General features: G+C 60.7%; 55 protein-coding genes (1 of these 55 cut by a window edge). 28 read left to right on the forward strand and 27 right to left on the reverse strand.

What is annotated here, in order from left to right:
• Window positions 1-108 precede the first annotated feature (108 nt).
• A complete protein-coding gene (locus tag AC0IXA_RS20000) occupies window positions 109-588 on the reverse strand; it encodes an Lrp/AsnC family transcriptional regulator (RefSeq protein ID WP_007909658.1) in 480 nt (159 codons plus the stop codon).
• Between the two features lie 450 nt (window positions 589-1,038).
• Between AC0IXA_RS20000 and AC0IXA_RS20005 the strand changes: the two genes are divergently transcribed.
• Window positions 1,039-1,974: a DUF6515 family protein gene (locus tag AC0IXA_RS20005; protein ID WP_341639245.1), complete on the forward strand. Its 936-nt coding sequence runs from the start codon at window positions 1,039-1,041 to the stop codon at window positions 1,972-1,974.
• A 34-nt stretch (window positions 1,975-2,008) separates the two neighbouring features.
• Here AC0IXA_RS20005 and AC0IXA_RS20010 read toward each other — a convergent pair whose 3' ends face one another.
• Both AC0IXA_RS20010 and AC0IXA_RS20015 read right to left on the reverse strand, forming a co-directional pair.
• Entirely contained in the window at window positions 2,009-2,917 is a 909-nt protein-coding gene (locus AC0IXA_RS20010; protein WP_341639244.1) for a cation diffusion facilitator family transporter, read from the reverse strand.
• A 13-nt stretch (window positions 2,918-2,930) separates the two neighbouring features.
• Entirely contained in the window at window positions 2,931-3,350 is a 420-nt protein-coding gene (locus AC0IXA_RS20015) for a hypothetical protein (RefSeq protein ID WP_016773056.1), read from the reverse strand.
• Between the two features lie 110 nt (window positions 3,351-3,460).
• On the opposite strand from AC0IXA_RS20015, the gene hrpB reads away from it, so the two are divergent.
• The 3 genes from hrpB (at window position 3,461) to AC0IXA_RS20030 (ending at window position 7,122) form a co-directional block, all read left to right on the forward strand.
• A complete protein-coding gene (gene hrpB / locus AC0IXA_RS20020; RefSeq protein WP_471814375.1) occupies window positions 3,461-5,980 on the forward strand; it encodes an ATP-dependent helicase HrpB in 2,520 nt (839 codons plus the stop codon).
• Window positions 5,981-6,110: 130 nt separating this feature from the next.
• Window positions 6,111-6,683: a hypothetical protein gene (locus tag AC0IXA_RS20025; protein ID WP_471814376.1), complete on the forward strand. Its 573-nt coding sequence runs from the start codon at window positions 6,111-6,113 to the stop codon at window positions 6,681-6,683.
• A 13-nt stretch (window positions 6,684-6,696) separates the two neighbouring features.
• A complete protein-coding gene (locus AC0IXA_RS20030) occupies window positions 6,697-7,122 on the forward strand; it encodes a hypothetical protein (RefSeq protein ID WP_016773059.1) in 426 nt (141 codons plus the stop codon).
• An 11-nt stretch (window positions 7,123-7,133) separates the two neighbouring features.
• Here the strand turns inward: AC0IXA_RS20030 and AC0IXA_RS20035 are convergent, their stop codons facing one another.
• Window positions 7,134-8,213, reverse strand: coding sequence for an endonuclease/exonuclease/phosphatase family protein (locus tag AC0IXA_RS20035; RefSeq protein WP_122506646.1), 1,080 nt, complete (start codon window positions 8,211-8,213; stop codon window positions 7,134-7,136).
• A gap of 75 nt (window positions 8,214-8,288) precedes the next feature.
• Window positions 8,289-8,963 (reverse strand): YciC family protein, encoded by a 675-nt coding sequence (locus tag AC0IXA_RS20040; RefSeq protein ID WP_122603852.1) that lies wholly within the window; start codon window positions 8,961-8,963, stop codon window positions 8,289-8,291.
• Between the two features lie 177 nt (window positions 8,964-9,140).
• On the opposite strand from AC0IXA_RS20040, the gene AC0IXA_RS20045 reads away from it, so the two are divergent.
• The 5 genes from AC0IXA_RS20045 (at window position 9,141) to AC0IXA_RS20065 (ending at window position 13,959) form a co-directional block, all read left to right on the forward strand.
• On the forward strand, window positions 9,141-9,908 hold the full coding sequence (locus AC0IXA_RS20045) for a DUF2076 domain-containing protein (protein WP_471814377.1): 768 nt from the start codon (window positions 9,141-9,143) through the stop codon (window positions 9,906-9,908).
• A 291-nt stretch (window positions 9,909-10,199) separates the two neighbouring features.
• Complete coding sequence (locus AC0IXA_RS20050) at window positions 10,200-10,679, forward strand: LabA-like NYN domain-containing protein (RefSeq protein WP_056790604.1); 480 nt, start codon at window positions 10,200-10,202, stop codon at window positions 10,677-10,679.
• A 35-nt stretch (window positions 10,680-10,714) separates the two neighbouring features.
• A complete protein-coding gene (locus AC0IXA_RS20055; protein WP_095181881.1) occupies window positions 10,715-11,320 on the forward strand; it encodes a 3'-5' exonuclease in 606 nt (201 codons plus the stop codon).
• 310 nt (window positions 11,321-11,630) lie between these two features.
• A complete protein-coding gene (yedA, locus tag AC0IXA_RS20060; RefSeq protein WP_151550902.1) occupies window positions 11,631-12,566 on the forward strand; it encodes a drug/metabolite exporter YedA in 936 nt (311 codons plus the stop codon).
• A gap of 52 nt (window positions 12,567-12,618) precedes the next feature.
• On the forward strand, window positions 12,619-13,959 hold the full coding sequence (locus AC0IXA_RS20065; protein WP_039761769.1) for a DEAD/DEAH box helicase: 1,341 nt from the start codon (window positions 12,619-12,621) through the stop codon (window positions 13,957-13,959).
• 34 nt (window positions 13,960-13,993) lie between these two features.
• Here the strand turns inward: AC0IXA_RS20065 and AC0IXA_RS20070 are convergent, their stop codons facing one another.
• Together AC0IXA_RS20070 and AC0IXA_RS20075 are read right to left on the reverse strand one after the other, a co-directional pair.
• On the reverse strand, window positions 13,994-15,274 hold the full coding sequence (locus tag AC0IXA_RS20070) for a TIGR03862 family flavoprotein (RefSeq protein WP_471814378.1): 1,281 nt from the start codon (window positions 15,272-15,274) through the stop codon (window positions 13,994-13,996).
• A 289-nt stretch (window positions 15,275-15,563) separates the two neighbouring features.
• Window positions 15,564-16,484, reverse strand: a complete 921-nt coding sequence (locus AC0IXA_RS20075; RefSeq protein WP_122603856.1) for a histone deacetylase family protein — start codon at window positions 16,482-16,484, stop codon at window positions 15,564-15,566.
• Between the two features lie 83 nt (window positions 16,485-16,567).
• On the opposite strand from AC0IXA_RS20075, the gene AC0IXA_RS20080 reads away from it, so the two are divergent.
• From AC0IXA_RS20080 to AC0IXA_RS20090, 3 genes are all read left to right on the forward strand, one after another.
• Window positions 16,568-17,137, forward strand: coding sequence for a GNAT family N-acetyltransferase (locus AC0IXA_RS20080; protein ID WP_024014420.1), 570 nt, complete (start codon window positions 16,568-16,570; stop codon window positions 17,135-17,137).
• Between the two features lie 111 nt (window positions 17,138-17,248).
• Window positions 17,249-18,118: an acyl-CoA thioesterase II gene (tesB, locus tag AC0IXA_RS20085; RefSeq protein WP_016773073.1), complete on the forward strand. Its 870-nt coding sequence runs from the start codon at window positions 17,249-17,251 to the stop codon at window positions 18,116-18,118.
• A complete protein-coding gene (locus tag AC0IXA_RS20090; protein ID WP_150638437.1) occupies window positions 18,115-18,708 on the forward strand; it encodes an HAD family hydrolase in 594 nt (197 codons plus the stop codon). The genes tesB and AC0IXA_RS20090 overlap by 4 nt, the downstream gene beginning before the upstream one ends.
• 133 nt (window positions 18,709-18,841) lie before the next feature.
• Here AC0IXA_RS20090 and AC0IXA_RS20095 read toward each other — a convergent pair whose 3' ends face one another.
• Window positions 18,842-19,795: an alpha/beta fold hydrolase gene (locus AC0IXA_RS20095; RefSeq protein WP_471814379.1), complete on the reverse strand. Its 954-nt coding sequence runs from the start codon at window positions 19,793-19,795 to the stop codon at window positions 18,842-18,844.
• Window positions 19,796-20,680, reverse strand: coding sequence for a KPN_02809 family neutral zinc metallopeptidase (gene ypfJ, locus AC0IXA_RS20100; protein ID WP_252868324.1), 885 nt, complete (start codon window positions 20,678-20,680; stop codon window positions 19,796-19,798).
• Window positions 20,681-21,071: 391 nt separating this feature from the next.
• Between ypfJ and AC0IXA_RS20105 the strand changes: the two genes are divergently transcribed.
• Complete coding sequence (locus tag AC0IXA_RS20105) at window positions 21,072-21,950, forward strand: DMT family transporter (RefSeq protein ID WP_016773077.1); 879 nt, start codon at window positions 21,072-21,074, stop codon at window positions 21,948-21,950.
• A 131-nt stretch (window positions 21,951-22,081) separates the two neighbouring features.
• Here the strand turns inward: AC0IXA_RS20105 and AC0IXA_RS20110 are convergent, their stop codons facing one another.
• The gene (locus tag AC0IXA_RS20110; RefSeq protein WP_024014417.1) at window positions 22,082-23,419 is read right to left on the reverse strand and encodes an MFS transporter; all 1,338 of its coding nucleotides are present in this window, start codon (window positions 23,417-23,419) and stop codon (window positions 22,082-22,084) included.
• A gap of 361 nt (window positions 23,420-23,780) precedes the next feature.
• Here AC0IXA_RS20110 and quiC point away from each other — a divergent pair, with 361 nt between their 5' ends.
• Complete coding sequence (gene quiC / locus AC0IXA_RS20115; protein WP_024014416.1) at window positions 23,781-25,682, forward strand: 3-dehydroshikimate dehydratase QuiC; 1,902 nt, start codon at window positions 23,781-23,783, stop codon at window positions 25,680-25,682.
• A gap of 101 nt (window positions 25,683-25,783) precedes the next feature.
• Window positions 25,784-26,461, forward strand: coding sequence for a TetR/AcrR family transcriptional regulator (locus tag AC0IXA_RS20120; RefSeq protein WP_471814380.1), 678 nt, complete (start codon window positions 25,784-25,786; stop codon window positions 26,459-26,461).
• A gap of 116 nt (window positions 26,462-26,577) precedes the next feature.
• On the opposite strand, the gene AC0IXA_RS20125 is transcribed toward AC0IXA_RS20120, so the two are convergent.
• A complete protein-coding gene (locus tag AC0IXA_RS20125) occupies window positions 26,578-27,432 on the reverse strand; it encodes a shikimate dehydrogenase (protein WP_471814381.1) in 855 nt (284 codons plus the stop codon).
• Between the two features lie 5 nt (window positions 27,433-27,437).
• Window positions 27,438-27,878: a type II 3-dehydroquinate dehydratase gene (gene aroQ, locus AC0IXA_RS20130; RefSeq protein ID WP_016773081.1), complete on the reverse strand. Its 441-nt coding sequence runs from the start codon at window positions 27,876-27,878 to the stop codon at window positions 27,438-27,440.
• Window positions 27,879-28,171: 293 nt separating this feature from the next.
• On the opposite strand from aroQ, the gene AC0IXA_RS20135 reads away from it, so the two are divergent.
• Complete coding sequence (locus AC0IXA_RS20135) at window positions 28,172-28,618, forward strand: DUF2442 domain-containing protein (protein WP_471814382.1); 447 nt, start codon at window positions 28,172-28,174, stop codon at window positions 28,616-28,618.
• Between the two features lie 54 nt (window positions 28,619-28,672).
• On the opposite strand, the gene trmA is transcribed toward AC0IXA_RS20135, so the two are convergent.
• Entirely contained in the window at window positions 28,673-29,752 is a 1,080-nt protein-coding gene (trmA, locus tag AC0IXA_RS20140) for a tRNA (uridine(54)-C5)-methyltransferase TrmA (RefSeq protein ID WP_123443299.1), read from the reverse strand.
• Window positions 29,749-31,044, reverse strand: a complete 1,296-nt coding sequence (locus AC0IXA_RS20145; RefSeq protein WP_071173664.1) for an NCS2 family permease — start codon at window positions 31,042-31,044, stop codon at window positions 29,749-29,751. Before AC0IXA_RS20145 ends, trmA begins: the two co-directional genes overlap by 4 nt.
• A 220-nt stretch (window positions 31,045-31,264) precedes the next feature.
• On the opposite strand from AC0IXA_RS20145, the gene AC0IXA_RS20150 reads away from it, so the two are divergent.
• Both AC0IXA_RS20150 and AC0IXA_RS20155 read left to right on the forward strand, forming a co-directional pair.
• On the forward strand, window positions 31,265-31,711 hold the full coding sequence (locus tag AC0IXA_RS20150; RefSeq protein WP_341639295.1) for a DUF4879 domain-containing protein: 447 nt from the start codon (window positions 31,265-31,267) through the stop codon (window positions 31,709-31,711).
• A gap of 67 nt (window positions 31,712-31,778) precedes the next feature.
• A complete protein-coding gene (locus AC0IXA_RS20155; RefSeq protein WP_471814383.1) occupies window positions 31,779-32,330 on the forward strand; it encodes a DJ-1 family glyoxalase III in 552 nt (183 codons plus the stop codon).
• A gap of 4 nt (window positions 32,331-32,334) precedes the next feature.
• Here AC0IXA_RS20155 and AC0IXA_RS20160 read toward each other — a convergent pair whose 3' ends face one another.
• The 3 genes from AC0IXA_RS20160 to AC0IXA_RS20170 form a co-directional block, all read right to left on the reverse strand.
• A complete protein-coding gene (locus tag AC0IXA_RS20160; RefSeq protein WP_016773085.1) occupies window positions 32,335-32,622 on the reverse strand; it encodes a HigA family addiction module antitoxin in 288 nt (95 codons plus the stop codon).
• A gap of 14 nt (window positions 32,623-32,636) precedes the next feature.
• Entirely contained in the window at window positions 32,637-32,915 is a 279-nt protein-coding gene (locus AC0IXA_RS20165) for a type II toxin-antitoxin system RelE/ParE family toxin (RefSeq protein ID WP_038861219.1), read from the reverse strand.
• Window positions 32,916-33,015: 100 nt separating this feature from the next.
• Entirely contained in the window at window positions 33,016-34,251 is a 1,236-nt protein-coding gene (locus tag AC0IXA_RS20170; protein ID WP_471814384.1) for an MFS transporter, read from the reverse strand.
• Window positions 34,252-34,719: 468 nt separating this feature from the next.
• Between AC0IXA_RS20170 and AC0IXA_RS20175 the strand changes: the two genes are divergently transcribed.
• The 3 genes from AC0IXA_RS20175 to AC0IXA_RS20185 all read left to right on the forward strand — a co-directional run bounded on the left by AC0IXA_RS20175 (window position 34,720) and on the right by AC0IXA_RS20185 (window position 37,429).
• Window positions 34,720-36,165 (forward strand): cytochrome ubiquinol oxidase subunit I, encoded by a 1,446-nt coding sequence (locus AC0IXA_RS20175; protein ID WP_471814385.1) that lies wholly within the window; start codon window positions 34,720-34,722, stop codon window positions 36,163-36,165.
• Window positions 36,166-36,168: 3 nt separating this feature from the next.
• Window positions 36,169-37,176 (forward strand): cytochrome d ubiquinol oxidase subunit II, encoded by a 1,008-nt coding sequence (gene cydB / locus AC0IXA_RS20180; protein WP_016773089.1) that lies wholly within the window; start codon window positions 36,169-36,171, stop codon window positions 37,174-37,176.
• 85 nt (window positions 37,177-37,261) lie between these two features.
• Window positions 37,262-37,429, forward strand: coding sequence for a DUF2474 domain-containing protein (locus AC0IXA_RS20185; protein ID WP_471814386.1), 168 nt, complete (start codon window positions 37,262-37,264; stop codon window positions 37,427-37,429).
• A 71-nt stretch (window positions 37,430-37,500) separates the two neighbouring features.
• Here the strand turns inward: AC0IXA_RS20185 and AC0IXA_RS20190 are convergent, their stop codons facing one another.
• The gene (locus AC0IXA_RS20190; RefSeq protein ID WP_471814387.1) at window positions 37,501-38,625 is read right to left on the reverse strand and encodes a methyltransferase; all 1,125 of its coding nucleotides are present in this window, start codon (window positions 38,623-38,625) and stop codon (window positions 37,501-37,503) included.
• A gap of 174 nt (window positions 38,626-38,799) precedes the next feature.
• Complete coding sequence (locus AC0IXA_RS20195) at window positions 38,800-39,510, reverse strand: autoinducer binding domain-containing protein (RefSeq protein WP_471814388.1); 711 nt, start codon at window positions 39,508-39,510, stop codon at window positions 38,800-38,802.
• Between the two features lie 311 nt (window positions 39,511-39,821).
• Here AC0IXA_RS20195 and AC0IXA_RS20200 point away from each other — a divergent pair, with 311 nt between their 5' ends.
• On the forward strand, window positions 39,822-40,598 hold the full coding sequence (locus tag AC0IXA_RS20200) for a ferredoxin--NADP reductase (RefSeq protein ID WP_122603864.1): 777 nt from the start codon (window positions 39,822-39,824) through the stop codon (window positions 40,596-40,598).
• Window positions 40,599-40,643: 45 nt separating this feature from the next.
• On the opposite strand, the gene mscL is transcribed toward AC0IXA_RS20200, so the two are convergent.
• Window positions 40,644-41,057, reverse strand: coding sequence for a large-conductance mechanosensitive channel protein MscL (mscL, locus tag AC0IXA_RS20205; RefSeq protein ID WP_024014404.1), 414 nt, complete (start codon window positions 41,055-41,057; stop codon window positions 40,644-40,646).
• A 285-nt stretch (window positions 41,058-41,342) separates the two neighbouring features.
• Here mscL and katB point away from each other — a divergent pair, with 285 nt between their 5' ends.
• The 3 genes from katB to radA are packed head-to-tail and all read left to right on the forward strand — an operon-like array spanning window position 41,343 to window position 44,902.
• Window positions 41,343-42,884, forward strand: a complete 1,542-nt coding sequence (katB, locus tag AC0IXA_RS20210) for a catalase KatB (protein WP_471814389.1) — start codon at window positions 41,343-41,345, stop codon at window positions 42,882-42,884.
• 57 nt (window positions 42,885-42,941) lie between these two features.
• Window positions 42,942-43,487, forward strand: a complete 546-nt coding sequence (locus AC0IXA_RS20215) for an ankyrin repeat domain-containing protein (RefSeq protein WP_341639228.1) — start codon at window positions 42,942-42,944, stop codon at window positions 43,485-43,487.
• A gap of 47 nt (window positions 43,488-43,534) precedes the next feature.
• Entirely contained in the window at window positions 43,535-44,902 is a 1,368-nt protein-coding gene (gene radA / locus AC0IXA_RS20220) for a DNA repair protein RadA (protein WP_003228407.1), read from the forward strand.
• A gap of 169 nt (window positions 44,903-45,071) precedes the next feature.
• Here the strand turns inward: radA and AC0IXA_RS20225 are convergent, their stop codons facing one another.
• Complete coding sequence (locus AC0IXA_RS20225; protein ID WP_341639227.1) at window positions 45,072-45,440, reverse strand: PilZ domain-containing protein; 369 nt, start codon at window positions 45,438-45,440, stop codon at window positions 45,072-45,074.
• A 159-nt stretch (window positions 45,441-45,599) separates the two neighbouring features.
• Between AC0IXA_RS20225 and AC0IXA_RS20230 the strand changes: the two genes are divergently transcribed.
• The 3 genes from AC0IXA_RS20230 to yjiA all read left to right on the forward strand — a co-directional run bounded on the left by AC0IXA_RS20230 (window position 45,600) and on the right by yjiA (window position 49,009).
• On the forward strand, window positions 45,600-47,666 hold the full coding sequence (locus tag AC0IXA_RS20230; RefSeq protein WP_471814390.1) for a carbon starvation CstA family protein: 2,067 nt from the start codon (window positions 45,600-45,602) through the stop codon (window positions 47,664-47,666).
• Between the two features lie 15 nt (window positions 47,667-47,681).
• Window positions 47,682-47,879 (forward strand): YbdD/YjiX family protein, encoded by a 198-nt coding sequence (locus tag AC0IXA_RS20235; RefSeq protein WP_003228401.1) that lies wholly within the window; start codon window positions 47,682-47,684, stop codon window positions 47,877-47,879.
• 152 nt (window positions 47,880-48,031) lie between these two features.
• Window positions 48,032-49,009, forward strand: coding sequence for a GTPase (gene yjiA, locus AC0IXA_RS20240; RefSeq protein ID WP_471814391.1), 978 nt, complete (start codon window positions 48,032-48,034; stop codon window positions 49,007-49,009).
• Window positions 49,010-49,122: 113 nt separating this feature from the next.
• Here the strand turns inward: yjiA and AC0IXA_RS20245 are convergent, their stop codons facing one another.
• From AC0IXA_RS20245 to morA, 6 genes are all read right to left on the reverse strand, one after another.
• Entirely contained in the window at window positions 49,123-49,827 is a 705-nt protein-coding gene (locus AC0IXA_RS20245) for a GntR family transcriptional regulator (RefSeq protein WP_471814392.1), read from the reverse strand.
• 18 nt (window positions 49,828-49,845) lie between these two features.
• On the reverse strand, window positions 49,846-50,550 hold the full coding sequence (locus AC0IXA_RS20250) for a FadR/GntR family transcriptional regulator (RefSeq protein WP_016773102.1): 705 nt from the start codon (window positions 50,548-50,550) through the stop codon (window positions 49,846-49,848).
• Window positions 50,551-50,599: 49 nt separating this feature from the next.
• Window positions 50,600-51,913 carry a C4-dicarboxylate transporter DctA gene (locus tag AC0IXA_RS20255; protein WP_056790521.1) on the reverse strand — a complete coding sequence of 438 codons (1,314 nt, stop codon included), beginning with the start codon at window positions 51,911-51,913 and terminating at the stop codon, window positions 50,600-50,602.
• A gap of 239 nt (window positions 51,914-52,152) precedes the next feature.
• Entirely contained in the window at window positions 52,153-52,716 is a 564-nt protein-coding gene (locus AC0IXA_RS20260) for a hypothetical protein (protein WP_341639224.1), read from the reverse strand.
• A gap of 220 nt (window positions 52,717-52,936) precedes the next feature.
• Window positions 52,937-54,190: a serine hydroxymethyltransferase gene (gene glyA, locus AC0IXA_RS20265; protein ID WP_016773106.1), complete on the reverse strand. Its 1,254-nt coding sequence runs from the start codon at window positions 54,188-54,190 to the stop codon at window positions 52,937-52,939.
• A gap of 219 nt (window positions 54,191-54,409) precedes the next feature.
• Window positions 54,410-55,318, reverse strand: the end of a protein-coding gene (gene morA, locus AC0IXA_RS20270) for a cyclic di-GMP receptor MorA (protein WP_110603143.1). Its footprint extends 2,940 nt past the window's final position; 909 of the gene's 3,849 nt are visible here — the last part of the coding sequence; the start codon falls outside the window, past its right edge — the gene reads right to left on this strand; its stop codon occupies window positions 54,410-54,412.

Consider the following 55,318-nt stretch of genomic DNA (forward strand, 5'->3'; position numbering starts at 1 on the left):
TTTTAATGATACGGCGACCACCGAGATCTACACCATACACTGTTCGTCGGCAGCGTCAGATGTGTATAAGAGACAGCTGTGGGAGCGAGCCTGCTCGCGAAAGCGATTTCAGCTACGCAAATGAGTCAGCGGCAGTTCGGTGCTGTTGAGCACCTGATTCAGCACAAAACTCGACCGCACGCTGGTGACCCCTTCAATCCGGGTCAGGTGCCCCAGCAGTAATTTCTGGTAGTGATCCATATCCGGCACCACCACTTTCAACTGGTAGTCGGCATCCACTCCGGTCACCAGACTGCACTCCAGCACTTGCGGCAATGTGCGGATTGCCGCTTCGAAATTCTCGAAGCGTTCCGGCGTGTGCCGGTCCATGCCGATCAGCACATACGCGGTCAGGCTCAAGCCGAGCATCTTGCGATCGAGCAGCGCCACCTGGCGCGAGATATAGCCATCGTCTTCCAGCTGCTTGACCCGGCGCGAGCAAGGCGAGGGCGACAGACCGATGCGTTCGGCCAGTTCCTGGTTGGAGATACGGGCGTCGCGCTGCAATTCCGCCAAAATACTCAGGTCATACCGGTCGAGTTTGCTCATCAATCTGTCCTAGGTCGTAACTATTGCGGCGGATTATCTATCCAGGGTTAAAAATTGCGCAAGCGGTGTTTAATTGAGCAATTTTCGCAATCCTCTGTCGCGGCTTCAGGCCTATTCTTATCACCAGAATCACTGCTCGGTAACACAGTCCACGCGGCCCGCCCAATCAGGCCCGCCGCGGCCGCCACCCCCACCGGGGATATGCCGGCCCCCGAGCTGCACACTGTCCAGAAGACGGCGTGAGGTGAGCCGACGTCAAAAGCGTCGAGCCAGGACGAAGTTCTCCAGAAGGGAGGCCGACGGGTCTCCCTTTTTTCTTGCCTGCGATTTCATGTAGGCGCCTCAATAAATATGTCCCGCGACTGATAACCTGTTGCAGAACCCGGTGGGGCTGTTTCGAGTCTCAGCAACAAGCCCTGCCAACGACAGGCTCCCGCAGTGAGGAAAAGCATGAATTCGCGCATCTGGCGTCTGGCCGGTGTTGGTTTGCTGTGTGTGGGTGTCAGTGCGCAAGCGCTGGCCGATGAGCCGCAGAATCGTGGGCCTGGCAACGGGCCGCAGAACGACGGGATTATCCGTGGCGACAACAGCCGTCAGTTCGAGCACAACGGCCAGCCGCACAACAATGACGAACAATGGCAGAACCGCAACCGTGCCGATGAGCGTCCGCAACCGCCTCGCCAGCCCGGTAATAACCTGCCGATCCAGCCGCGTCCCGACGCCGTGCACCAGACTCAGGAGCCGCGTCAGGGTTACTACCGCGACGAGCGCCCGCAGAACGGTTATCACAATCAGCAATGGCAGACGCGGCCGCGTCCCGATGACAATCGCTGGCCGGGACGGCCGAACGGTCATGGCAATGGCTGGGGCCCCGGCCCGCAATATCGCCCGGGGCATGTGATCGACCGCTTCCCGGATCGTGATTACCGCGTGCCTTATCGCGGTCAGGATTACTTCTATTCCGGCGGCTATTGGTATCGACCGCAAGGCCCGCGCTACATCGTCGTGCAGCCACCGCGCGGGATCCGCATCCAGTATTTGCCGGATTACGCCCGTGAAGTGTGGGTCGGTGGTTCGCTGCTGTTCCTCGCCGCCGGCTCGTATTACGCCTATCAGGAGGCGACGCAGGATTACGTGGTGGTCGAGCCGCCGGTACAGCAACAGCCGCAACCGCAATCCCAAGGCTATGACGTCGAAGCCTACCCGGCCAACGGCCAGTCGCCGCAGCAAGTGCAGCAGGACGGTTACCAGTGCTCTCAGTACGCCGTGCAGCAAAGCGGTTTCGACCCGCGTACCGCGACTTATCAACCCGCGCCCGAGGTGGTTCAGGCTTATCGCCAGGCGCAGGGCAACTGCCTGAGCAGTCGCGGTTATCAGGTCAGATAGGGGCAGCTGCAAGCTGCAAGCTACAAGCTACAAGCTACAAGCTTGAAGCTAGAGGCTTTTCGCTTGTGGCTGCTTTTACAGGATCGGCGTGGACCAGTACCTCGGCTCTGGGATAAGCCTTGTGTATTGCCGCCGCCGCTTGATCGCTGATGCCATGGGCGACTGACAGGGTCAGTTCGCCCGGCAATTCCAGGTGCAATTGCACGAACCAGTGGTTGCCGGAGATCCGCGTGCGCAGGTCATGCGCGCCGAGCACCCCCGGCACGCTGCAGGCCAGTTCGAGCATGTGCTGGCTGACATCGGTCGGCAGTTCCTCGTCCATCAGCACCGAAAAACTTTCCCGGGCAATCTGGATTGCGCTCCAGAAGATGTACGCGGCGATCCCCAGGCCGAACCACGCATCCAGTTGCGCAAAACCCATTCCCGCCAATACCAGCGCGATGAGGATGCTGCCGTTGAGCAGCAGGTCCGAACGGTAATGCAGGGAGTCGGCACGCACGGCGTTGGAGCCGGTCTGCTTGATCACCCGGTGCTGCAACATCAGCAGCGCCGCCGTCAGCAGCAGGGAAAACACGATCACGCCAATGCTCAGCCACGGCGCGCCAAGTGGTTCCGGCGTCTGCAAGCGTTGGTAGGCCTGAAACGCGATCAACACCGCGCTGCCACCGATGAACAACGCCTGGGCCATGCCCGCCAACGATTCGGCTTTGCCGTGGCCATAACGGTGATCGTCATCCGCCGGGCGCAAGGCGTAATGCACCGCCAGCAGATTGAGCATCGAGGTGACGCCATCCAGCGCCGAGTCTGTAAGGCCGGCGAGCATGCTCACCGATCCGCTGAGCCACCAGGCAATCGCTTTGGCGATGATCAGCGTGCACGCGACCGCCACCGAGGCGCGGGTCGCCAGCCGCAGCAGGCGGGCGTGTTCGGGGCTGGAGGTCATTGAACGTCCTTATTCAAGCGGCCGGTTGCAGGCCGAACATCGCCAGTTGCTGAGTGCTGCCCTTGTGCTGGATCAGGCGCGGATCATCCAGAGGAAAATCTCGGCCCAGCTCGCTCTCAAGAATCGCCTGCAACTTGTGATTGTCGACCTGTCCATCCGGGCCGATGGCTTGCTTGAGCTTGGCCGGATCGATCTGCGCGGTGTGGCCTGGTTCGAAATAGATCGCCCCGGTGGCGAAGTCGACGGCAAACGCGATCAGCCCGGGAATGATGTAGAACAGCAGGCCGACGGCATCGAGCACGGCAATCGCCGGGTCGATCTTGCCGTCGATCTGGCCACGGCGGTCCGGGTAGAAAATCGAACCGCACGCCGACAGTTGCGTGAGCAGAGTGGCAACCAGAACACCGCCGATCAGGCGAGAGGGTAAGCGCATGGAAATGTCTCCTGAGTCATCAAATAACGAAGCTTCGTCTTGTGAAGTTAAGACCCTGACGAACGCCCGGCAGTTCGCCGTTATACTCGGCCCTCTGTTTTGGAGCCAGCATGATTTCTTTGCCGATCGACGATGTTTTACCCGCCGTGCGTGAAGCCCTCGCGTCACGCCACGAAGCCGTGCTCGAAGCACCGCCCGGCGCCGGTAAAACCACCCGCGTGCCTTTGGCCTTGCTCAACGAAGCCTGGCTGGCCGGGCAGACCATCGTCATGCTCGAACCTCGGCGTCTGGCTGCGCGGGCGGCGGCGGAGCGTTTGGCCAGCGAGCTCGGCGAGCAGGTCGGTGAAACCGTCGGCTATCGCATCCGCCTCGACAGCAAGGTCGGCCCGAAGACGCGTATCGAAGTGGTCACCGAAGGTATCCTCACCCGGCGCTTGCAGGACGACCCGGCGCTGGAAGGCGTGGGTCTGCTGATCTTCGACGAATTTCATGAACGCAGTCTCGACGCCGATCTGGCGCTGGCCCTCAGTCTGAACGGTCGCGAGCTGTTTCGCGCTGAACAGCCGCTGAAGATTCTGCTGATGTCGGCGACCCTCGAAGGCGAGCGGTTGGCGGGGTTGCTCGATGACGCGCCGATCCTGCGCAGCGAAGGGCGCATGTATCCGGTGACGATGCGCTGGGGCCGGCCGTTCCAACCGGGGGAATACATCGATCAGCGGGTTACCCAAATCGTGCTCGAAGCGCTGCACGACGAGACTGGCAGCCTGCTGGTGTTCCTGCCGGGACAGGCGGAGATCCGTCGCGTGCATCAGCAATTGACCGACGCCATCGGTGAGCGCAAAGACGTTCTGCTGTGCCCGTTGCACGGCGAACTCGACCTCAATGCGCAACGCGCGGCGATCGATCCGGCGCCGCCCGGCCAACGCAAAGTGGTGCTGGCAACCAACATCGCCGAGACCAGCCTGACCATCAACGGCGTGCGCGTGGTCATCGATGCCGGGCTGGCGCGGGTGCCGCGTTTCGATCCGGGCAGCGGCATGACCCGCCTCGACACCCAACGCATCTCCAAGGCCAGCGCCACCCAGCGTGCCGGCCGCGCCGGGCGACTGGAGCCGGGCGTGTGCTATCGCCTGTGGTCGCAGGATCAGCACGGACAACTGGCAGCGTATGGCAGCGCAGAAATTCTCTCGGCGGATCTGGCCAGCCTCGCTTTGCAACTCGGGCGCTGGGGCGTGACGCCGGGCGAACTGGTCTGGCTCGACATACCGCCAGCCGCCGCGTATGCCCAAGCGCAGGATCTGCTGCAACGGCTCGGCGCCTTGCACGGCGACACGCTGACGGCCCACGGCCAGGCCATGGCCGAACTGCCGGCGCATCCGCGCATCGCGCATTTGCTGTTGCGCGGTCAGGCATTGGGGCTGGCGGCGATGGCTTGCGATGTGGCGGCTCTGCTCGGCGAGCGCGATATCCTGCGCGGCGCTGGCGCGGATCTGCACAGCCGATTGGTCCTGCTTTCCGGCGAAGAACGTGCCGGTCGTGGCGCGCAGGGCGGGGTGCAACGTGCCCGGCAATTGGCTCGGCAGTATCGCGGCTACTTGCGCGGCAAGCCGAGCGAACCGGTAAACGATCCCGAGCATCCGCGCTGGCTCGGCGCCCTGCTGGCGCTGGCCTACCCGGATCGCGTCGCCCAGCAACGGCGTGCCGGTGGCGCCGAATACCGGTTGGCCAACGGTCGCGCCGCGCTGTTCGCTGAGGCCGACAGCCTGATGAAGCATGAGTGGATCGTCATCGCCGACCTTGGCAGCCGTCAGGGCCAGCGCGAAGAACGCATCTATCTGGCGGCGGATTTCGATCCGGCGCTGTTCGATTCGGTGCTCGCCGAGCAAGTGCGCAGCGTCGATCAACTCGATTGGGATGAACGCGAAGGCGTGCTGCGTGCCGAGCGCCAGCGCAAGGTCGGCGAGCTGATTCTGAGCCGCGAACCGTTGACCGGTCTGGATGAAAACGCGCGCAGTCAGGCGCTGGTCAATCTGGTGCGGCGCAAGGGTCTGGAGTTGTTGCCGTGGACCCCGGAACTGCGCCAGTGGCAGGCGCGGGTGGCGCTGTTGCGTCAGCTCGATCTGAACACTCAGGACGACAGCCAATGGCCGGATGTCAGCGATGCGGCATTGTTGAATACCCTGGAAGACTGGCTGATGCCGTATCTGGGCAAGGTCTCGCGGCTGAGCCATTTCGCCAACCTCGACCTGTCGAGCATCGTGCGCAATCTGCTGCCGTGGCCGCTGCCGCAGAAGCTCGACGAACTGGCGCCGCATCATTTGAGCGTGCCGTCGGGTTCATCGATTCGTCTGGATTACAGCGAACATCCACCGATTCTCGCGGTGCGTTTGCAAGAGCTGTTTGGTCTGGCCGATACGCCACGGATCGCCGGCGGCCGGCAAGTGGTCAAGCTGCATCTGCTGTCGCCAGCGCGGCGGCCGGTGCAGGTCACGCAGGACCTGGCCAACTTCTGGCGCAGCACCTATGCCGAGGTGAAGAAGGATCTCAAGGGGCGTTATCCCAAGCATTATTGGCCGGACGATCCCTTGGTCGCCGAAGCCACGGCGCGGGCGAAACCACGCGGCACCTGACCCGCAATGGCTGCGCGCCATTAGCCCATCCGTGCTAATTGCCCTTGGTTGTTCCGGCTCGCAAAATCGCCGCCTGAACAATAACCAGCCTTGTTGCCTGGCAACTTGCGCCCAAGGAACGGAACTGCCCATGACCTCTTTCTTCAAGCTCAGGAAGTTGATCTTCTTGTCGGCTGCGCTATTGGCCGCCTCCAGTTCGGCCCTGGCCGAAGAGCCCAATCCGATTGGTGACTGGTGGATCATCTACGGCAACGGCGTGCCCCAGAAAAACATCATGTACGTCGCCGATGCGACGTCGGTGGTGCCTTCGCAGAAAACCAAAGGCGCGACCATGGTCGCAGTGACCCTGGTGTATGAAGAGCCCGGCAAACCGATGATCGACGTCTACAACCTCGAAGCCCAGTGCGCCTCGGGCAAGGTACGTTTTATCAATGGCCAGTCCATCGAGCGTCTGGCCTACACCATGCGTCATCTGAAAGTTGCCAACCAATGGCAGACCCCGAAAGAGTTCTGGGTCCAGCAAGCGCTGAAGTTTGCCTGCGCCCCTGGCAGTCGCGCGAAAAACGACATGGCCGCCGTGGGCAAGATGGAATACCTGCAGATGATCGAGATGCTGCAGCAGATGTTTTTCAAGCTCGCGCCGATTCAGCAAAAGAGCCAGATGATGGACAACATCGACAGCCTGCTCGAACTCAAGAAATAAGCCGAGGCATCCAATGACTTACACACGTTTATGGCTGGCAACCCTGCTGGCAGGATTGCTCTTGAGCGGCTGTTCCACCATCGCGCAGAGCCGCTGGGAAGGCCGTGATATGCAGGAAGCACTGGACCTGTTCGGCACGCCCGACTCGATGGCAAAGGAAACCGGCCCGAACGGCGAACCCTTGGCCGTACTGACCTGGCACAAGTCCGCGAGCTGGACCTCCACCGAAGCGGCCGGCACTTCGATGACCCATACCGGCAATGGCATGGTGTACACCGAGCACTACCAACAGGTCGGCCACAGTTCTACCTGCAAGTTGCAGGCGAAGATCAATCAACAGAAGAAGATCGCCCAGTTCCTGATCGAAGACGGGCGAATACTGCACGGCAAGTGCGCTAACGTTCGCTATGTTCCGGGTTACGTTCCGCCCGGCTTATAAGGGCAAAGCGCTCAGGGCGCAGCGGGCAGGAGGAACCGCGCAATCACCGGCAAATGGTCGGAGATGCGCAAGGTATCGTCCTGCCGCACCTGCGCTTGCAGGCGTTTGAGCTTCGGGCTGTAGAACAGATAATCCACCGTGCGATCCGGGCCGTTGAGGCCGGGGTCGTTGGGGTAATGGGTCAGCCATTTGGCTCGATCGATACCGCCGGCCTCGTTGTTGGTCGGGATCATCGGGTACTTGTCCCACAGCAGATGCAGTTCGCTGTCGGCAGAGTAGGGCGTGCGCCGCTCGACCGGCAGGCGTCGATACTGGCCCAGCGGCAGCAGATTGAAATCGCCACCGATCAGCCAGGGCAGGCCCTGGCTTTCATACTTGTCGAGCACTTTGGCCACGGCAGCCACTTGCGCCTGCACGTTGCCGTCCGCCTGGCTGGCGCGCTGCAAGTGGGTGTTGAACACGGTCAGTTGTCCGCCATCGCTGAGCGGCAGCTTGACTGCGAGCAAGGCGTCTTTGGGCTGGAACTGGCGGCTGATGAAGTTGCTCGGGGCGACGGGCAGTTGCAGGCGTTCGGCGTGTTCGATGCGATAGCGGCTCAGCGTGGCCAACTGGCGGCCGACGCTGCCGTAGATGTGGGGCTCGGGGACGAAATCGGCTTTCCAGTCGAAGGCGCTGGTGCTGCACGGGTACAGGTCGGCGACCCGTTCCTGCAACAGTTTGAGCTGGTTCTGGTAATCGCTGGCCTTGGCGCCGTCGTCAAGCTCCTGCAACAGCACCACATCGGGTTGTTCGTCACGGATCACCCGCGCTACTTCGTCAAGGCTGAAGGCCATGTCTTCGGCGGTCGGCGCTTCATCGTCGCCTTCGGCCAGATCATTCCAGAACACGTAGCGCTTGCCGGCGAGGAACTGCACGTTCCAGGTCATGACTTTCAGCGCTTGCCCGGGCACCAGTGTCGGCGCGGTGGTGCCGCAACTGACCGGCAGGGTTTCGCGGGCATCGGGGCGCCAGGTCAGGCTGAACAGCAGCACGCCGAACAGGACGACGGCAAGGACAACGAGCAACAGGGTGTAGCGCAGCAGACGGGTCATGGCTCGGCTTATAGCGTTACAGAAGGTGGCCCCGAGCATACCTGACGGCAGCCGCGAAGCCCAAGCACGGTGGGGTCAGACCGCTCCGTTACGTTTGTCAGGCAATTCGCTGATCAGCATGAACAGACGGAACAGCACCACGCTGGTGAACAGTTGCAGGAAGCTGTGGGCGCTGTCGATCAGCCCGGCAATCAGCGGATTCTGCGGTTCGGGGTACACCGCCAGCGTCGCGCCCTTGAGCAACCACAACGGTGTCATCACGCAGAGAATGCACAGCAGGATGCGCCAGAAGTGTCCACGGGTCAGGCGCAGGCTTTCCTTCATCGACTGCAACGGTCCGAGGCCGCGCAGCACCAGCAGGTATTCGGCGAAGGCGAGCATGACCATCAGCATCAGCCCCGGCAGGAAGTACAGCGACAGGCCCAGCAGAATCAGCAAGGTATTGAGCGCGGTCAGCACCGCGAAGCGTGGCCACAGGGTTGCGGCCATCGCCAGCAGGTCGCGGTTGCGCGGCGACTCGCCACGGCTGCGCGCATCGAGAAACAGGATCAGCGCGGCGGTGTACAGCGGATACACCAGCAGGCCGACGATGATGCTGACGCCGGCGAAGGTGTCCGGCCCGGTGGCGTGATCGACCGCCTGCTGCAAGAAGGCTTCGACAATCACCAGCGGCAGGCACAACTGCACGATGCTGCCCAGATGGCGTTTGAAAAAATACAAAGAGTCGCGCAGTACTTCGAGGGCATTCATCAGTCGGTATCGCAGGTCGAAAACAGTGGCTCACTTTAACCGATGCAACGCGGGGCGACACAAACGTAAACATTCGGTAAAGGCCATTGAAACGTTTTGTCACTGTCTCCATTACAGGAGAGCACCGCGCCCAGAGTGGGCACGGGCACGTTATTACCGGCAATCTACGAGGTCGCCATGAACAGCGAAGAGCAAACCCTGATCGATGGACTGTTTTCCCGGCTGCAACAGGCCGAGATGGAGGCAGCCCCGCGCGACGCCCAGGCCGAGGCGCGGATCAAGGAACACCTGACGCGCCAACCGGCGGCAGGTTATTTCATGACCCAGGCGATTCTGGTGCAAGAGGCCGCGCTGAAAAGCCTCGACGAGCAGAACAAGCAACTGACTCAGCAAGTCCAGCGTCTGCAGGCCGAGCTGCAATCGGCCAAGGCCCAGAGTGGCGCTCCGTCAGCGAGCGGTGGCGGTGGCGGTGGCTTCCTGTCGAGCATTTTTGGTGGCGGCAACTCACGTCCGGCGCCGAGCCAGAGCGCAGCGCCGTCGTCCTCCGGCGGCTGGCGTGAACCGGCACCGCAGCAGAGCTACCAGACTCCGGCACCGCAACAGAGCTTCGGCGCCGCGCCGCCCAACTATGCGCAGCAGGCAGCCCCGGCGGCGGGCAACAGCTTCCTCGGCGGCGCGCTGAAAACCGCCGCAGGCGTGGCCGGCGGTGTGATGCTGGCGCAGGGCATCAGCAGCCTGTTCCACCACAATCAGCAACCGGAAGAAATCGTCGAGGTCATCAAGGAAGAACCGGCGCAGGTCGCCGACCAGAGCAACAACGGCTGGGGCGATGATCAGCGCGTGGCGGACAACGGCTTCTCGGGCAATGACCAGGGCGGTTTTAGCGACGCCGATTACAGCAGCGACAATTCGTCGTTCTTCGATGACGACGACTCCTTTGTCTGACATAGCCTCTGAAGGCTGGCATAGCCTCTGAAGGCTGACATGTACTCTGTGGCGAGGGGATTTATCCCCGCTGGGCTGCGCAGCAGCCCCGCTTTTCCTGATTGGAGCGAGGACTGCTGCGCAGCCCAACGGGGATGAATCCCCTCGCCACACTCACCACTCGTCAGCAGCACCTTTGCGCCTGTGGCCGATTATTCGCGGAACCCTCCTTCGGGCTGGCATACTGAGCGCCTTTTTCAGGCCTGATCGCCTGACCCCGCTTCGTGCGCTTGCGCGCTCACAGGAACTCCGGTGAAAAAAATCGCAGTGTTCGCCGATGTGCAGAACCTCTACTACACCGTGCGTCAGGCCTATGGTTGCCACTTCAACTACGCCGCATTGTGGGCCGACATCAGCAAGAACGGACAGATCGTCGAGGCTTACGCCTACGCGATCGACCGTGGCGACAGCAAGCAGCAGCAGTTTCAGCAGATCCTGCGCAACCTCGGTTTCACCGTGAAGCTCAAGCCATACATCCAGCGCAGCGACGGCTCGGCCAAGGGCGACTGGGATGTCGGCATTACCCTGGACATCATGGACGCCGCCGACCATGTCGACGAAGTGGTGCTGGCCTCCGGTGACGGCGATTTCGACATGCTGCTCGAACGCATTATCAACAAGCACGGCGTGCAAGCAGTAGCCTACGGCGTCCCCGGCCTGACCGCCAACTCGCTGATCCGCGCCGCCAGCCGCTACGTGCCGATCGAAGGCGCGCTGCTGCTCAAGAGCTGAGCTGAACAATAGATTTGAACGGAGTACACCCCGGTTTGGAACGCATTGCAGTCATCGACTTTGAAACCACCGGCCTGTCGCCGAACAGCAGCTGCCGCGCCACGGAAATCGCCGTGGTCATGCTGGAAAACGGCCGCATTGTCGAGCGTTACCAGAGCCTGATGAACGCTGGGGTGCGCGTCCCCGCGTTCATCGAGCAACTGACCGGCATCAGCAACGCCATGCTGCGCACCGCGCCGCCGGCCGAGCGGGTGATGGAAGAGGTCAACGAATTCGTCGGCTGCACGCCATTGCTCGCACACAACGCCTCGTTCGACCAGAAATTCTGGGATTTCGAACTGGGGCGGATCAAACGCACACGCCTGCAGAATTTTGCCTGTTCACTGCTGCTGGCGCGGCGCCTGATGCCGGCGGCGCCGAATCACAAGCTCGGTACGCTCACCACGTTTGCGCAGTTGCCGCATACCGGCCAGGCTCACCGGGCCATGGCCGATGCCGAGATGGCGGCCAATCTGATGGCGCATCTGGCGGAAGAGTTGCGGGGCAAACATGGAGTGCGCGAGTTGAATCACGACCTGTTGTGCAAATTGCAGAAAGTCCCTGCGGCGAAAGTCGGCGAGCATTTGCAGCGTTATCGCTGATTCCAGGCACTCCGACTGATCGTTCCCACGCTCTGCGTGGGAATGAAGCCCGGGACGCTCCGCGTCCCTTTCAAAGCCGAACGCAGAGCGTCCGTTGAGGCATTCCCACGCGGAGCGTGGGAACGATCCAAGATGGATGTCTGCTGATGCACCGCCTTCGCGAGCAGGCTCGCTCCCACAAGGACCTTGGCGGTCTCAGTTGCTTTCATGCAAAAGTGTACCGGCGCGAAAAACAGGTTTTGTAACTTATTTTTGCGCGGCGGCCTTTCTAGAATGACCGGTCCACAGAAATCTGACTGTCGAGCTGCCCATGCCTGCCTTGCGCCGTTTTTCCCTGCCGTTGATCGCTGCGTTTTTTGCGTTGTACGTGATCTGGGGGTCGACCTATCTGGTGATTCGCATTGGCGTCGAATACTGGCCGCCGCTGTTGCTGGCCGGGGTGCGCTTCGTCATTGCCGGCAGCTTGATGTACGCCTGGCTGCGCTGGCGCGGTGCTCCTGCGCCGACCTGGGCGCAGTGGAAAGCGGCGGGGCTGGTCGGCATTCTGCTGCTCAGTTTTGGTAATGGCGCTGTGAGCGTGGCGGAGCACACCGGCGTGGCGTCAGGTGTCGCTGCGCTGGCGGTGGCGACGGTGCCACTGTTCACCTTGTTGTTCGGCTACTTCTGGGGCGCGCGCAATACGCGGCTGGAGTGGGCCGGTGTGGCGTTGGGGATTATTGGCATCGCCATGCTCAACATGGGTTCCAACCTGCAATCGAGCCCGCTCGGTGCGATGTTGCTGATTTTCGCGGCGGCGAGCTGGGCGTTCGGTTCGGTGTGGAGCAAATACCTGCCATTGCCGGCGGGGGCGATGGCCAGCGCGGTGGAAATGCTGGTTGGCGGCGTGGTCTTGCTGATCGGCAGTGCGCTGAGTGGCGAGCACCTGCAAGCCATGCCGCCGCTCGAAGGGTGGCTGGCGCTGGTCTATCTGATCTTCTTTGGCTCGATCATCGCCTTCAATTCCTACATGTATCTGCTCAAACACGTGCGCCCGGCGGCAGCGACCAGTTATGCCTACGTCAACCCGGCGGTGGCGGTGTTGCTCGGCGTGGTGTTTGTCGGCGAGACCATCGGCATCGAAGAAGCGCTGGCGATGCTGGTGATCATCAGCGCGGTGCTGCTGATCAGCCTGCCGCAGTGGCGTCGACCTGCGCAGCCACCCGTGGAAGAGGCGAAAGCCGTTCCGACGGAAGCGCGTACGAATTAGGGTAAACTGCGCGGCATTGCATCCCCGCGTCATTTTTTCCTACGGTACTCCCATGACTTTCGCCTCCCTTGGCCTGATCGAACCCTTGCTGCGCTCCCTCGAGACGCTCGGCTACCAGACCCCGACGCCGGTGCAGGCGCAAGCCATTCCGGCGGTGCTGGCCGGTCGCGACCTGATGGCAGCGGCCCAGACCGGCACCGGTAAAACTGCCGGTTTCGCCTTGCCGCTGTTGCAGTTGCTGGCCATGGAAGGGCCGAAAGTCACCGCCAACTCGGCGCGTGCGCTGATTCTGGTGCCGACCCGCGAGCTGGCCGAGCAGGTCCATGAAGCCGTGCGCCAATACGCCGAGAACCTGCCGCTGCGCACATATGCGGTGTACGGCGGTGTCAGCATCAACCCGCAGATGATGAAGCTGCGCGGCGGCGTCGATGTGCTGGTCGCCACCCCTGGTCGCTTGATCGACCTGTTTCGCCAGAACGCGCTGAAACTCAATCAGCTGCAAACGCTGGTGCTGGATGAAGCCGACCGTATGCTCGACCTGGGCTTCTCGGAAGAACTGGCGAACATTTACCGCATGCTGCCGAAAAAGCGCCAGACCCTGCTGTTCTCCGCGACCTTCTCCGATGACATCCGCCTGCTTGCCGGGCAGATGCTCAACGATCCTTTGAGCGTCGAAGTCAGCCCGCGCAACGTCGCTGCCAACACGGTCAAGCAGTGGATCGTCACCGTCGACAAGAAGCGCAAGGCCGAACTGTTCGTGCACCTGATGCGCAAGAACAAGTGGAAGCAGGTGCTGGTGTTCGCCAAGACGCGCAACGGCGTCGATGCGCTGGTGGAAAAGCTTCAGGGCCTCGGTGTGAATGCTGACGGCATCCATGGCGACAAACCCCAGGCGACCCGCCAGCGCGCGCTGGACCGGTTCAAGCTCAGCGAAGTGCAGATTCTGGTGGCGACCGACGTCGCCGCCCGTGGTCTGGACATCGAAGACCTGCCGCTGGTGGTCAACTTCGATCTGCCGATCGTCGCCGAGGACTACATTCACCGCATCGGCCGTACTGGCCGCGCGGGTGCCACCGGTGAGGCGATTTCGCTGGTGTGTGCCGATGAAGTGAACATGCTCTCGGCCATCGAAATGCTGACTCGGCAGACGTTGAAGCGCCAGAACGAGCCGGATTTCGAACCCGAGCACCGCGTCCCGGACACCGACGCCAGCGGTCAGGTGATCAAGAAGCCGAAAAAACCGAAGAAGCCGAAAGCATCGGGCGGTGGCGGTGGTAAACGCAATCTGGGCAAGTGGGTCGACAGCGGTGAGACCTCGGCACCGGAGCCATCGATCAAACCGGTGCGCAAAGTGCCGGTGTTCAATACTGGACCGCGCAAGCGCAAACCCTGAAAGCAGCTTCGAGCGTTCAGCTGCAAGCTGCAAGTTAGAAGCGCTTTGCTTCGGCTTGCAGCTTGCAGCTCAGAACTTGCTGCTGCTTGACCCACTGCACAATACCCAGCCCTGCCGCCCGCCCACTGGCGAAACACCCGGTCAGCAAGTAGCCTCCGGTCGGCGCTTCCCAGTCGAGCATCTCGCCCGCACAAAACACCCCCGGCAGGGCCTTGAGCATCAAGCGCTCATCCATCGCTTCGAACCTTACGCCACCGGCACTGCTGATCGCTTCGTCCAGCGGACGGGTTTTCACCAGAGTCAGCGGCAACGCTTTGATCGCTCGCGCCAACAGCGCCGGATCGGCGAACGTTTCGGCGTCGGTCAGCTCGCGCAACAACGCGGCTTTAACCCCATCAATCCCCACCTGACTGTGCAGATGCTTGGCCATTGAGCGCGAACCACGTGGTTTGCTCAGCGCTGCCTGTAATTTATCCACAGGCCGGCCGGGCAGCAGGTCGATGTGGATAACCGCTGCGCCGTAGCGATTGATTTCTTCGCGTATCGGCGCCGACAGCGCATAGATCAGACTGCCTTCAATCCCGGTCGCGGTGATCACGCATTCGCCCAAGCGCGGGATGTCGTCGTTCAAACCGATGGCAATGTTTTTCAGCGGTGCACCGGCGAATTTGCTCACCATCAGCTCGCTCCAGGCTTGCACCTCGAAGCCGCAATTGCTTGGTTGCAACGGCGCCAGATCCACGCCGCGCTGCTCCAGCGGCAACATCCACGCGCCATCCGAGCCCAGGCGCGACCAACTGCCGCCGCCGAGGGCGAGCAGGGTGGCGTCGGGGTTTACGCTGATTTCGCCTTGCGGACTGGCGATGCGCAATGCGCCGCTTGCGTTCCAACCGAGCCAGCGATGGCGTGTGTGGATAACCACGCCACCGTCGCGCAGGCGCTTGAGCCAGGCGCGCAACAGCGGGGCGGCTTTCATGTCGGTGGGGAACACGCGGCCGGAGCTGCCGATGAAGGTTTCGATGCCCAGTTCATTAATCCACTGGCACAGCGCATCGGCATCGAATGCGCGCAGCAGCGGGGCGATCTGCGGTGCGCGTTCGGCGTAACGGGAGAGGAACGCCGGGTAGGCTTCGGAATGGGTGATGTTCATGCCGCCGACCCCGGCCAGCAGGAACTTGCGCCCGACCGAGGGCATGCCGTCGTACACGTCGACGCGGATTCCGGCCTGGCTCAGCACTTCGGCGGCCATCAGGCCGGCGGGGCCACCGCCGATGATGGCGACGTGGGTGTTGGCGGGGGCGGAATTCTGGGTCATGGGCGTGCGCTGCGGTATGGCGGGACAAGGCGCGCATTCTAACAGCGCTGAACCCTGTGGGAGACACCATGTGGGAGCGAGCCTGCTCGCGAACGCGGTCTGTCAGTCAATTAGATGTTGTGCTAAAGCTTTCGCGAGCAGGCTCGCTCCCACCGGGGCTGCGGTGTATTTCGAGGCTGGTTAAAAAATAAACAGTGCGCTGGGCGCCTTGGGCAGCATGGCCTGCAGTCCCTTTCGCTCAGGTTATCCACAGGCAGTTCCACAGCGATTGTGGGTAACGCAGCACGTTTCAATGACAGCCGTGTGAATCCCAGACCCGTTGCGCGCTGTGATGGAGGATGCCGTGGCGGCGGGCGAGGGCGTGGCGGTCCTTGCTGTAGCCGCCGCCGATTACCCCGACCACCGGAATGTCGCGGCCCAGGCAGTGGCGCATCACCCGTTCATCGCGCTCGGCCACCCCGGCGTCGGTCAGTTGCAGATAACCGAGGGCATCGTCCTTGTGCACATCGACGCCAGCGTCGTAGAGCACCAGATCCGGTTGATACAGCGGCAGCAGGTAATTGAGCGTGTCATCGACCACCTGCAGATAATCGGCATCGCCCATGCCTTTGGGCAGCGGAATGTCCCAGTCACTTTCGGCTTTGCGTGCGGGAAAATTCTTTTCGCAGTGCAGGGAAACGGTAATCGCCTCCGGCGTGTCATGCAGAATCCGCGCGGTGCCGTCGCCTTGATGCACGTCGCAATCGAAGATCAGTACGCGATTGACCCGGCCGCTCTGCAACAGGTACTGGCTGATAATCGCCAGGTCATTGAAGATGCAGAAGCCGGCGGGGTAATCGTAGTGAGCGTGATGGGTGCCGCCGGCCAGGTGACAGGCCAGGCCATGCTCAAGGGCTTTCTCTGCCGCCAGGATCGAGCCGCCCACCGCGCGCACCGTGCGTCGCGCCAGCGCTTCGTTCCAGGGCAGGCCGAGGCGCCGTTGGTCTTCGCGGGACAACTCGCCGCTCATGTAGCGTTCGATATAGCTGCGGTCATGGGCGAGGGCGAGGATGTCGTTGGGACAGATCTGCGGGCGCAGCAGGTCGGCGTCGCGGGTCAGGCCGCTGTCGACCAGGTGATCGCGCAGCAGCCGGAACTTGTCCATGGGAAAGCGGTGATCCGCGGGAAACTCGGGGCTGTAGTCTTCGTGATAGATCAACGGCAAGGGCATGGCTTGTTTCGCGCAGAACCAGGGAAAGAATGAACGATCCTACCAGCGATGTAGACTCAACGGCATGGGAAATGGAGGGGACGATGGAGCCGATACTGGAGCTGCAAAGCGCGCGTTTGTTGATGCGTCAGTGGCAGGACGAGGATTTGCCGGCATTCGCCGCGATGTGCGCCGATCCACAGGTGATGCGCTACTTTCCAGCGCCGTTGACCCGGCTCGAAAGTGCCGCGCTGATCGGTCGCGTGCGCGGGCATTTTGCCGAGCATGGCTTTGGCCTGTGGGCGCTGGAGCGCAAGGACACGGGCGAGTTCATCGGTTTCACCGGGTTGGGCGTGGTCGGCTTCGATGCGCCGTTTACCCCGGCGGTGGAGATCGGCTGGCGTCTGGCCAAGGAACACTGGGGCCTGGGTTACGCCAGCGAAGCGGCGTGGACCGCACTGCGCGCGGGTTTCGACCAGTTGAAACTGGAGGAAATCGTCTCGTTTACCGCCGGGCAGAATGCGCAGTCGGAGAAGGTCATGCAAGCGATCGGCATGCATCACGATCCGCAGGATGATTTCGATCACCCCAAGCTTGCGCTCGATCACCCGTTGCGCCGCCATGTTCTGTATCGCATCAGCCGCGAACAATGGCTGCAAACCTTGCATGAATAAGCCGACACGGACGTTTACAATGGCCGCCATCGTATTTGGCCCGTGCCAGAACCTGAATCGTCCGCCGCAGCCAAGACTGCGCGGCCATTGCTTTGTGTGAGGAGAGTCTGAATGAGCCAAGTGCTGGAAGATCTGGTCGATCTGCTGACCCTGGAACCGATCGAAGAAAACCTGTTCCGTGGTCGCAGCCAGGATCTGGGGTTCCGCCAGTTGTTCGGCGGTCAGGTGCTCGGCCAGTCGCTGTCGGCGGCCAGTCAGACGGTGGAAGAGGCGCGCCATGTGCACTCGCTGCACGGTTATTTCCTGCGCCCGGGCGATGCCAAGTTGCCGGTGGTCTATTCGGTCGATCGCGTGCGTGATGGCGGCAGCTTCAGCACCCGCCGCGTGACGGCGATCCAGAAGGGCCACCCGATCTTCACGTGCAGCGCTTCGTTCCAGTACGACGAAAAAGGCTTCGAGCATCAGGGCCAGATGCCGGCGGTGGTCGGCCCGGAAAACCTGCCCTCGGAGCTGGAACTGATCCAGCAGCGTGCGCACCTGATTCCCGAGCACATGCGTGAAAAACTGCTGTGCCCGAAACCGATCGAAGTACGCCCGGTCACCGAAAAGGATCCGTACAACCCGCAACCGGCCGATCCGATCAAATATGTGTGGTTCCGCGCCGATGGCGCCCTGGCCGACATTCCTGCGCTGCACAAATACCTGCTGGCGTACGCCTCGGACTTCGGCCTGCTGACCACTTCGATGCTGCCCCACGGCAAGTCGGTCTGGCAGAAGGACATGCAGGTCGCCAGTCTCGATCACGCGCTGTGGTTCCACAATGATCTACGCGCCGATGACTGGTTGCTCTACGCGATGGACAGCCCGTGGGCCGGCAACTCCCGTGGTTTTTCCCGTGGCAGCGTGTTCAACCGCGCCGGGCAACTGGTCGCTTCGGTGACTCAGGAAGGCCTGATCCGCCATCGCAAGGACTGGGCATGAGCCTGACCGAGGTTCGTCATTGGGTGTTCGACATGGACGGCACGCTGACTGTCGCCGTGCATGATTTCGCGGCGATTCGCGTGGCGCTGGCGATTCCGCCAGAGGACGACATCCTCACCCATCTCGCTGCATTGCCGGCCGATGAAGCGGCGGCCAAGCATGCCTGGTTGCTCGAGCATGAACGCGATCTGGCGTTGGGCTCGACCCCGGCCACCGGCGCGGTGGAGCTGGTGCGCGACCTGCATGCGCGCGGTTATCGCCTCGGCATTCTCACGCGCAATGCGCGGGAGCTGGCGCATGTCACGCTGGAGGCGATCGGCCTGGCCGACTGCTTCGCGGTCGAGGATGTGCTGGGTCGCGACGAAGCACCGCCGAAGCCGCATCCGGGCGGTTTGCTGAAACTGGCCGATGCCTGGCAAGTGCCGGCCAGTGACATGGTGATGGTTGGTGATTATCGCTTTGATCTCGATTGCGGCCGAGCAGCGGGGGCGCGGACGGTGTTGGTGAACCTGCCGGATAACCCGTGGCCGGAGTTGACGGATTGGCATGCAAGGGATTGTGTTGAGTTGCGGCGGATGCTGCAGGCCTGAGATCGTTGTTGTCTGATTGGACGCCTTCGCGAGCAGGCTCGCTCCCACAGGGGAATGCATTCCAACTGTGGCATTTATTCCAAATGTGGGAGCGAGCCTGCTCGCGAAGGGGCCGGTGGATTCAGCAAAAAACTCACTGATCAAACAACGCCTTCTGCCCCTCCGCTGACTTCAGCATGCCATCCCCGTCATGCCCGACCCCCGGCACTTCAATCAGCCGTTGATTGACCCCCTCAGGATGCCGGCGCAGCAAATAGCCAAAATACAGCTTCCCGCGCATCAAGCGGTAAGCCCCTTGCGCCTCGGCTGCGCAGCTCTTGTCCAGCGCCGGATGTTCCGGGTCGACGTCCTGCTGCCCGAGCAGATAAATCACCTCGCGTTTGACGTAAGCGCTCTCGACCTGCAACGGCGTTTGCCCGCCGGCATACACCGGCATGTCCGCCAGGCCGTACTTCCAGCGATTGAAGCCAGGGCATTGCGCGTGATCGAACGCCACTGGCCGCTGCTCGTTGAAATATGCATAGGACGAAGGATTGGCCACCACATAGCGCAAGCGAATGCCGTTGGCCTTCAGCGCCGGCTGATCCTTGGCCAGCAGGGCGTAACGCTGCACCACCTGACCACCGCCGGAGTGGCCGAAGATCACGATCTGCTTCACGTCCGGAAACTGTTTGCGGTCGCTGAGCCGCGCGACGATTTCGTCCAGCGCCGCGTAGGAACTCAGCGGATTCGGCCCGGTGGACAAGCCGCCGCCCATCCAGTCGTTGCCCTGCCAGCGCAGCACCGTCGGCGGCAAGGAATACAGGGTGACGTCGCTTTCATTGAGAAACTGCGGAGCGATCACCAGCGTGTGCGCGGTCTGCCCGGCGAGTTCGGCGGCGCTTTCCGCGCTTTTGCGGTAGGTCTCGGCGTTGCGCAGGCGACCGTGAATGACGACCAGCACCCGCTCGATCTTCTCAGGTGCCGGGCCGATGCCCACTGCCATTTCCCCGGCCTTGAGTTGCAGGCGACCGGGGCTGATCGCATCGACGCCGGCCGCTTGCGCGGTGCCGGCGATCAACAGTAACGCCACAAGCCATTTATGCATTTACAGGGTTTTCGCCGCGAAGGTGTCGCACTGGCTTACCTGGCCTTGCGCGAATCCGGTTTTGAACCAGCGCACCCTTTGCGCTGACGTACCGTGGGTAAACGAGTCCGGGACCACACGGCCCTGACCCTGTTGCTGCAAGCGATCATCGCCGATGGCGTTGGCGGCATTCAAGGCTTCTTCGATGTCGCCGGGCTCCAGCCAGTTCAGGCGTTTCTGCGCGTTATACGCCCAGACGCCAGCGAGACAGTCGGCCTGCAATTCCTGACGAACCAGCAAGCCGCCGTCGCCTTCCATTTGCCGGCCTTGCTGACGCGCCGTCTGCATCTTCGCCGAGACGCCCAGCAGCGTCTGCACATGGTGGCCGACTTCGTGCGCAATCACGTAAGCCTGAGCGAAATCGCCGGCGGCTTTGAAGCGCTGCGACATTTCCTGGAAGAAGGCCATGTCCAGATAGACCTTCTGGTCGGCCGGGCAATAGAACGGGCCGGTGGCAGAAGTGGCCATGCCGCACGCAGAGTTCACACGATTGCTGAACAGCACCAGTGTCGGGTCTTTGTATTGGCGTCCGGCCTGCTGGAAGATCGGACCCCAGGTGTCTTCGGTGTCGCCAAGGATCGAACGGACGAATTCGGCCTGTTCATCATTGGCCGGTGGCGCCTGGCGGGTTTGCGAGGTGGGCGCCGGCTGCTCCATCTGCCCGGTCAACTGGCCGAGAATCTGCATCGGGTCCTGGCCGGTGAGCCAGCCGATGCCGACAATCAGCACGATGGCCGTCAGGCTCAGGCCCTTGCCGCCGCCGAAGCGCATGCCGCCGCCACCGCCGGCATCATCACCCCGGGCGTCGACGACGTTGTCACTGCGTCGGCCTTTTTTCCATAGCATGTGGGAATCCTCTTTTATTGCCGGTGATGAATCTGCTGGTGATGAGTGTTGCCGCTGTGTGAGTGTGGCGCCAGTCCGGTCGTCCGTCCATGCACACGCGCCCACATGGTGCGGGCCTGGTATTGACGGTCGAGCGGGCCGTGAATTCAATCCCGAGTGGAATTTCTTCCGTCGAATTCATGAACCCGCTGTTTCGACGGCAGTCTGTGATGTTGCACACTGGCCGGGCGCCGAAGTGGCGGGAATCTTGCCTCAAGGTTTTGCCTGGCGGCGGTTTCCCGGCGAAGAAGAGTGCAACCTGTGCGGTTGCTGAAAGCTCAGCCGACTATGATTGCCACAACGATTGCCGCCAGCGCGAACGCTCGCCCGGGTATTTTTTCAGAGATTGCCAATGACCGTCAGCACCCCGCTCTCCGGTGTCAACCAGCCCTTCAAGGGGATCTTGCTGATTGTCGTGGCGACGTTCCTGTTTTCCAGCCACGACGCGTTGTCGAAATACCTCTCCGGTTTTTATCCGATCGTGATGGTGGTGTGGGCGCGCTATGTGGTGCACACCTTGTTGATGGCGGGGATTTTCCTGCCGCAGTCCGGCTTGCGTGTGCTGCGCACCAAGAAACCGTTATGGCAGCTCGCCCGTGCCCTGTGCCTGCTCGGCACCAGCCTGTTTTTCACCACGGCGCTGCTGTACATCCCGCTGGCGGAAGCCACGGCGGTCAACTTTCTCGCACCGGTATTGGTTACCGCATTGTCGGTGCCGTTGCTCAAGGAACGCGTGACGCGCGGGCAGTGGATCGCGGTGATCTGCGGCTTCATCGGCGTGCTGATCATCGTTCACCCGGGCGGCGAGCTATTCACCCCGGCGATCCTGCTGCCGTTCTGCTCGGCGCTGTTCTTCTGCTTCTACCAATTGCTGACGCGCAAGCTCGCCGAAGTGGACAGCCCGACCACCAGCAACTTCTTCGCCGGGCTGTGCAATACCCTGGTGATGAGCGCGCTGGTGCCGTTCTTCTGGCAAGTGCCGACGTGGACTCACGCCGCGCTGATGCTGGCGCTGGGCAGTTGCGGGATGACGGCGCATCTGTTCCTGACCCAGGCCTTCCGTCACGCCGCACCAGCCTTGCTGGCGCCGTTCGGCTATTGCCAGATCGTCTTTGCCGGGTTGTTGGGCTGGCTGCTGTTCAATCACACCCCGAGCGGGTTGACGGTGATTGGTATTGCGGTGATCTGTTGCAGCGGATTGGCGGCAGCGTGGCAGCAGAGCCGGCGCTGAAGAGCGGATCCCGGTACAACTTGTGGGAGCGAGCCTGCTCGCGAAAGCGGTGGGTCAGTCGCCATATTCGGTGGCTGACGTGACGCCTTCGCGAGCAGGCTCGCTCCCACAATGGGATGTATGCACGCAGGTTATTCGGTAACGGTCGGAATCTTGCGCGGTGCCATGAAGTACATCCACGTCAGTGCGAGGAAGTACATCGCCGGGATCAGCGTGAACAGCACCGTGTAGTTGTTGTTGGTGACGGTGAGGATGTGGCCGACGATCTGAGTCATGAACATCCCGCCGATCGCCGCGCACATGCCGCCGAAGCCGAACACCGTGCTCATCATGTGCTTGGGCGTGTAGTCCATCACCAGGCTCCAGATGTTCGCAGTCCAGGCCTGATGCGCGCCGATCGCCAACGAGATCGCCGCCACCGCCACCCACAGATTCGCCGAGCCGGCAGCCATGACCACGCCGATGATGCAGCAGGCAAACAGCAACATCGACAGCAGCCGCGCCTTGATCGAATTCATGCCGCGACCGATCAGGAACGAGGACAGAATCCCGCCGCCGACACTGCCGAAGTCAGCCGTGACGTAAATGATAATCAGCGGAATACCCATCTGCGTGACGTTGATGCCGAGGTTGTATTGCTGATTGAGAAACGGCGGCAGCCAGTACAGATAGAACCAGAACACCGGCGCGGTCAGCGAGTAGGCGAGGGCGAAGGCCCAGGTGCCGCGCATGCGCAGGATCTTGCTGAACGGCACGCGGGCCTGTTCCGGTTCGACTTGCTGCTGGATGTAATCGAGCTCCGACTGTTTCACCGTCGGGTGATCTTCCGGATTGAAATACTTCAAGCCCCAGAACAACAGCCAGATGCCGCCGAGTGCCGCCATGCACAGAAACGCCGCTTGCCAGCCCCACACATGCAGGACCAGTGGCAGCAGCATCGGCGTGAACATCGCGCCGACGTTGGTGCCGGCGTTGAAAATGCCGGTAGCGACTGCACGCTCACCGGCTGGGAACCACAGGCGCGTGGTCTTCACGCAGGCCGGGTAGTTGGCCGCTTCCGTCAGACCGAGGATGAAGCGGCAGACCATGAAGCCGACCGCCGAGGTCGCCAGGCCATGGGCGCCGGTCGCCAGGCTCCAGAGCAGCACGGCGCAGAAGAACACGCGCTTGACGCCGACCCGGTCGATCAAACGTCCCTGCAGGACAAAACCGATCGCGTAGCCGACCTGAAACCAGAAGTTGATGTTGGCGTAATCCATCGCCGTCCAGCTCATTTCCTTGGCGAGGATCGGCTGCATGACGCCGAGGGCGGCGCGGTCGATGTAGTTGAGGGTGGTGGCAAAAAACACCAGCGCCAGCATGCCCCAGCGGGTCTTGCCGACAGCCATGGCGCCGCGGATCTTGTCGCCAATGCCACCCGTGGCAGTGCTCATGGCCGGAGCCATGCGGGAAGTCTGTGAAGGAATCATGTGTTCCACCCGTTTTTGGATTTGTTATTTGGTGTTCTTTTCTGTCGAACACCTTGCCCGGTGGTTAGTGGCCGGACTCGATGTGCAACCGATGTTGGGCAGTGAACAAAAAATCGTCAATTCGCCAAATCGCCTTAGTGTTCGATAATCGCACGCAAAACTAACCGGGTAGTACACTTTAAATTGCTGCGCGCAGGGATGCAGCCAATAATTTCCCTCACTATAAAAACCCATTCCCCGGTAGGAGCTGCCGAAGGCTGCGATCTTTTGATTTTGCTGTTTTGGTAATCAAGATCAAACGATCGCAGCCTTCGGCAGCTCCTACAGTAAAGATAAAGCGGCGCAGTCCGGGAGTTGAAACATGCAGCGTTCCATTGCCACCGTTTCCTTGAGCGGCACCCTGCCGGAAAAACTCGAAGCCATTGCCGCCGCCGGGTTCGACGGCGTGGAGATTTTCGAAAACGACCTCCTGTACTACGACGGCAGCCCACGGGAAATTAAACAGATGTGCGCCGATCTGGGGATCGCCATCACCCTGTTTCAGCCGTTCCGTGACTTCGAAGGCTGCCGCCGCGATCGCCTGGCGCGCAACCTCGAGCGTGCCGAGCGCAAATTCGATCTGATGCAGGAACTTGGCACCGACCTGGTGCTGGTCTGCAGCAACGCCTCGCCGGACAGTGTCGGCGATCAGCAAATCCTCGTCGATGATTTGCGCCTGCTGGCCGAACGCGCCGGCGCCCGTGGCTTGCGCATCGGTTACGAAGCGCTGGCGTGGGGCCGTCACGTCAATACTTATCAACAGGTCTGGGACATCGTCCGTCAGGCTGATCACCCCAACCTCGGCGTGCTGCTCGACAGCTTTCACACTCTGTCGCTGAAGGGCGATCCCAGCGCGATCGCCGACATTCCCGGCGACAAGATCTTCTTCGTGCAAATGGCCGACGCGCCGATCCTGGCCATGGATGTGCTGGAGTGGAGCCGGCATTTCCGCTGTTTCCCGGGGCAGGGCGAATTCGATCTGCCGGGTTTCCTCGCGCCGATCATCAAGAGTGGCTATACCGGGCCGCTGTCGCTGGAAATCTTCAACGACGGCTTCCGCGCCGCGCCGCCACGGGCCAACGCCGCCGACGGTTTGCGCTCGCTGCTGTATCTGGAAGAGAAGACCCGCCAGCGTCTCGAGCAGGAAGCGCCGCCGGTGGCCAACCGTGACATTCTTTTCGAAACGCCGCCGGCCAGCGAATACAACGGTGTGGAATTTCTTGAGTTTGCCGTCGACGAAGCGCTGGGCGCGAAGCTCAGTCACTGGCTGCAACGCCTCGGTTTTGCCAAGGCCGGGCAGCATCGCTCCAAGAGCGTCAGCCTGCTGCGTCAGGGCGATATCAACCTGATCCTCAACTCCGAGCCGTATTCGTTCGCCCACAGCTTTTTCGAAGCCCACGGCCCGTCGCTGTGCGCCACGGCCGTGCGGGTCAAGGACAGCGCCAGTGCGCTGGCCCGCGCGGTCGCTTACAAGGGGCAGCCCTATCGCGGGCTGGTCGGGCCGAATGAACTGGAGCTGGCGGCGGTGCGCGCACCGGACGGCAGCCTGATTTATCTGGTCGATGCGGACGCCGACGTGTACGGCACCGATTTCAATCTGTTGCCCGACGCGCAGACCGGCGGCGGCCTCAAGCGTATCGATCACATGGCCATGGCGCTGCCGGCGGACAGCCTCGACAGTTGGGTGCTGTTCTACAAAAGCCTGCTGGATTTCGAGGCCGACGATGAAGTGGTCTTGCCCGATCCGTACGGTCTGGTGAAGAGCCGCGCACTGCGCAGTCGCGACAGCTCGATCCGGCTGCCGCTGAACATCTCCGAGAACCGAAACACCGCCATTTCTCATGCGCTGTCGAGTTATCGCGGCTCCGGTGTGCACCACATCGCCTTCGATTGTGACGACATCTTCGCCCAGGTCAGTCGCGCCAAGGAGGCTGGTGTGCCGCTGCTGGACATCCCGCTGAATTACTACGACGACCTTGCGGCGCGTTTCGATTTCGACGATGAATTCCTCAGCGAACTGGCCTATTACAACGTGCTCTACGACCGTGATGCCCAGGGCGGCGAGTTGTTTCATGTCTACACCGAGCCGTTCGAAGGGCGTTTCTTTTTCGAGATCATTCAGCGCAAGAATGGCTATGCCGGCTACGGCGCGGCCAACGTCGCGGTGCGGCTGGCGGCGATGGCCAAATCGCGCAGTGGTGCGGTGCGTCAGGCGAAGTTGTAGGGAATTCGTAAACGCGGGATCAAACACCGGCTGCGCGGCTTCCTTCACTGTCCCGCGCGGCCCATAATCGCCGCTTGTGCAGTGATGGCCGTGAGCCCGCGATGACCATGAATTCAGAACTTTCCGCCGCTGCTGTCGAGTCCGAGGCAGTGCCGCGCAAGAGTCGCAAGAACAATCCGGAAAAGACCCGCGAGAACATTCTGCAGGAGGCGATCGTCGAGTTCGTCCAGCAGGGCTTGTCCGGCGCCCGCGTCGACGCGATCGCCGAGCGCATCCACACCTCCAAGCGCATGATCTATTACTACTTCGGCAGCAAGGAGCAGTTGTACGTCGAGGTGCTGGAGAAGCTTTACGGCGATATCCGCAGCACGGAAAACCGCCTGCACCTGGACGAGCTGCTGCCCGAGCTGGCGATCCGTCGACTGGTGGAATTCACCTTCGATCACCATGACCACAACGTCGATTTCGTGCGCATCGTCAGCATCGAAAACATCCACAACGCCGAGTACGTAAAGCGTTCCGATGCGATCAAGGCGCTGAACAACACGATCCTCGACACCTTGGGCGGGATTCTGCAACGAGGCGCGGACGAAGGTTTGTTCCGGCGTGGCATCGATGCGCTGGACGTGCACCTGCTGATCAGTTCGTTTTGCTTCTATCGCGTGTCGAACCGCCACACGCTGGGAGAAATCTTCCAGATCGACCTGCCGGACGAAACGATCAAGCAGCGCCACCGCGAGATGATCTGCGAATCGGTGTTGCGCTACCTGAAGGCCTGAATCGGTCTCCCTGTGGGAGCGAGCCTGCTCGCGAAAGCGGTGTGTCAGTCGCCCTGTTCGTTGACTGAATCGACGCCTTCGCGAGCAGGCTCGCTCTCACAGAGTTACCCTGTTGTTCAGCCATTCATGCTTTGAAAATGCTCAAGCATGCGCTGCGCATCCGGCACCACGCCGCTGAACAATTCAAACGCCTTCACCGCCTGAAACACCGCCATGTTGCCGCCATCCAGGGTGCGGCAGCCCAAATTGCGGGCGTCGCGCAGCAGTTCGGTTTCCAGCGGGAAATACACAATCTCCGCGACCCACATTTCCCTGCGCAGCAACCCGGCCGGCACCGGTGAACCCGGCAGCTTGGCCATGCCCATCGGCGTGGTGTTGACCAGACCATCGGCCTGCGCCAGCGCCCTGGGCAAATCCGCTCCGGCCTGCGCGCGACTGGCGCCAAAATGTTGATTGAGATTGTTTGCCAGGCTCTCGGCACGCTCGCGGTCGACATCAAAAATCGTCAATTGCCGTACGCCTTCGCTGAGCAGCGCGTGGGCCACTGCCGCGCCAGCCCCACCGGCGCCCATCTGGACTACACGTTCTCGGGCAGCGTCTGTCAGACCCCGGCGAAAACCCTCGGCGAAACCGAGGCAATCGGTGTTGTGGCCGACACGCTTGCCGTCCTTCAGCACCACGGTGTTGACCGCGCCGATACCGCGTGCTTCCGGGGACAATTCGTCGAGCAGCGGGATGACGGCCTGTTTGCACGGGAAAGTGATGTTCAGTCCGGTGTAATTCATCCGCTCCGCCGCTTGCAGCAAGTCGGGCAGAGCCGTGCTGTCGAGGCGCAATGGATCGAGGTCGATGAGCTGGTACAGATAGCGCAGGCCCTGCGCATCACCTTCGTGCTCATGCAGTGCCGGTGTACGTGAAGCCTGAATCCCGGCGCCGATCAGCCCGGCGAGTATCACCTTGGAACGCGACATGGTTCTTACCTCTGCAACCGCTGACTGAAATGCTCCAGCGCCAGGCGATAGCCATGGCTGCCGAACCCGCACATCACCGCCGTGGCAATGCCGGAAACAAACGAGTGATGACGGAACGGCTCGCGGGCATGCACGTTGGACAGATGCACCTCGATCACCGGCAGTTCACTGGCGACCAGCGCATCGCGGATCGCCACGGACGTGTGCGTCCACGCCGCCGGATTGATCACGATCCCGGCACAACGACCGCGGGCGGCGTGAATCCAGTCGAGCAGCTCGCCTTCATGATTGGTCTGGCGAAACTCCACGGTCAGACCGAACTCGTCAGCCGCGCGACCACACAACGCCGAAATATCCGCCAGGGTTTCATGACCATAAGTCGCCGGCTCGCGAGTGCCGAGCAGGTTCAGGTTCGGGCCGTTAAGCACCAGAACGGTAGGGGACATGGGGGAACTCCACTTATTGTTTTTGGCATTGGCCGAGAGGTTCCGGCCTGTGGAGATAAAATGTACTAGATGGTTACATCGGTCAATTGCCGAGAAATGACCAAGGCGTTTTGTGTTCGGTGATCGCACAGGCGCGCAATCAGGCGAGCCGTGAGAACTTTGCTTACTCTTTTTCTGCTCCTGCCGCTGTTCCGGAACGGATGACCACGCTAGCCTTCGGCGCGCTATGACCCCGATGAAGACAAGGTGCTGCTGTCCTTGATCGGCAAGTTGGAAGGAGTTGAGATCGAATTATGAAAGTCATCAAGGCAAAACCGTCGGTGCATCGCCCCCTGACGGAAGAGATGCTCGATGCCGCCATCACACTTGGCGAAGCACGACAGGCCAATAGTTTGCAGGCCGTGTCAGTGAGCTTCGAAGAATCCTCTTTGGTCATTCGTTTCGAGGACGGCAGCGGTGTGTTGCTTCCGGTGAAGCTGTATCCCGAATTCGCGGGGTTTGAAGCGGCCGATTATGCAAGCCTGACGATCGGCCTCGGCGGCACTGCACTGTGCCATGAGGGCAAGGATCTGGATATTTCCATTGCCGGAATGATTTCAGCGAGCCCGCCGCTTATGCGGGTGGCAGCGTCGGTCGTCGCCTCGCGCAACGGGCGTCAAAGCAGCGCTGCGAAATCTGCGGCAGCGCGAGCCAATGGCAAAAAAGGCGGGCGTCCACGCAAAACGGATATCGCGCCATAGCACCCACAAAAAAGCCGTCAATCACGACGGCTTTTCCGTATCCGCTACCCGCAATCAACGCCGGGTCAGCAGCACACCGGATTCCATGTGATGTGTCCACGGGAACTGGTCAAACATCGCGCACTTGGTAATGCGGTGGGTGTCATGCAACTGGGCGATGTTGGCCGCCAGGGTGTCCGGGTTGCAGGAAATGTAGAGGATATTGTCGAAGCGCCGGGTCAGTTCGCAGGTGTCCGGGTCCATGCCGGCGCGCGGTGGGTCGACGAAGACGCTGCCGAATTCGTAGCTCTTCAGATCGATGCCGTGCAGGCGACGGAACGGGCGCACTTCGTTGAGCGCTTCGGTCAGCTCCTCGGCGGACAAACGCACCAGCGTGACGTTATCCACAGCGTTTTCGCTGAGATTGCTCAGGGCCGCGTTGACCGAAGTCTTGCTGATCTCGGTGGCGAGCACTTTGCGCACGCGAGTCGCCAGCGGCAGGGTGAAGTTGCCGTTGCCGCAGTACAACTCGAGCAGATCGTCGCTGCGATCGCCCAAGGCTTCGTATGCCCAATTGAGCATCTTCTGGTTCACCGTGCCGTTGGGCTGGGTGAACGCGCCCTCGGGCTGGCGATAGCTGAAGGTGCGACCGCCGACTTCGAGTTTCTCGACGACATAGTCCTGACCGAGCACTTCGCGCTTGCCTTTGGAGCGGCCGATGATGCTCACGCCCAGATCCGCCGACAACTGAGTGGCTGCCGCATGCCAGTGCTCGTCCAGCGGACGGTGATAGCACAGGGTGATCATCGCGTCGCCGGCCAGCGTGGTCAGAAATTCGACCTGGAACAGCTTGTGGCTCAGCGCCGAACTGGCTTGCCATGCGGCCTTCAACTGCGGCATCAACTGGTTGATGCGCAGGCTGGCAATCGGGAATTCTTCGATGAGTATCGGCGTGCGCTTGTCGTCCTGAGAGAACATCGCGTAATGCCGCTCGCCGCCCTCGCGCCACAGGCGGAATTCGGCGCGCAGGCGGAAGTTCTGCAGAGGCGAGTCAAACACCGTCGGCTCGGGTGCATCGAACGATGCCAGCAGATCACGCAAGCGCGTGACCTTGGCCTCGAGTTGTTCGGCGTAGGCTTGGGAATCGAAACTCATGCGTTGAACCAACCCAACTTGATCACAAACAGAATCGACAGAATCACCAGAGCCGGGTTCAGCTCACGGGCACGGCCGGACAGCAGCTTGATGGCGGTCCAGGCGATGAAGCCGAAGGCGATGCCGTTGGCGATCGAATAGGTGAACGGCATGGCCAGTGCGGTGACCACAACCGGCGCCGCCACGGTGATGTCGTCCCAGTCTATTTCCGCCAGGCCCGAAGTCATCAGCACGGCGACGAACAGCAGCGCTGGTGCGGTGGCGAAGGCCGGAACGCTGGCCGCCAGTGGCGAGAAGAACAGCGCCAGCAGGAACAGGATTGCCACGACGATGGCGGTCAGGCCCGTGCGGCCACCGGCACTGACGCCGGCTGCGGATTCGATGTAACTGGTGGTGGTCGACGTGCCCAGCAGCGAGCCGGCCATGGCCGCCGTACTGTCGGCGATCAGCGCACGGCCCATTTTCGGCATGTGGCCGTCCTTGCCCATCAGGCCGGCGCGCTTGGCGACGCCGATCAGGGTCCCGGAGTTGTCGAACAGGTCGACGAACAGGAAGGCGAAAATCACGCTGACCAGACCGATGTCCAGTGCGCCTTTGATGTCCAGTTGCAGGAAGGTCGGCGCCAGCGACGGCGGCATCGACAGGATGCCGCCGAACTCGGTGACGTTCAGCACGATCGAGGCGATGGTCACTGCCAGAATGCCGATCAGCACTGCGCCGCGCACTTTCAGCGCTTCGAGAGCTACGATCACGGCGAAGCCGACGGTGGCCAGAATCGGCGCCGGTTTGGTCAGATCGCCAAGGCCGACCATGGTCGCCGGGTTGCTGACCACGATACCGGCGTTGTGCAGGGCGATCAGCGCCAGGAACAGGCCGATACCGGCGGCGATCGCCGAGCGCAGCGGCAGTGGAATGGCGTTGATGATCCATTCACGGATGCGGAAGATCGACAGCAGGAAAAACAGCACGGCGGAAATGAACACCGCACCCAGCGCCACCTGCCAGGTGTGGCCCATGTGCAGCACCACGGTGTAGGTAAAGAAGGCGTTCAGGCCCATGCCCGGAGCGAGGGCGATCGGGTAGTTGGCGATCAGGCCCATCACGGTCGAGCCGATGGCGGCCGCCAGACAGGTGGCGACAAAGATCGCGCCTTTGTCCATGCCGGTCTCGCCGAGGATGCTCGGGTTGACGAACAGAATGTAAGCCATGGCCAGGAAAGTCGTGACGCCCGCAAGAATTTCGGTGCGCACGTTGGTGTTGTGTGCCTTGAGTTGAAACAGCCTTTCCAGCATGTCTGCTCCCCGTGGCGCGCGTGGCGCCGTGAATGTATCGACCTCAACAGCAAAGCACAGACCGTCGCAAGCGCCTGGGAAATTGTCGTGGGCCGGAAAAAGCCGCGCATCATACCAGCCGCGTGAGGAATTTGGCGGATGTTGGTGTCGATCGTCGGCGAAGTTTTGCGCAGCCGACAACTGCGCCATACTGCGCGCTGATTTTTTGGAGTGGGCAGGCATGCGCAACGGCGGGATCAGGATTTTCGGATGGATTGCAGCACTGCTGCTGACAGCTCCGGCGTTCGCGGCATCGGCGCCGCCACTCTCCGAGGTGAAGGTGATCAAAGTGCAGTCACCGTCCTGCGGCCTGGAAGATATTGCCGATAACCAGCCGCAAACCCAATGCAATCACAGCGGGCCGAATATCAAGGTCTATGTGCTGGAAGTCGGCTATGGCCAGAACCAGCCACACGTGACGCTGGATGGCTTCGAGGTCAACGGCACCCGAGGCCCGGTGTGCGCCTTCGATAATGGCAATCTCACCGAGTGCACGCCCGGCAGCAAAACCGTCGGTTCTCTTTATACCTTCGATCTGGCCGGCAAACAGCAAGGCACCTTCAACTTCAGCAACACCTCGATCAACGCCCCGCGCAACACGCTTTCGACTCAGCTTTACATCAAGTAACGGCTGTCTGCGAACAAGGTGGGACAAAGCTGACTACGCTTGACTGACTACCCAGCGGAAAGCGCCCATGACTTCCAGAGCCCTGATTGCCCTCGCCGAGGGCATCGACGATTTGCAAAGCGTGACATTGATCGACGTGCTGCGCCGCGCCGGTATCGAAGTGGTCGCCGCCAGCATTGAGGGCCGGCGCATGCTGACCTGCGCACGCGGCACCCGGCTGACCGCCGACGGCATGCTCGTCGATGTGCTGGCGCAGAGCTTCGACCTGATCGTCCTGCCGGGTGGCGCCGTCGGTTCCCAGCACTTGGCGGCGCATCAGCCCTTGCAGCAGTTGCTCACGGACCAGGCCAGCGCCGGCCGCCTGTTCGCCGCCATCGGCGAAGCTCCGGCTGTCGCGCTGCAAGCATCAGGCGTGCTGCGCCAGCGACGCATGACCTGCCTGCCCGGCGCCAGCCATCAGTTGTCCGGCTGTACGTTTGTTGATCAACCGGTGGTGGTCGACGGCAACTGCATCACCGCGCAAGGCTCGGGCGCGGCACTGGAGTTTGCCTTGACCCTGGTTGAGCAGCTTGGTGGCAAGGCGTTGCGGGCGAGGGTGGCGGGGGAGTTGATGGCCTGACGGGTCAGCCATGGGCTGCGAGGGGTTCTATCATGGGTTGCTCACGGTGCTCCGCTTGCCAAAGATCGTAGTCGGTTTGGACGCCTAGCCAAACGCGCGCCTTGCCGATCCCTGCACGCTCAAGTCGTACTGCCAGATCCGGGCTGATTGGCGCATGTCCGTGCAGTACGCGTGAAAGATGCGGGCGTGCAAAGCCAAGGTGCCGGGCCAATTCGCTCACGCTGATACCAAGCTCGGGCAAGACATCCAGCAGCAGGGTTTCACCGGGGTGTGGCGGGTTGTGCATGGGCATGAGCCTGCCTCCTGTCAGTGGTAGTCCAGATAATCGACCAATTCGATATCCGAACCGACAAAACGAAAGATCACTCGCCAGTTGCCTGAAACGCTGAGCGACCAGTATTCACTCAGCTCGCCTTTCAACGGATGCAGGCGCCAGCCCGGCAAGTCCAGATCGCCGGGAAGTGTTGCTCGATCCATGAACTGCAACATGCGCGACAGCCGTTTTGCATGGTCGGCACGAATTCCACGAGTCGTACCTGTTTCATAGAAGCCACGAAGGCCTTTGTGCTGAAAGGATTTGATCATGGCGGCGAGTGTAAGGCGATACATTACACTCAGTGCGGTAACTATGTACCGCACGTTGTCGCTTGATATGTGCTGAGCAGGTGAGTTTTTTCCAAAAACCTCAGACCTTCTCTTCCACCGGCGCATGCATCCGGTCCCGATTCGCCAACGTCGGAAACAGTTTGATCCACGTCCCCGTCACCACCAGCGTGCCGATCCCGCCCATCACCACCGCCGGCACGGTGCCGAACCAGTGGGCAGTGAGGCCGGATTCGAATTCGCCCAACTGGTTCGAAGCGCCGATGAACAGGCCGTTCACCGCGCTAACCCGGCCGCGCATTTCGTCGGGGGTTTCCAGTTGTACGAACGAGGCGCGGATGACCATGCTGATCATGTCCGCTGCGCCGAGCACCACCAGCACCGCCAGGGAGAACCAGAACGAGGTCGACAAGCCAAACGCGATAGTGGCGACGCCGAAGATGCCGACGGCGGTGAACATCACCCGGCCGACATTGCGTTCCACGGCAAATCGCGCCAGAAACAGCGACATCAGCAATGCACCCACCGCCGGCGCCGAGCGCAACAGGCCAAGACCCCACGGGCCGGTCAGCAGAATGTCCTTGGCGAACACCGGCAGCAACGCCGTGGCGCCGCCGAGCAACACGGCGAACAAGTCCAGGGATATCGCGCCGAGGATGTCCGGGCGGCTGCGGATGAAGCGAATCCCCGCCAGCAGCGAGTCCAGCGTGGCTTTACCTTTATTCAATGGCGTCTGGCGTGCCGGCAGGTTGAGCATCAGCGAACAGGCGATCACATACAGCAGCACGGTCGGGCCGTAGACCCAGACGCTGCCGAATGCATAGAGCAAACCGCCGAAGGCCGGGGCGACGATAGTGGCCGACTGCTGCGCCGATTGCGCGGCGGCAACTGCGCGGGGGAAAAGCGCACTGGGGACGATGCTGGGCAGCAGCGCCTGAGTCGTCGGCAACTCGAACGAACGGGCGGCGCCGAGCAGAAAGGCGAGGATGAAAATCATCTCGCGGGTGACGTGATCGGTGGCGCTGCCGATAGCCAGCGCCAAGGCAATCAATGCCTGCAACGACTGGCAAAGCGCGGCGACCTTGCGCCGATCGTAGCGATCAGCGACATGCCCGGTGTGCAGCATGAACAGCACCCGTGGGGCGAATTCGACCAGCCCGACCAGGCCCAGATCCAGCACGTTGCCGGTCAGTTGATACAGGTTCCAGCCAATTGCCACGGTAAGCATCTGGAACCCGCTGGCGGTAAAGATCCGCGCCAGCCAGAAAGCCATGAACGGACGATGGTGACGTAACAGCAGGGGCTCTTGTGTGGGCATCTGAAGGCAGGTCTTGGACGAGTGAAGGGCGAGATTATCACCAGTCTGTAACAGGAAGTTGCTACGAGAAACAATTCTGTTAGCCAGACATCGATCTTTCATGCTGACAATGAACATTGTGGTGAGGGGATTTATCCCCGTTCGGCTGCGCAGCAGTCGTCGCTTCGAGATTTTGGGGCCGCTGCGCGACCCAACGGGGATAAATCCCCTCGCCACAGGAGTGAGGCAACTTGTCACGCGGCAAACCACCACGCAGTTCATTGGCAAAAATGGGACTACTCTTTCAACGTTGCTTGATCCAGATCAAGACCCCGACCGGAACTGATCTGGCGGCCATTTGGCCAGACTCCCTGCGTTGCGATGGTTGCAAAAAAAGAACGAATCCGAATTCGCCGCACTCCATATCCGTGGGGGCAGTGGTGCAGGCCTCCGGGCCAGCTACCCGTATCACCTGACAGAGGAAGCCATATGTTCGGTTTAGAGGCTCTCGATCTCGCCCGAATTCAGTTCGCGTTCACCATCTCGTTCCACATTCTGTTCCCGGCCATCACCATCGGCCTGGCGAGTTACCTGGCAGTGCTCGAAGGTTTGTGGCTGAAGACCCGCAACGACACCTACCGCGATATCTACCATTTCTGGTCGAAGATTTTTGCCGTCAACTTCGGCATGGGCGTGGTTTCCGGGCTGGTCATGGCCTATCAGTTCGGCACCAACTGGAGTCGGTTCTCCGACTTCGCCGGCGCCGTCACCGGGCCGTTGCTGACCTATGAAGTACTTACGGCGTTCTTCCTTGAGGCCGGTTTCCTTGGCGTGATGCTGTTTGGCTGGAACAAGGTCGGGCGCGGCCTGCACTTCTTCTCGACGGTGATGGTGGCGATCGGCACGCTGATTTCGACCTTCTGGATTCTCGCCTCCAACAGTTGGATGCAGACCCCGCAAGGCTTTGAAATCGTCAACGGTCAGGTGATCCCCACCGACTGGCTGGCAATCATCTTCAACCCGTCATTCCCTTACCGGCTGATGCACATGGCCACGGCGGCGTTCGTCGCGACGGCGTTCTTCGTCGGTTCGTCAGCGGCCTGGCACCTGCTGCGCGGCAGAGACAACCCGGCGATCCGCACCATGCTGTCGATGGCCATGTGGATGGCGTTGATCGTCGCGCCGATTCAAGCGGTGATCGGCGACTTCCACGGCCTCAACACGCTCAAGCATCAGCCAGCGAAAATCGCTGCGATCGAAGGCCACTGGGAAAACCATGGCGACGAAGCGACGCCGCTGATCCTGTTCGGCTGGCCGGACATGAAAGAGGAACGCACCAAGTTCGCCGTAGAGATTCCATACCTCGGCAGCCTGATCCTCACCCACTCGCTGGATAAACAAGTGCCGGCGCTGAAGGAGTTCCCACCGGAAGACCGGCCGAATTCGACCATCGTGTTCTGGTCGTTCCGGATCATGGTCGGCCTCGGTTTCCTGATGATCTTCACCGGTTTGTGGAGTCTGTGGCTGCGCAAACGTAACTCGCTGTATACCTCGCGGCCGTTCCTGCATCTGGCGTTGTGGATGGGGCCGTCCGGTCTGATCGCGATTCTCGCCGGCTGGTTCACCACGGAAATCGGCCGTCAGCCATGGGTGGTCTACGGTTTGATGCGCACTGCCGATGCTTCGTCGAACCACAGCTTCATGCAGATGAGCATCACCCTGATCATGTTCGTCGTGGTCTATTTCGCCCTGTTCGGCGCCGGTCTCGGCTACATGATGCGCCTGGTGCGCAAAGGGCCGAAGATCAGCGAAGGCAGCGAAACACCGGACGGTGGTCCAGGCAAGAAACGCACCCCGGCGCGTCCGTTGTCCGCAGCCGACGACCCGGCCGAGGGCGAGCACGAAGACAACACTCGCTTGACCAAGGAGATTTGACTCATGGGTATCGATCTTCCGCTGATCTGGGCCGTGATCATCATCTTCGGCATCATGATGTACGTGGTCATGGACGGCTTCGACCTGGGCATCGGCATTCTCTTCCCGTTCGTGCCCGGCAAGACCGATCGCGACGTGATGATGAACACTGTCGCCCCGGTCTGGGACGGCAACGAAACCTGGCTGGTACTGGGTGGCGCGGCGTTGTTCGGCGCCTTCCCGCTGGCCTATTCGGTGGTGTTGTCGGCGCTGTACCTGCCGCTGATCTTCATGCTCATGGGCCTGATCTTTCGCGGCGTGGCTTTCGAGTTCCGCTTCAAGGCCAAGGATGAAAAACGTCACCTGTGGGATAAGGCATTTATCGGTGGTTCGATCGCGGCGACGTTCTTTCAGGGCGTGGCGCTGGGAGCGTTCATCGATGGTCTGCCGGTGGTCAATCGCCAGTTCGCCGGTGGTTCACTGGACTGGCTGACGCCGTTCACGCTGTTCTGCGGCGCGGCGCTGGTGGTGGCCTATGCCTTGCTCGGCTGCACCTGGCTGATCATGAAAACCGAAGGCAAATTGCAGGAACAGATGCATGATCTGGCGCGACCGCTGGCATTCGTCCTGCTGGCAGTGATTGGTATCGTCAGCCTGTGGACGCCTCTGTCGCATCCGGAAATCGCCTCGCGCTGGTTCAGCATGCCGAATCTGTTCTGGTTCATGCCGGTGCCGATTCTGGTGCTGGTCACCTTGTACGGCCTGATCCGCGCGGTGGCACGTAACGCCAACTACACGCCGTTCCTGCTGACCCTGGTGCTGATTTTCCTCGGCTACAGCGGTCTGGGCATCAGCCTGTGGCCGAACATCGTGCCGCCGTCGATCTCGATCTGGGACGCCGCCGCGCCGCCGCAAAGTCAGGGCTTCATGCTGGTCGGCACGCTGTTCATCATTCCGTTCATCCTCGGTTACACCTTCTGGAGCTACTACGTGTTCCGCGGCAAGGTCACCCACGAAGACGGTTATCACTAATCCCATGCTGGGGCTTGCCCTGTGGGAGCGAGCCTGCTCGCGAAGGCGTCCGCAGTGACGCCTTGGCTTAACGGAGATCGATGCAATGACCGGCAAAAATTCCCTGCACGACATTGAAGAAGCCGAAAAAAAGCCGCTGTGGCAGCGGCTCGGCTGGTTGGCTCTGATCTGGGTTGGCAGTGTCGGCGTGTTGTTCATCGCCGCCAGCCTGATGCGCATGTTCATGAATGCCGCAGGTTTGACCTCCCACTGAAACATCCCGTCCCGGCGCCTTCGGGTATGGACTTGCGACCCTCCTCACGGAGGGTTTTTTATGCCGCAGATTTATTTGCGCGCCTTGAGGATGACGAATTTCGGCGTCGCCGCCACTTGCTCGACACCACGAAACAGACGCGCCAGTTTGCTGTGATAGCCCAGATGCCGGTTGCCGACAATGTACAGCGCACCGCCGACCACCAGTGCCTCGCGCGCCTGTTGGAACATGCGCCAGGCGAGGAAATCGCCAACCACCTGCTGCTGATGGAACGGCGGGTTGCACAGCACCACGTCCAGCGACTGCGGCGCCTGCCCGGCCAGACCATCGCCAGCGCGCACGCTGACTTCGCGATCGGCCAATGCCGCGCGCCAGTTCTCGGCAGCCGATTGCACCGCCATGAACGATTCGTCGACCAGCGTGTAATGCGCATCCGGGTTCTGCAAGGCGCTGGCGATTGCCAGAACACCGTTGCCGCAACCGAGGTCGGCGACTCGCGCGTGGCCAAGGTTTTTCGGTAGATGCGGCAGAAACGCGCGAGTGCCGATGTCGAGGCCTTCGCGGCAGAACACATTGGCGTGGTTAAGCAATTCGATCGCCGGTTCGTCGAGGCGATAGCGAGTGGGGTAGGGCGATGTGGCGGGCGCTTTGCTTTCAGGTGTGGCGATCAGCAATCGCGCCTTTTTCACTGCCAGCGATGCCTGCACAGGACCAACGTAGCGCTCCAGCAGGTCGCCGGCAGCGCGCGGCAGATGCTTGACCATGGCGGCGGCGATCACTTGCGCGCCGGGAGCGAGTTGTCCTTGCAGGCGGATCAGCTGTTCTTCCAACAGCGCCAGGGTTTTGGGACCGCGGATCAGCACCCGATCAAACGGCCCGACCAAGGGCTCACTGGCCGGAATCGGACGAATCGCGTCGAACGCCTGACCATTGCGCAGCAAATTCTTTTCCAGCCCGACGAAACCCAGGAACGAGTCGCCGCTGCTGCTTACCTCGACCTTGTCCAACAGACTGATCGCCAAGGCGCCAAAGCTGTCATTGAGCACCAGCACGCGGGTGCTGCTCGCAGGTTGTTCGCTGGCGAGATGATTGAGCAGGTATTCGTCCGCCGCATCGAAGGCTTGCAGCGGTTCATTCTGCTGTTCAGGCTGGCGGATCAGGTCGAGCTGGGCGAAAGGCGTTTCGAGCAAGGGCATGGGGCGGGGACTCAGGATATTCGGCAGATATCCCGTTGCCGGCAGATGGTGCGACGGGATCCGACCAAGTGGACTGCGATGCAAGCAGGTTGCGTCATCACTTGGAAAGGCCTGAATGGTACGTTTTTTTGCGCCTAAATACTCGCAGGATTACCGTGCGATAACGCTCAGCTGTCAGATGATGCCGGCACGAGCGGCGGCGATCACTGCGGAAATCTTGTTGCAGAGGTTGAATTTTTCGATGACGTTTTGCACATGATAGTTAACGGTGCGTTCGCTCAGGCTGAGGATTCTCGAAATATCGTGAGCGGTTTTGCCCATGGCGGACAATTTCATGATCTCCAGCTCCCGGGACGATAGCCTCGGCTTGCTGGGTTTGGCTGGTGTGGGAACGGTGCGGGCGTACAGGTCACTGAAGTGTCGGTTGGCAAAAAACAGATAACCGTAATGTTCATACAGTTCGAGCGGGCTGATCGGGCAGTGGGTGCGCGCCAGGCTGATGATGCTGCACAAACCGCTGGTGTCGTCATGAAAGGCCTGCGACCAGCCATGCTGCAGTCCATTTTTCTTCAACGCCTGCCACAATTCTGGCGCATCGGTGAACACTCTTTCTTCCCAGACGATCGGCAATACCGAATGATTGCAATGCGCTATTACCGGATCAATATTGCGGAAGTTCTCTTTGTTGTACTGGATGTTCCATTCTTTCGGATAGTTATTGATTTGCAAGGCATTCAAATGGACATCCCGATGGGGGGAGGTGACCGCTATCGCACAATAGTTAAAGCCCAGATTCTCGGCAAATCTCAGCAGTATCGGGTACGCCGCTTCTATGCCTTTGGCAAATGTCAGTTGTTTTAACTGTGATTCCTTCCACGTTTCCATGAACTTTGCCTCCATCCTGATATAGGGGCGCCAAATGGATCCAAAAAATCCGGCACGAATCGAAGTGTAGGATCTTTCCTGCGAAACGCCTTACATTTTTTCGAGATTGAAACTTTGATGTTTTTTATAAAGTGTTCTTAGCAATACAGGCTGTTATATTTTAATTGGCATCATAAAGTTATTGCTCTAGATCCAGCATTGCCAACAAATCGAATGTCTAGCGCTGATCCCGTCAATACCATTACCAATCACGAGTGTTTGGCAGCGCGATTTTGCGGGACACTGTGGGCAATCGTTTCAAGGAGTGCCTCATGACTGCCAGTGCCGAGAAGTACACCACCCAGACCTTGCTCGATGTGCAACCGTTGACGCCGAACCTGTTCACGCTGCGCACCAGCCGTGATCCCGGCTTTCGCTTTCGTGCCGGCCAGTTCGCCCGGCTGGGCGTGACCAAGGCCGATGGCAGCACGGTCTGGCGCGCCTATTCGATGGTGTCGTCGCCGTTCGATGAGTTTCTCGAGTTCTTTTCCATCGTCGTGCCGGGCGGCGAATTCACCAGTGAGCTGAGCCGGCTACAGGTCGGCGATAGCCTGATGGTCGAGCGCCAGGCGTTCGGCTATTTGACGCTGGATCGTTTTGTCGACGGCCGAGACCTGTGGTTATTGTCGACCGGCACCGGGGTGGCGCCCTTTCTGTCGATCCTGCAGGACTTCGAGGTCTGGGAGAAATTCGAGCGGATCATTCTGGTTTACAGCGTCCGGGAGGCGCGGGAACTGGCCTATCAAGAGTTGATCGCCGGGTTGGCGCAACGTGACTATCTGAGTGAATACGCCCACAAGCTGCAATTCATCCCCACTGTGACCCGCGAAGCGCATCCAGGCGCGTTGCAGGGCCGGATTACCACGTTGATCGAAAACGGCGAACTGGAGCGAGCGGCAGGGGTTGAGCTCTCGCCAGAGCATTCGCGAGTGATGCTGTGCGGCAATCCGCAGATGATCGACGACACCCGCGCCTTGCTGAAACAGCGCGACATGCGCCTGAGCCTGACGCGCAAGCCTGGGCAGGTTGCGGTGGAGAATTACTGGTAACGAAAACGGCACCCGCGGGTGCCGTTTCAATGTGTAGCGAATGCCTCAGGGCCGCTCGTTCTGCGCCTTGAGCAGGTCGCGGATTTCGCCCAGTAGTTGCTCTTCCTTGCTCGGGATCGGCGGCGCGGTCGGCGCCACGGCTTCTTCGCGCTTGAGGCGGTTGATGGCTTTGACGCCCATGAAGATCGCGAATGCGACGATCACGAAATCCAGCACCGTCTGCAGGAATTTGCCGTAAGCCAGCACCACGGCGGGCGCATCGCCCTGGGCGGCTTTGAGCGTGACGGCCAGATCGCTGAAGTCCACCCCACCGATCAACAGGCCAATCGGCGGCATGATCACGTCGCCGACAAACGACGAAACGATCTTGCCGAACGCCGCGCCGATGATGATACCGACGGCCATGTCGACCACATTGCCTTTGACCGCGAAGGCCTTGAACTCGCTAAGCACGCCCATAGTTATTTCCTTGTTACAGATGAGTTTGGTGTAGGCAGTGTAAATCAGCGAAACGCCTCCTGCGCGAAACACCTTCTTACAATGTCCGTTTTTATCGACACATCAATTGACGATTAGTTTGCAAAATGCCAGCAATCGCGCGCGGAATACGCGCTAACCCGCTGACGGGAAAGCCAATTTCTTCAATCATGGCGTTACGTTCTTTCTATTTATGTTCCTCAGCACGGGCCTCTAGCCTTGCTGTGGCGCACCTGGATGCGCTCAATAAAACCAGAGGAACCTGATATGACTTCCGCTCTTGGACTGGGGGCTTTTCCCCATCGCCGCACTCTCGGCGTTCTCACCGCCAGCCTGCTGACCTTCTCGGTCAACGCCGCTCCGCTGACCCGCGACAACGGCGCTGCTGTCGGTGACAATCAGAACTCGCAAACCGCCGGCGCCACCGGCCCGGTGCTGCTGCAGGACGTGCAACTGATCCAGAAGCTGCAACGCTTCGACCGTGAGCGTATTCCCGAGCGCGTGGTACATGCACGCGGTACCGGCGCTCATGGCACCTTCACCGTGACCGATGACCTCAGCGACCTGAGCAAGGCCAAGGTGTTCGCCGCAGGCCAGAGCACGCCGGTATTCGTGCGTTTCTCGGCGGTGGTGCATGGCAACCATTCCCCGGAAACCCTGCGTGACCCGCGGGGTTTCGCCACCAAGTTCTACACCGCTGACGGCAATTGGGATCTGGTCGGCAACAATTTCCCGACCTTCTTCATCCGCGATGCGATCAAATTCCCGGATATGGTCCACGCCTTCAAGCCCGATCCACGCACCAACCTCGATGACGATTCCCGCCGGTTCGATTTCTTCTCCCATGTACCGGAAGCCACCCGCACACTGACCGAGTTGTATTCCAATTACGGCACTCCGGCCAGTTATCGAGAGATGGATGGCAATGGTGTTCATGCCTACAAGCTGATCAATGCCAGGAATGAAGTTCACTATGTGAAGTTTCACTGGAAAAGTTTGCAAGGCATCAAGAACCTCACACCAAAACAAGTCAGCGAAGTTCAAGGTCAGGATTACAGTCATATGACCAACGACTTGGTGAGTAATATCAACAAGGGCAACTTTCCGAAGTGGGACTTGTACGTGCAAGTTCTCAAGCCGCAGGATTTGTCCAAGTTTGATTTCGATCCATTGGATGCAACCAAGATCTGGCCCGGTATTGCCGAGCGCAAAGTTGGACAAATGGTCTTGAACCGTAATCCGGCCAATGTCTTCCAGGAAACTGAACAAGTTGCCATGGCACCGGCCAACGTAGTTCCGGGTATCGAGCCTTCGGAAGATCGTTTGTTGCAGGGCCGAGTGTTCTCTTACGCCGATACGCAGATGTATCGCCTCGGTGCCAACGCTTTGCAATTGCCGATCAACGCACCGAAAACCGCAGTGAACAATGGCAATCAGGATGGCGCGATGAATTTTGGCGCCAGCCAGTCCGGCGTCAACTACCAGCCAAGCCGCCTGCAACCGCGTGAAGAAACGCCATCGGCGCGTTACAGCCAATCGGCGCTGGCGGGCACCACCCAGCAGGCGAAGATTCAGCGTGAGCAGAACTTCAAGCAGGCCGGTGATCTGTATCGCTCGTACAGCAAGCAGGAACGTCGCGACCTGATCGACAGCTTCGGCGGCTCGCTGGCCACCACCGATGACGAGAGCAAGCACATCATCCTGTCCTTCCTGTACAAGGCTGACCCCGAGTACGGCAGCGGTGTGACCGAAGTGGCCAAAGGCGACCTCAGCCGTGTGAAAGCACTGGCGGCCAAACTGACCGACTGATAGCGATGCGGCGCACGCGAGGGCTGTCCCGCCTCGCGTGCGCTCAAGGAGAGCCCGATGCGTATTTTTCTTTTGTGCCTGGCCGGGTGCCTGTCGTTCAGCGCGTGGGCGGCACCGGTCGAGCAAAGCCCCGAGGCAATCAAGGCGCAGTTGCAGGATTACTACTTCGACGCCGCCCGCCGTGGCGACGTGCCAATGCTCGAGACCTTCATCGAGTCCGGCTATTCCCTCGATACCCGCGACAGCAAGGGTTACACCGCGCTGATTCTGGCGGCCTATCACGGTCAGGCGCCGGCGGTTGAGCGACTGTTGGCAGCGGGCGCGGACGCCTGTGCTCAGGATCAACGCGGCAACACGGCGCTGATGGGCGCGATTTTCAAAGGCGAATTGCAGATCGCCCGGCGCCTGATGGCCACCGATTGCAGCCCCGACCAACGTAACGGCGCCGGGCAGACCGCGGCGATGTACGCCGGGCTGTTCAAGCGTCTGGATTTGCTTGATGCGTTGAAAGCCAAGGGCGCCGACCTCAACGCCGAGGATCCGCTGGGCAACAGTGCCGCGCGTCTGGCCAGCGGTGAAATCCGCACCGCTGCGCCGCGCTGATCGGCGATGGCTGCGTTATCATCGCCTCTTTTGTTCCGGGGGTTCTGATGGCCAAGGCCAAGCGCATGTACGGCTGCACCGAGTGCGGCGCAACCTTTCCCAAGTGGGCCGGGCAGTGCGGTGAGTGCGGTGCCTGGAACACCCTGACCGAAACCATGATCGAAAGCGGCGGCGCCACGGCACCCACCGGGCGCACCGGTTGGGCTGGCCAGCAGGCGCAGATCAAGACGCTCGCCGAAGTCAGCATCGAAGAGATTCCACGTTTTTCCACCGCCTCCGGTGAGCTTGATCGCGTACTCGGCGGTGGTCTGGTCGATGGCTCGGTGGTGCTGATTGGCGGTGATCCGGGGATCGGCAAGTCGACAATCCTGCTCCAGACCCTGTGCAATCTGGCCAAGAGCATGCCTGCGCTGTACGTCACTGGTGAAGAATCCCAGCAGCAAGTGGCGATGCGCGCTCGCCGTCTCGGCCTGCCGCAGGATCAACTGCGGGTGATGACCGAAACCTGCATCGAAACCATCATTGCCACTGCCCGCCAGGAAAAGCCCAAGGTGATGGTGATCGACTCGATCCAGACCATTTTCACCGAACAACTGCAATCGGCCCCGGGCGGCGTGTCGCAGGTGCGTGAAAGTGCGGCGTTGCTGGTGCGCTACGCCAAACAGAGCGGCACGGCGATCTTCCTCGTCGGCCACGTCACTAAAGAAGGTGCGCTGGCCGGTCCGCGTGTTCTGGAACACATGGTCGACACGGTGCTGTATTTCGAAGGTGAATCCGATGGTCGACTGCGTCTGCTGCGGGCGGTGAAAAACCGTTTCGGCGCGGTCAACGAGTTGGGCGTGTTCGGCATGACCGACAAGGGCCTGAAAGAAGTCTCCAACCCATCGGCGATTTTTCTCACCCGCGCTCAGGAAGAAGTCCCGGGCAGTGTGGTCATGGCGACGTGGGAAGGCACCCGACCGATGCTGGTGGAAGTGCAGGCGCTGGTCGATGACAGCCATCTGGCCAACCCGCGTCGGGTGACGCTGGGGCTGGATCAGAACCGATTGGCGATGTTGCTCGCTGTGCTGCACCGCCACGGCGGGATTCCGACCCACGATCAGGACGTGTTCCTCAACGTGGTCGGTGGCGTGAAGGTGCTGGAGACGGCGTCGGATCTGGCGTTGATGGCGGCGGTGATGTCGAGTCTGCGCAACCGGCCGCTGCCCCATGACCTGCTGGTGTTCGGCGAAGTCGGCCTGTCCGGCGAGGTACGCCCGGTGCCGAGCGGGCAGGAGCGGTTGAAGGAAGCGGCCAAGCATGGCTTCAAACGCGCGATCGTGCCCAAGGGCAACGCACCGAAGGAAGCGCCGGCGGGGTTGCAGATCATTGCCGTGACGCGCCTCGAACAAGCCCTCGACGCACTGTTTGAGTGAATGCCGAACCTCTGTGGTGAGGGGATTTATCCCCGTTGGGGCGCGTAGCGGCCCTGAAAAAACGGGTCTGCTGCGCAGCCCAACGGGGATAAATCCCCTCGCCACATAAGTCCCCTCACCACATAAATCCCCATCACCACAGGAGCATTCCAAATTGGGATTGGGGGGGCTAGATTTCGATCAGGGCACCCAGTTCGCGTTCCAGCTCGGCCTCATCCGCCAGATTCAGTTCGATCAAGCGGCGCAGGCGCTGGATCGATTCCAGGCTGATGTGCCGGCAGACAAATCCCAAATGGCCTTTTTCCTCATGGGTCAGATGCACATCCATTTCGATGTCGACGTCATCGCTCAGGTGAATATCGACGAAAAAGTCTTGCTCCTTATCTCCAAGCCACGGCTCCGGTCGCTCGATCAGCAGGCCCTTGAGCGAAAGGTCGATCAGTTTGACCGGCCAGATGTACTCGCCCTGTTTCAGCTCGGTTCGGGCATCGAACGCAATACGTTTGAAACGACGTCGATTGGCGGGGTGCTCGCTCATGGCGCAATCCTCATGAAGGTTCGCTGACTATAGACCGCGAATGCGGGCGCCAGCCAATCGCTCAAGCGTCTAGACCTATGTCGGGGTATGGCCTTTGGCGCCGTAAGCGCTAAACTCGGGGTGGCTGTCTTTCTTGTCCACCCTGGCTGGAATAATAAAATGAAAAATAATAATAGCCTGCTGCGCCACTTACCCTGGCTCGTGCTGGCAATCGTAGGAGCGTGCGCCCTTGGCGTAGTGGCATTGCGCCGCGGCCAGGCGATCAACGCCTTGTGGATTGTGGTCGCTGCCGTGGCCATCTATCTGGTTGCGTACCGTTACTACAGTCTGTTCATCGCCAACAACGTGATGCAACTGGATCCGCGTCGGGCCACCCCCGCCGTGCTCAACAACGATGGTCTGGACTATGTGCCGACCAACAAACACATTCTTTTCGGTCACCACTTCGCGGCCATCGCTGGCGCGGGGCCGCTGGTCGGTCCGGTGCTGGCGGCGCAGATGGGGTATCTGCCCGGCACACTCTGGCTGATTGCCGGTGTGGTGCTGGCGGGCGCGGTGCAGGACTTCATGGTCCTGTTCATGTCGACCCGACGCAACGGCCGTTCCCTGGGCGATATGGTGCGTGAAGAGATGGGCCGGATTCCCGGGACCATCGCACTGTTCGGCTGCTTCCTGATCATGATCATCATCCTCGCGGTGCTGGCGCTGATCGTGGTCAAGGCCCTCGCCGAGAGCCCGTGGGGCATCTTCACCGTGATGGCGACCATCCCGATCGCGATGTTCATGGGCATCTACATGCGCTACATCCGCCCCGGCCGCATCGGCGAAATCTCCGTGGTCGGTGTGTTGCTGCTGCTCGGTTCGATCTGGCTGGGCGGGCAGATTGCTGCCGATCCGGTATGGGCCAAAGCCTTTACCTTCACCGGTGTGCAGATTACCTGGATGCTGGTCGGCTATGGTTTCGTCGCTGCATCGCTGCCGGTCTGGCTGATTCTCGCGCCACGTGACTACCTGTCGACCTTCCTCAAGATCGGCACCATCGTCGCCCTTGCGATCGGCATCCTGATCACCATGCCCGAGCTGAAAATGCCGGCGCTGACCCAGTTCGTCGACGGCACCGGGCCGGTGTGGAAGGGCGGTCTGTTCCCGTTCCTGTTCATCACCATCGCCTGCGGCGCGGTATCGGGTTTCCACGCGCTGATCTCGTCGGGCACCACGCCGAAGCTGCTGGATAACGAAACCAACGCCCGCTACATCGGTTACGGCGGCATGCTGATGGAATCGTTCGTGGCGATCATGGCCATGGTTGCCGCTTCGGTGATCGAGCCGGGCGTGTACTTCGCCATGAACAGCCCGGCCGCAGTCGTCGGCAGTGACGTCGCTTCGGTGGCGCAGGTTGTCACGAGCTGGGGCTTTGCGATCACACCGGAAGCGCTGCAAGCGGTTGCCCATGACATCGGCGAAACCACCATTCTGGCTCGCGCCGGTGGCGCGCCGACCCTGGCGGTCGGTATTGCGCAGATCCTGCACAGTGTCCTGCCGGGTGAAAACACCATGGCGTTCTGGTACCACTTCGCGATCCTGTTCGAAGCGCTGTTCATCCTCACCGCTGTCGACGCCGGCACCCGTGCCGGACGCTTCATGCTGCAGGACCTGCTCGGTTCCTTCGTACCAGCGCTCAAACGCACCGAATCGTGGGGCGCCAACCTGATCGCCACCGCCGGTTGTGTGGCGATGTGGGGCTGGTTGCTGTATCAGGGCGTGATCGATCCTCTGGGCGGCATCAACACCTTGTGGCCATTGTTCGGCATCTCCAACCAGATGCTCGCCGGTATCGCGCTGATGCTCGGCACCGTGGTCCTGATCAAAATGAAGCGCCAGCGCTACATCTGGGTCACCCTGTTGCCGGCCACCTGGCTGTTGATCTGCACCACTACTGCTGGCTTCATCAAGCTGTTCGACGCCAACCCGGCGATCGGCTTCCTGTCCCTGGCCAAGAAGTACAGCGATGCGCTGGCCAACGGTCAGGTGCTGGCACCGGCGAAGAGCGTCGAGCAGATGCAGCACGTGATCTTCAACGCCTACACCAACGCCACACTCACCGCGCTGTTCCTGTTCGTGGTCTTCAGCATCCTGTTCTATGCGCTCAAGGTCGGCATTGCCGCCTGGGGCAAAAAGGAGCGTACGGATAAAGAATCGCCATTCCAGGCCCTGCCGGATGCGTAACCAGAGGATTGCAGCATGTTCAATGACCTGAGTCGCCTCGGTAAATACCTCGGTCAGGCCGCACGCCTGATGGTCGGCATGCCCGACTACGACACCTACGTCGAGCATATGCAGACCAAACACCCGGACAAACCGGTGATGAGCTACGAGATGTTCTTTCGCGAACGTCAGGAAGCCCGTTACGGTGGCAAGGGTGGGCCGAAGTGCTGTTGAGCTGACAGCCTGCGGTTGAGGTAATCCCCTGTGGGAGCGAGCCTGCTCGCGAATACGGAGTGTCAGTTGATGAATGATTTGACTGACACACCGCTTTCGCGAGCAGGCTCGCTCCCACATTTGTTTTTGTGTTCTTTTCAGGAGATCGGGTTTTGTCTTCTCCCATTCCGGTAACGGTTCTCAGCGGTTTCCTCGGCGCCGGCAAGACCACCTTGCTGCGTCATTTATTGAAAGCCGAGCACGGCCTGAAAATCGCCGTGATCGAAAACGAATTCAGCGACGCCGGCATCGACACTCAGTTGCTGGGTGACGAGCCGGTGCAAGTCATGACCCTGGCCAACGGCTGCGTCTGCTGCACCATTCACACCGATCTGACCAAGGCGCTGTACCTGCTGCTCGAACGTCTGGACAGCGGCGAGATCGCCTTCGACCGTTTGGTGATCGAGTGCACGGGTCTGGCCGATCCGGCGCCGGTGGCGCAGACCTTTTTCATCGATGAAGAGCTGCGCGAGCGTTATCTGCTCGACGGCATCATCACCCTGGTCGACGCCGCTCACGCCGACGTGCACCTGACCCAGACCATTGCCCAGGCGCAGATCGGTTTCGCCGATCGCTTGCTGGTGAGCAAGACCGATCTGGTCGATGAGGCGACGCTCACCGCGCTGAGCGAACGCCTTACGCGAATCAACCGCCGCGCGCCGATCCGCGTGGTCGAGCATGGCAACATCGATCTGGCCGAACTGCTGGATGTGCGCGGCTTCAACCTCAATGCTGATTTGGGCGGCGGTCTGAGCCTGCGTCCGGTGAGCAAGGCGCCGTCGATCGATCGCATCTCCAGTCTGGTGCTGCGCACCGATCAGGCGCTGGATATCGATCAGCTCAGCGAGTTCATGAACGAACTGCTGGAAGAGCACGGCAAGCAATTGCTGCGCTACAAAGGCGTGCTGAACATTGCCGGCGAAGATCGGCGCTTGGTATTTCAGGGTGTGCTGAAACTCTATGGTTTCGACTGGGACACCGAATGGGCCGAGGGCGAGGCGCGGGAGAGTTTGATCGTGTTTATTGCCGATGACTTGCCGGAAGAGAAGATTCGGGCGGGGTTTGCGCGAGTAGCGGCGCAACAAGCCTGATATTTCAACAGCTCAAAGGGCCTCTTCGCGAGCAGGCTCGCTCCCACAGTGGACTGCATTCCTCCTGACAGAATGCGTTCTACTGTGGGAGCGAGCCTGCTCGCGAAGGCGATCTAGCCGACAGCACAATGACCATGGTCAGAACCGAGCAGCGTCTGCTCAAGATGATCCAGATGCCGATTCATCAACATGCCGGCCTTGGAAACATCACCTCGCTCCACAACCTCAACCAACGCCAAATGCTCCTGCCATGCGCAACAGCTTCGCGTCGAGCCCTGACTCCGCGCAATCGCCAGCGACGTCAACGGCACCAGACTGCGCAGAAAATGCGCCAGCGGCACATTCCCCGCCATCCGCGCCAACTGCAGATGAAACTCCCCCGATAACCGAATCGCCGCTCCGCGCCGATCCTGCTCGACGGCGCGCTTCTCGCGCTCTAGCAACGTGCGCAAGCATTTCAGATCGTCTGGCTGCGGACGCTGACACGCCAACCGCACCAAGGTGTTTTCAGCCAGCCGTCGCGCATGCAAGGTCTGCCGGATCAGTTCACGATCAGGCGCGGCCACTCGTGGTCGATGATTGGCGCGCAACACCACGATCCGCTCATGGGACAACTGCGTCAGCACCCGTCGTACATCGGCGCGGGCGGCGCCGAACATTGCTTGCAGACTGTCCTCGGTGAACCGGCTGTCTTCATCGATACGCTGTTCGAGGATCGCGTCGAACAGTCGCGGATACAGATCCTCCGTCGGCGTGCCCAGGCGAGAGACGGGCAGGGCGGTCGAATGCGCATGCGAGGCTGAAGCAAAACTGTTCATGGCCGTTCTCCTGGCAAATCAGGTGGGCAGGTTGTCGTCCGGGATGTTCAGCTCAACGCCCATGCGCTGGCCTTCGCGCAGAATGTGCCGACGCATTTCGGCGCTGGCCTGAGCGCTGTTCTTGCTGCGGATCGCGCGGACCACCGCTTCGTTTTCTTCCAGACGTTCGGCCAGATGTTCCGGGGAATTGCGCAACACTTCGGCGCTTTGCTTGAGGGCATTGCTGGTCTGCTGCACCACGCTCTGGAAAATCGGGTTCGAAGTCAGCGTGAACAGTTCTTCGTGGAAGGCGATGTAGGCGCTGACCCCGGCTTCGCTGTCACCGGCCTCGAGGGCTTCGCGCATGTCCATCAGGGTCAGGCGCAACTGGCCGACTTCCTTGCTGCTGATCGATTGCGCGACCAGCCCGACGATGAACGGCTCAAGGGTGTAGCGCAGTTGCAGCACGTCTTCGAGACTGGCGCCGGCGACTGCGCTGTCGTGGCTCTGGCTGTCGCTGAGTTGCGCATCGAGGACGACTACGCCTTTGCCGGGCATCGAGCGCACTAGGCCGAGGGTTTCGAGGACGATCACCGCTTCGCGCAGACTCGGCCGGCTGATGCCCAGCTGTTCGGCCAGTTCGCGCTGGCCCGGCAGCATGTCGCCGGAGCGCCACTGGCCTCGGGCCAACGCGGCGCGGAGTTTTTCCACCACTGAATTGACGACGGTTGACGTTGTAATCACGTATTGGCTCCCTGCGCCGTGCCTGCGCATTGGCAGGCACGGCACTCATTCAGAATTCTTTGGCCGCCGCCGGAGCGACGGTTTTTCGCGGTTGAAAGTTATAGCCCTGTTCGCCGTTGAGCACCTTGTTCGCGCGCTGCACGTCGATGTCCTTTTCCCAGCGGGCGATGGCCACGGTGGCGACGCAGTTGCCGATCAGATTGGTCAGCGCGCGGCCGATGCCCATGAACCAGTCCACGGCCAACACCAGCACCAGACCGACTACGGGAATCGCCGGGATCGCCGTCAGCGTCGCGGCGAGAATCACCAGCGCCGAACCGGGAATGCCGTGGGCGCCTTTGGAGGTGATCAGCGACACCAGCAGAATGGTCAGCAAGTCGGTCATCGCCAGCGGTGTGCCAGTGGCGTTGGCGATGAACACGATGGCCAGGGTCAGGTAGATCGAGAAACCGTCGAGGTTGAACGAGTACCCGGTCGGGATCACCAGACCCACCGTCGAACTGCCGATACCGAGGTGTTCGAGCTTGCGCATGATCTGCGGCAGCACGGCGTCGGAAGAGGCGGTGCCCATCACGATCAGCAGTTCTTCCCGCAGGTACTTGAGCAGCGGCCACATGCGCAGGCCGGAAACGCGCATCACCAGACCGAGGATCAGCGCGACGAAGGCGACGCAGGTCAGGTAGAACAGACCGACCAGACTGCCCAGGTGCTGCAACGAATCCAGACCGTATTTGCTGGTGGTGAAGGCGATGGCACCGAACACGCCGATCGGCGCCAGCCGGACGATCATGCCCATGATGCGGAAGATCACGTGGCTGAGTTCGTTGATCAATCGCGAAATCCCGGAAGCCGCTTCGCCGACCAGATTCAGCGCACTGCCGAACAGCACCGAAAACAGCAGCACTTGCAGAATATTGTTGTCAGCGAAGGCGCCGATCACCGAGGTCGGGATCAGGTCCATCAGAAATTGCGTGGTGGTGTGCATGTGCTGGCCGCGCTCGGCGAGGTCGCCCATGTCGGCGCTGGAGAGCTGCTCCAGATGAATGTTCGCGCCGCTGCCAATGCCGGTGCTGAAGGCGAATACCAGACCGATCACCAGAGCGATGGTGGTCAGCACTTCAAAGTAGATGACCGACTTGAGGCCGATGCGCCCGACCTTCTTCAGATCGCCCGCGCCGCTGATGCCGCTGACCACCACACAGAACACGATCAGGCCAATGAGCATCTTGATCAATTTGATGAAGCCATCGCCGAGCGGTTTCAACTGGGCGGAGTATTCAGGAAGGGTCAGCCCGCAGACGATGCCGAGCATCAGTCCGAGAACCACTTGAAGGAAGATTGAGCGCGAGCACCATCTGAGCATGGGAGGAATCCTGGGTCGGTGTCCTGGCTGCCGTACGCGTGGCGCAGCGGATTCAGGACTTAATTATTGTGGTCTTACCGGTATGTCCAGTGCAGGCGCAGTCTAGGCGCAGGTTTCCGCGGATCGCAAGGGAAAATTAGGAAATTGGCATGACCGGTCTTACCAGTTGTCTGGATGGCCCGGTCTTGAACATTTGAGAAAAATCGGCGGCTATGCCTTTTTTCTGGGCGGGGCGTGATTCACGTCTTGATGACTGGTACATGTCTATCGACGATGCTCAGGATGAAAGTGATCTTTGAACGTTCTTCGGTTTTGCCCAGATAGACGTAAGGCAGACTTCTGATTTTTATACCGCCCAAATAGGCATGATTTTTCAGTTTGAGAGAAACAGCTGTATGTACACCCGTTAAGTTGTCCAGCGTTATAGCGGTGCCGCTACGGTCGACAAGAATAAACGTGGTCAAGTTGTCAATGTCTGGCTTGACGGCCTCGACGGTGTCCAGCCAGTGATTGCTGATTACCTGATTGAAATAGTTGCCCTGGTTTTTCACGGTGAGGATGTAGCCGTCAGGGGTATGACCGAAATGCAGCTTCAACGGTTTTATCCGGCCGCTCTGCTCGTTGTTCCGGATGCCGAGCAGGTGGGAGTGATCCCGTGTTTGCGGGCGTCCGGTATAGAAACCGCCGCTGAACAGACTGATGGTAGCCATCGCCGGTTTGCCGTACAGCTGTTCAAGAAAGCCGACCCTGTGGTCGAACATTCTCAGTGTTGCGATGAAAGATTTTTCGATATTGCTCGTCATGATGAAATCCATTTAACAAGTCGGGTTTCAGACTAAGCGGTTTTCATTTATGGCGGTTTGCATGTGTGTTGCAAGAGTTTGGTTTGAACAGAGAGATGAACAATCCTGCTGGACGGGATTAGCAGATTGCAGTTTTATTCAGGTGGTATTTTGATATTGAATTCATGGAAATAAAAAACCGGCCATAGTGACCGGTTTTTTATCGCGGATTAACGAGGCATCAAGCGCCGTACACCGGCAGTTTCTTGCAGATGGCTTTGACTTTCTCGCGAACGGCGTCGATCACCGCTTCGTTGTTCAGGTCAGCCAGGATGTCGCAGATCCAGCCAGCCAGCTCTTTGCACTCGGCCTCTTTGAAGCCGCGAGTGGTCACAGCCGGAGTACCGAAGCGCAGGCCGGAGGTGACGAACGGCGAGCGTGGATCGTTAGGCACGGAGTTCTTGTTGACGGTGATGAACGCTTTGCCCAGAGCGGCGTCGGCATCTTTACCGGAGATGTCCTGCTTGATCAGCGACAGCAGGAACAGGTGGTTTTCAGTACCGCCCGAAACCACGTCGAAACCGCGCGCGATGAACACTTCGGCCATGGCCTTGGCGTTTTTCACCACTTGTTGCTGGTAAGCCTTGAACTCAGGCTGCAGCGCTTCCTTGAAGCAGATCGCCTTGGCCGCGATCACGTGCTCCAGCGGGCCACCCTGGGCGCCCGGGAATACTGCGGAGTTGAGCTTCTTCTCGATCTCGGCGTTGGCACGGGCCAGGATCAGACCGCCACGTGGACCGCGCAGGGTCTTGTGGGTGGTGGTGGTCACGACATCGGCGAACGGCACCGGGTTCGGGTACACACCAGCGGCAACCAGACCGGCGACGTGAGCCATGTCGACGAACAGGTAAGCGCCGACCTTGTCAGCGATTTCGCGGAAGCGCGGGAAGTCGAGAATCTGCGAGTAGGCCGAGAAACCGGCAACGATCATTTTCGGCTTGTGCTCGACCGCCAGACGCTCGACTTCGTCGTAGTCGATCAGACCGTTGGCGTCGATGCCGTATTGAACGGCGTTGTACAGCTTGCCCGAGGAGGAAACGCTGGCGCCGTGGGTCAGGTGACCGCCATGGGCCAGGCTCATGCCCAGAATGGTGTCGCCACCTTGCAGCAGAGCCAGGTAAACAGCAGCGTTGGCTTGGGAACCGGCGTGCGGCTGAACGTTGGCGTAATCGGCGCCGAACAGTTCCTTGGCGCGGTCGATGGCCAGTTGTTCAACCACGTCCACGTATTCGCAACCACCGTAGTAACGCTTGCCCGGATAGCCTTCGGCGTACTTGTTGGTCAGGACCGAGCCTTGAGCTTCCATCACCGCTGGGCTGGTGTAGTTTTCCGAAGCGATCAGCTCAATGTGTTCTTCCTGACGCTGAGCTTCTTGCTCCATGGCGGCAAAAAGGTCGGCGTCGTACTTGGCAATAGTCAAATCACGGCTGAACATGGCGGTCCTCAAGGATCGGGGGCAGAAAAGGGGGGCATTCTAACCCAACCGCTTTTAGAAGGGCTATGAAACACAGTCAGGTTGTGGATAAGCGGGCTTCAAGCTGCAAGCTACAAGCTACAAGTCAAAAGCGCTTCGGCTTCCACTTGCAGCTTGCAGCTAACCTCTAGCAGCTCCTCTTCATGTTCAACTGACCTGAGCCGCCCGAAGCGGCTCAGGTCAGTCGAACATGAAGAGCGCATCGTTACAGAACTGCGCTTCAAACCGTCCCGCCGGCATCGGCCGGCCGAACAGATATCCCTGCACCTCATCGCAGCCATGCTCGCGCAGGAAGTCCAGCTGCTCATGGGTTTCCACACCCTCGGCGATCACCGCCAGGTTCAGGCTGTGGGCCATGGCAATGATCGCCCGGGCGATCTGCGCGTCCTGCTCCCCGGACGGCAGGCCGTCGACGAAGGTGCGGTCGATCTTCAGCACGTCGATCGGGAATTGCTTGAGGTAGTTGAGCGATGAATAACCGGTGCCGAAGTCGTCGACCGCGATGCTCAGGCCGAGGTTCTTCAGCCCGGCAAGAATCTGCATCGCCTCGCTGACTTCGCGCATCAGGATGCTTTCGGTCAGTTCCAGCTCCAGACACGCCGGCGGCAGGCCGGTTTCGCGCAGGATCGTCGCGATTCGCGTGCCCAACTGGCCGTCGGAGAACTGCCGTGCGGAAATGTTCACCGACACCTTCGGCACCCGCACCCGTTGCTGGTGCCAGGTTTTCAGCTGTCGACAGGCCTCGCTGATGACCCAGTCGCCAACGTCCACCACCAGGCCGAGCTCTTCCAGCACCGGAATGAAATCCCCCGGCGGCACCAGCCCGCGACGCGGATGGCGCCAGCGCAGCAGCGCTTCGGCGCCGGTCAGGCGCTTGCCGTCGCCACTGAACTGCGGCTGGTAATACAGGACGAATTCGTTCTGCTCCAGCGCATGGCGCAAATCGCTTTCCAGTTCCAGACGCTCCAGCGCACTGGCGTTCATGTCGGCCTGATAGAACTGGAAGTTGTTCTTGCCGCGTTCCTTGGCGTGGTACATCGCCGTGTCGGCGTTCTTCATCAACTGGCTGAGTTCATTGCCGTCCTGCGG

The sequence above is a fragment of the Pseudomonas sp. AC083 genome (genome assembly GCF_979253165.1).

What these genes read in the sequence shown, in the direction of transcription:
- AC0IXA_RS20135 (WP_471814382.1), top strand. Translation starts at nt 28,172, where the DNA reads ATGAAAGTCATCAAGGCAAAACCGTCGGTGCATCGCCCCCTGACGGAA.
- AC0IXA_RS20150 (WP_341639295.1), top strand. Translation starts at nt 31,265, where the DNA reads ATGCGCAACGGCGGGATCAGGATTTTCGGATGGATTGCAGCACTGCTG.
- AC0IXA_RS20075 (WP_122603856.1), bottom strand. Translation starts at nt 16,484, where the DNA reads ATGCCCTTGCCGTTGATCTATCACGAAGACTACAGCCCCGAGTTTCCC.
- ypfJ (WP_252868324.1), bottom strand. Translation starts at nt 20,680, where the DNA reads ATGCTATGGAAAAAAGGCCGACGCAGTGACAACGTCGTCGACGCCCGG.
- AC0IXA_RS20195 (WP_471814388.1), bottom strand. Translation starts at nt 39,510, where the DNA reads ATGGAAACGTGGAAGGAATCACAGTTAAAACAACTGACATTTGCCAAA.
- AC0IXA_RS20095 (WP_471814379.1), bottom strand. Translation starts at nt 19,795, where the DNA reads ATGCATAAATGGCTTGTGGCGTTACTGTTGATCGCCGGCACCGCGCAA.
- AC0IXA_RS20120 (WP_471814380.1), top strand. Translation starts at nt 25,784, where the DNA reads ATGACCATGAATTCAGAACTTTCCGCCGCTGCTGTCGAGTCCGAGGCA.
- AC0IXA_RS20155 (WP_471814383.1), top strand. Translation starts at nt 31,779, where the DNA reads ATGACTTCCAGAGCCCTGATTGCCCTCGCCGAGGGCATCGACGATTTG.
- AC0IXA_RS20170 (WP_471814384.1), bottom strand. Translation starts at nt 34,251, where the DNA reads ATGCCCACACAAGAGCCCCTGCTGTTACGTCACCATCGTCCGTTCATG.
- AC0IXA_RS20040 (WP_122603852.1), bottom strand. Translation starts at nt 8,963, where the DNA reads ATGAATGCCCTCGAAGTACTGCGCGACTCTTTGTATTTTTTCAAACGC.
- AC0IXA_RS20080 (WP_024014420.1), top strand. Translation starts at nt 16,568, where the DNA reads ATGGAGCCGATACTGGAGCTGCAAAGCGCGCGTTTGTTGATGCGTCAG.
- AC0IXA_RS20030 (WP_016773059.1), top strand. Translation starts at nt 6,697, where the DNA reads ATGACTTACACACGTTTATGGCTGGCAACCCTGCTGGCAGGATTGCTC.
- AC0IXA_RS20065 (WP_039761769.1), top strand. Translation starts at nt 12,619, where the DNA reads ATGACTTTCGCCTCCCTTGGCCTGATCGAACCCTTGCTGCGCTCCCTC.
- tesB (WP_016773073.1), top strand. Translation starts at nt 17,249, where the DNA reads ATGAGCCAAGTGCTGGAAGATCTGGTCGATCTGCTGACCCTGGAACCG.
- mscL (WP_024014404.1), bottom strand. Translation starts at nt 41,057, where the DNA reads ATGGGCGTGCTTAGCGAGTTCAAGGCCTTCGCGGTCAAAGGCAATGTG.
- AC0IXA_RS20145 (WP_071173664.1), bottom strand. Translation starts at nt 31,044, where the DNA reads ATGCTGGAAAGGCTGTTTCAACTCAAGGCACACAACACCAACGTGCGC.
- AC0IXA_RS20010 (WP_341639244.1), bottom strand. Translation starts at nt 2,917, where the DNA reads ATGACCTCCAGCCCCGAACACGCCCGCCTGCTGCGGCTGGCGACCCGC.
- AC0IXA_RS20105 (WP_016773077.1), top strand. Translation starts at nt 21,072, where the DNA reads ATGACCGTCAGCACCCCGCTCTCCGGTGTCAACCAGCCCTTCAAGGGG.
- hrpB (WP_471814375.1), top strand. Translation starts at nt 3,461, where the DNA reads ATGATTTCTTTGCCGATCGACGATGTTTTACCCGCCGTGCGTGAAGCC.
- trmA (WP_123443299.1), bottom strand. Translation starts at nt 29,752, where the DNA reads ATGAGTTTCGATTCCCAAGCCTACGCCGAACAACTCGAGGCCAAGGTC.
- AC0IXA_RS20035 (WP_122506646.1), bottom strand. Translation starts at nt 8,213, where the DNA reads ATGACCCGTCTGCTGCGCTACACCCTGTTGCTCGTTGTCCTTGCCGTC.
- AC0IXA_RS20185 (WP_471814386.1), top strand. Translation starts at nt 37,262, where the DNA reads ATGACCGGCAAAAATTCCCTGCACGACATTGAAGAAGCCGAAAAAAAG.
- AC0IXA_RS20160 (WP_016773085.1), bottom strand. Translation starts at nt 32,622, where the DNA reads ATGCCCATGCACAACCCGCCACACCCCGGTGAAACCCTGCTGCTGGAT.
- quiC (WP_024014416.1), top strand. Translation starts at nt 23,781, where the DNA reads ATGCAGCGTTCCATTGCCACCGTTTCCTTGAGCGGCACCCTGCCGGAA.
- AC0IXA_RS20045 (WP_471814377.1), top strand. Translation starts at nt 9,141, where the DNA reads ATGAACAGCGAAGAGCAAACCCTGATCGATGGACTGTTTTCCCGGCTG.
- AC0IXA_RS20235 (WP_003228401.1), top strand. Translation starts at nt 47,682, where the DNA reads ATGTTCAATGACCTGAGTCGCCTCGGTAAATACCTCGGTCAGGCCGCA.
- AC0IXA_RS20165 (WP_038861219.1), bottom strand. Translation starts at nt 32,915, where the DNA reads ATGATCAAATCCTTTCAGCACAAAGGCCTTCGTGGCTTCTATGAAACA.
- AC0IXA_RS20000 (WP_007909658.1), bottom strand. Translation starts at nt 588, where the DNA reads ATGAGCAAACTCGACCGGTATGACCTGAGTATTTTGGCGGAATTGCAG.
- AC0IXA_RS20070 (WP_471814378.1), bottom strand. Translation starts at nt 15,274, where the DNA reads ATGACCCAGAATTCCGCCCCCGCCAACACCCACGTCGCCATCATCGGC.
- aroQ (WP_016773081.1), bottom strand. Translation starts at nt 27,878, where the DNA reads ATGTCCCCTACCGTTCTGGTGCTTAACGGCCCGAACCTGAACCTGCTC.
- yedA (WP_151550902.1), top strand. Translation starts at nt 11,631, where the DNA reads ATGCCTGCCTTGCGCCGTTTTTCCCTGCCGTTGATCGCTGCGTTTTTT.
- AC0IXA_RS20230 (WP_471814390.1), top strand. Translation starts at nt 45,600, where the DNA reads ATGAAAAATAATAATAGCCTGCTGCGCCACTTACCCTGGCTCGTGCTG.
- AC0IXA_RS20090 (WP_150638437.1), top strand. Translation starts at nt 18,115, where the DNA reads ATGAGCCTGACCGAGGTTCGTCATTGGGTGTTCGACATGGACGGCACG.
- AC0IXA_RS20025 (WP_471814376.1), top strand. Translation starts at nt 6,111, where the DNA reads ATGACCTCTTTCTTCAAGCTCAGGAAGTTGATCTTCTTGTCGGCTGCG.
- radA (WP_003228407.1), top strand. Translation starts at nt 43,535, where the DNA reads ATGGCCAAGGCCAAGCGCATGTACGGCTGCACCGAGTGCGGCGCAACC.
- AC0IXA_RS20125 (WP_471814381.1), bottom strand. Translation starts at nt 27,432, where the DNA reads ATGTCGCGTTCCAAGGTGATACTCGCCGGGCTGATCGGCGCCGGGATT.
- AC0IXA_RS20005 (WP_341639245.1), top strand. Translation starts at nt 1,039, where the DNA reads ATGAATTCGCGCATCTGGCGTCTGGCCGGTGTTGGTTTGCTGTGTGTG.
- AC0IXA_RS20200 (WP_122603864.1), top strand. Translation starts at nt 39,822, where the DNA reads ATGACTGCCAGTGCCGAGAAGTACACCACCCAGACCTTGCTCGATGTG.
- cydB (WP_016773089.1), top strand. Translation starts at nt 36,169, where the DNA reads ATGGGTATCGATCTTCCGCTGATCTGGGCCGTGATCATCATCTTCGGC.
- AC0IXA_RS20175 (WP_471814385.1), top strand. Translation starts at nt 34,720, where the DNA reads ATGTTCGGTTTAGAGGCTCTCGATCTCGCCCGAATTCAGTTCGCGTTC.
- AC0IXA_RS20215 (WP_341639228.1), top strand. Translation starts at nt 42,942, where the DNA reads ATGCGTATTTTTCTTTTGTGCCTGGCCGGGTGCCTGTCGTTCAGCGCG.
- glyA (WP_016773106.1), bottom strand. Translation starts at nt 54,190, where the DNA reads ATGTTCAGCCGTGATTTGACTATTGCCAAGTACGACGCCGACCTTTTT.
- AC0IXA_RS20225 (WP_341639227.1), bottom strand. Translation starts at nt 45,440, where the DNA reads ATGAGCGAGCACCCCGCCAATCGACGTCGTTTCAAACGTATTGCGTTC.
- AC0IXA_RS20260 (WP_341639224.1), bottom strand. Translation starts at nt 52,716, where the DNA reads ATGACGAGCAATATCGAAAAATCTTTCATCGCAACACTGAGAATGTTC.
- AC0IXA_RS20015 (WP_016773056.1), bottom strand. Translation starts at nt 3,350, where the DNA reads ATGCGCTTACCCTCTCGCCTGATCGGCGGTGTTCTGGTTGCCACTCTG.
- AC0IXA_RS20245 (WP_471814392.1), bottom strand. Translation starts at nt 49,827, where the DNA reads ATGAACAGTTTTGCTTCAGCCTCGCATGCGCATTCGACCGCCCTGCCC.
- katB (WP_471814389.1), top strand. Translation starts at nt 41,343, where the DNA reads ATGACTTCCGCTCTTGGACTGGGGGCTTTTCCCCATCGCCGCACTCTC.
- AC0IXA_RS20255 (WP_056790521.1), bottom strand. Translation starts at nt 51,913, where the DNA reads ATGCTCAGATGGTGCTCGCGCTCAATCTTCCTTCAAGTGGTTCTCGGA.
- AC0IXA_RS20190 (WP_471814387.1), bottom strand. Translation starts at nt 38,625, where the DNA reads ATGCCCTTGCTCGAAACGCCTTTCGCCCAGCTCGACCTGATCCGCCAG.
- AC0IXA_RS20110 (WP_024014417.1), bottom strand. Translation starts at nt 23,419, where the DNA reads ATGATTCCTTCACAGACTTCCCGCATGGCTCCGGCCATGAGCACTGCC.